Annotated in this window: 50 protein-coding genes, 3 tRNA genes and 1 riboswitch; of the genes, 26 read left to right on the top strand and 27 right to left on the bottom strand. The window is 62.2% G+C overall.

From position 1 onward, the window contains the following. The coding region (locus tag B5E56_RS11370) for a hypothetical protein (RefSeq protein WP_087390173.1) at positions 1 to 1635 on the top strand (1635 nt) is incomplete at its 5' end. A 58-nt stretch (positions 1636 to 1693) separates the two neighbouring features. Here B5E56_RS11370 and B5E56_RS11365 read toward each other — a convergent pair. Further along, entirely contained in the window at positions 1694 to 4219 is a 2526-nt protein-coding gene (locus tag B5E56_RS11365) for a M56 family metallopeptidase (RefSeq protein ID WP_087390171.1), read from the bottom strand. A 1-nt stretch (position 4220) separates the two neighbouring features. Further along, on the bottom strand, positions 4221 to 4601 hold the full coding sequence (locus B5E56_RS11360; RefSeq protein ID WP_087189520.1) for a BlaI/MecI/CopY family transcriptional regulator: 381 nt from the start codon (positions 4599 to 4601) through the stop codon (positions 4221 to 4223). A 264-nt stretch (positions 4602 to 4865) separates the two neighbouring features. Here B5E56_RS11360 and ppdK point away from each other — a divergent pair, with 264 nt between their 5' ends. Further along, positions 4866 to 7505, top strand: a complete 2640-nt coding sequence (gene ppdK / locus B5E56_RS11355) for a pyruvate, phosphate dikinase (RefSeq protein WP_087390168.1) — start codon at positions 4866 to 4868, stop codon at positions 7503 to 7505. A 66-nt stretch (positions 7506 to 7571) separates the two neighbouring features. Here the strand turns inward: ppdK and B5E56_RS11350 are convergent, their stop codons facing one another. Beyond that, positions 7572 to 10484, bottom strand: coding sequence for a leucine-rich repeat protein (locus B5E56_RS11350; RefSeq protein ID WP_158098714.1), 2913 nt, complete (start codon positions 10482 to 10484; stop codon positions 7572 to 7574). A gap of 225 nt (positions 10485 to 10709) precedes the next feature. Here B5E56_RS11350 and yfbR point away from each other — a divergent pair, with 225 nt between their 5' ends. The 6 genes from yfbR (at position 10710) to B5E56_RS11315 (ending at position 17279) form a co-directional block, all read left to right on the top strand. After that, positions 10710 to 11297 (top strand): 5'-deoxynucleotidase, encoded by a 588-nt coding sequence (gene yfbR / locus B5E56_RS11345; protein WP_087188456.1) that lies wholly within the window; start codon positions 10710 to 10712, stop codon positions 11295 to 11297. A gap of 47 nt (positions 11298 to 11344) precedes the next feature. Then, complete coding sequence (locus B5E56_RS11340; protein ID WP_087188457.1) at positions 11345 to 11614, top strand: ACT domain-containing protein; 270 nt, start codon at positions 11345 to 11347, stop codon at positions 11612 to 11614. A 12-nt stretch (positions 11615 to 11626) separates the two neighbouring features. Beyond that, positions 11627 to 12985 (top strand): PFL family protein, encoded by a 1359-nt coding sequence (locus B5E56_RS11335; protein WP_087188458.1) that lies wholly within the window; start codon positions 11627 to 11629, stop codon positions 12983 to 12985. Between the two features lie 136 nt (positions 12986 to 13121). After that, positions 13122 to 15083, top strand: a complete 1962-nt coding sequence (locus tag B5E56_RS11330; RefSeq protein WP_087390162.1) for a molybdopterin-dependent oxidoreductase — start codon at positions 13122 to 13124, stop codon at positions 15081 to 15083. 110 nt (positions 15084 to 15193) lie between these two features. Next, a complete protein-coding gene (locus B5E56_RS11325) occupies positions 15194 to 16525 on the top strand; it encodes a glucose-6-phosphate isomerase (RefSeq protein ID WP_087390159.1) in 1332 nt (443 codons plus the stop codon). A gap of 340 nt (positions 16526 to 16865) precedes the next feature. Then, positions 16866 to 17279: a hypothetical protein gene (locus B5E56_RS11315; RefSeq protein WP_087188461.1), complete on the top strand. Its 414-nt coding sequence runs from the start codon at positions 16866 to 16868 to the stop codon at positions 17277 to 17279. Positions 17280 to 17327: 48 nt separating this feature from the next. Here B5E56_RS11315 and pflB read toward each other — a convergent pair whose 3' ends face one another. The 6 genes from pflB to vanR form a co-directional block, all read right to left on the bottom strand. Continuing rightward, complete coding sequence (gene pflB, locus B5E56_RS11310) at positions 17328 to 19571, bottom strand: formate C-acetyltransferase (protein ID WP_087390156.1); 2244 nt, start codon at positions 19569 to 19571, stop codon at positions 17328 to 17330. Positions 19572 to 19587: 16 nt separating this feature from the next. After that, positions 19588 to 20310 (bottom strand): pyruvate formate-lyase-activating protein, encoded by a 723-nt coding sequence (gene pflA / locus B5E56_RS11305; RefSeq protein WP_087390153.1) that lies wholly within the window; start codon positions 20308 to 20310, stop codon positions 19588 to 19590. Between the two features lie 49 nt (positions 20311 to 20359). After that, positions 20360 to 20441, bottom strand: a riboswitch (ZMP/ZTP riboswitch). Positions 20442 to 20528: 87 nt separating this feature from the next. Then, a tRNA-Val gene (locus tag B5E56_RS11300) sits at positions 20529 to 20604 on the bottom strand. Between the two features lie 4 nt (positions 20605 to 20608). After that, positions 20609 to 20683: transfer RNA gene (locus tag B5E56_RS11295), tRNA-Glu, on the bottom strand. A gap of 69 nt (positions 20684 to 20752) precedes the next feature. Beyond that, positions 20753 to 20829 (bottom strand) — tRNA-Met (locus B5E56_RS11290). A 102-nt stretch (positions 20830 to 20931) separates the two neighbouring features. Continuing rightward, a complete protein-coding gene (vanR, locus tag B5E56_RS11285; RefSeq protein ID WP_087390149.1) occupies positions 20932 to 21624 on the bottom strand; it encodes a VanR-ABDEGLN family response regulator transcription factor in 693 nt (230 codons plus the stop codon). Between the two features lie 178 nt (positions 21625 to 21802). Between vanR and B5E56_RS11280 the strand changes: the two genes are divergently transcribed. The 4 genes from B5E56_RS11280 to B5E56_RS11265 are packed head-to-tail and all read left to right on the top strand — an operon-like array spanning position 21803 to position 25196. Continuing rightward, positions 21803 to 22288 carry a SprT-like domain-containing protein gene (locus tag B5E56_RS11280; protein WP_087390146.1) on the top strand — a complete coding sequence of 162 codons (486 nt, stop codon included), beginning with the start codon at positions 21803 to 21805 and terminating at the stop codon, positions 22286 to 22288. A 39-nt stretch (positions 22289 to 22327) separates the two neighbouring features. Beyond that, positions 22328 to 23359, top strand: coding sequence for a lysylphosphatidylglycerol synthase transmembrane domain-containing protein (locus tag B5E56_RS11275; RefSeq protein WP_087390143.1), 1032 nt, complete (start codon positions 22328 to 22330; stop codon positions 23357 to 23359). After that, entirely contained in the window at positions 23356 to 24495 is a 1140-nt protein-coding gene (locus B5E56_RS11270) for a sensor histidine kinase (RefSeq protein WP_242958925.1), read from the top strand. Before B5E56_RS11275 ends, B5E56_RS11270 begins: the two co-directional genes overlap by 4 nt. Beyond that, positions 24492 to 25196 carry a GNAT family N-acetyltransferase gene (locus B5E56_RS11265; protein ID WP_087390140.1) on the top strand — a complete coding sequence of 235 codons (705 nt, stop codon included), beginning with the start codon at positions 24492 to 24494 and terminating at the stop codon, positions 25194 to 25196. Before B5E56_RS11270 ends, B5E56_RS11265 begins: the two co-directional genes overlap by 4 nt. Positions 25197 to 25402: 206 nt before the next feature. Here the strand turns inward: B5E56_RS11265 and lepB are convergent, their stop codons facing one another. From lepB to B5E56_RS11240, 5 genes are all read right to left on the bottom strand, one after another. Continuing rightward, positions 25403 to 25996 (bottom strand): signal peptidase I, encoded by a 594-nt coding sequence (lepB, locus tag B5E56_RS11260; RefSeq protein WP_242958923.1) that lies wholly within the window; start codon positions 25994 to 25996, stop codon positions 25403 to 25405. Between the two features lie 73 nt (positions 25997 to 26069). After that, a complete protein-coding gene (locus tag B5E56_RS11255) occupies positions 26070 to 28274 on the bottom strand; it encodes an ATP-binding protein (protein WP_087390138.1) in 2205 nt (734 codons plus the stop codon). Then, on the bottom strand, positions 28271 to 29353 hold the full coding sequence (locus tag B5E56_RS11250) for a metallophosphoesterase family protein (protein ID WP_087390135.1): 1083 nt from the start codon (positions 29351 to 29353) through the stop codon (positions 28271 to 28273). Before B5E56_RS11250 ends, B5E56_RS11255 begins: the two co-directional genes overlap by 4 nt. Positions 29354 to 29591: 238 nt before the next feature. Then, positions 29592 to 30374 carry a TIGR00282 family metallophosphoesterase gene (locus tag B5E56_RS11245; RefSeq protein WP_087330223.1) on the bottom strand — a complete coding sequence of 261 codons (783 nt, stop codon included), beginning with the start codon at positions 30372 to 30374 and terminating at the stop codon, positions 29592 to 29594. 120 nt (positions 30375 to 30494) lie between these two features. After that, positions 30495 to 31655, bottom strand: a complete 1161-nt coding sequence (locus B5E56_RS11240; protein ID WP_087390132.1) for a stage II sporulation protein P — start codon at positions 31653 to 31655, stop codon at positions 30495 to 30497. A 195-nt stretch (positions 31656 to 31850) separates the two neighbouring features. Here B5E56_RS11240 and B5E56_RS11235 point away from each other — a divergent pair, with 195 nt between their 5' ends. The 3 genes from B5E56_RS11235 to B5E56_RS11225 all read left to right on the top strand — a co-directional run bounded on the left by B5E56_RS11235 (position 31851) and on the right by B5E56_RS11225 (position 34732). Further along, a complete protein-coding gene (locus B5E56_RS11235; protein WP_087390129.1) occupies positions 31851 to 32318 on the top strand; it encodes a MarR family winged helix-turn-helix transcriptional regulator in 468 nt (155 codons plus the stop codon). A 24-nt stretch (positions 32319 to 32342) separates the two neighbouring features. Then, positions 32343 to 33212: a DegV family protein gene (locus tag B5E56_RS11230; RefSeq protein WP_087390125.1), complete on the top strand. Its 870-nt coding sequence runs from the start codon at positions 32343 to 32345 to the stop codon at positions 33210 to 33212. A gap of 194 nt (positions 33213 to 33406) precedes the next feature. Next, a complete protein-coding gene (locus B5E56_RS11225; protein ID WP_087390122.1) occupies positions 33407 to 34732 on the top strand; it encodes a S1C family serine protease in 1326 nt (441 codons plus the stop codon). A gap of 352 nt (positions 34733 to 35084) precedes the next feature. On the opposite strand, the gene B5E56_RS11220 is transcribed toward B5E56_RS11225, so the two are convergent. From B5E56_RS11220 to B5E56_RS11185, 8 genes are all read right to left on the bottom strand, one after another. Further along, positions 35085 to 36818, bottom strand: coding sequence for a peptide ABC transporter substrate-binding protein (locus tag B5E56_RS11220; protein ID WP_087390119.1), 1734 nt, complete (start codon positions 36816 to 36818; stop codon positions 35085 to 35087). Between the two features lie 476 nt (positions 36819 to 37294). Beyond that, on the bottom strand, positions 37295 to 38329 hold the full coding sequence (locus B5E56_RS11215) for an ABC transporter ATP-binding protein (RefSeq protein WP_087270717.1): 1035 nt from the start codon (positions 38327 to 38329) through the stop codon (positions 37295 to 37297). Beyond that, a complete protein-coding gene (locus B5E56_RS11210; protein WP_087390116.1) occupies positions 38322 to 39395 on the bottom strand; it encodes an ABC transporter ATP-binding protein in 1074 nt (357 codons plus the stop codon). The genes B5E56_RS11215 and B5E56_RS11210 overlap by 8 nt, the downstream gene beginning before the upstream one ends. A gap of 16 nt (positions 39396 to 39411) precedes the next feature. Continuing rightward, positions 39412 to 40704: an ABC transporter permease gene (locus B5E56_RS11205; protein ID WP_087390113.1), complete on the bottom strand. Its 1293-nt coding sequence runs from the start codon at positions 40702 to 40704 to the stop codon at positions 39412 to 39414. Between the two features lies 1 nt (position 40705). Further along, positions 40706 to 41647 (bottom strand): ABC transporter permease, encoded by a 942-nt coding sequence (locus B5E56_RS11200; RefSeq protein ID WP_087390111.1) that lies wholly within the window; start codon positions 41645 to 41647, stop codon positions 40706 to 40708. Between the two features lie 450 nt (positions 41648 to 42097). Continuing rightward, positions 42098 to 42976, bottom strand: a complete 879-nt coding sequence (locus tag B5E56_RS11195; protein WP_087390109.1) for a GNAT family N-acetyltransferase — start codon at positions 42974 to 42976, stop codon at positions 42098 to 42100. A 182-nt stretch (positions 42977 to 43158) separates the two neighbouring features. Beyond that, entirely contained in the window at positions 43159 to 44340 is a 1182-nt protein-coding gene (locus B5E56_RS11190; RefSeq protein ID WP_087188483.1) for a DEAD/DEAH box helicase, read from the bottom strand. A gap of 219 nt (positions 44341 to 44559) precedes the next feature. Further along, positions 44560 to 44856: a hypothetical protein gene (locus B5E56_RS11185; protein ID WP_087390106.1), complete on the bottom strand. Its 297-nt coding sequence runs from the start codon at positions 44854 to 44856 to the stop codon at positions 44560 to 44562. Positions 44857 to 44952: 96 nt separating this feature from the next. Here B5E56_RS11185 and B5E56_RS11180 point away from each other — a divergent pair, with 96 nt between their 5' ends. Continuing rightward, complete coding sequence (locus B5E56_RS11180; RefSeq protein ID WP_087330197.1) at positions 44953 to 45144, top strand: YlcI/YnfO family protein; 192 nt, start codon at positions 44953 to 44955, stop codon at positions 45142 to 45144. Positions 45145 to 45184: 40 nt separating this feature from the next. On the opposite strand, the gene prmA is transcribed toward B5E56_RS11180, so the two are convergent. Genes prmA through B5E56_RS11165 form a run of 3 tightly spaced genes read right to left on the bottom strand, consistent with a single transcriptional unit; the run spans position 45185 to position 47579 of the window. Beyond that, positions 45185 to 46129: a 50S ribosomal protein L11 methyltransferase gene (prmA, locus tag B5E56_RS11175; RefSeq protein ID WP_087390103.1), complete on the bottom strand. Its 945-nt coding sequence runs from the start codon at positions 46127 to 46129 to the stop codon at positions 45185 to 45187. Continuing rightward, positions 46129 to 47001, bottom strand: a complete 873-nt coding sequence (locus B5E56_RS11170) for a DegV family protein (RefSeq protein WP_087330194.1) — start codon at positions 46999 to 47001, stop codon at positions 46129 to 46131. The genes prmA and B5E56_RS11170 overlap by 1 nt, the downstream gene beginning before the upstream one ends. Before the next feature lie 41 nt (positions 47002 to 47042). Then, positions 47043 to 47579 carry a DUF1836 domain-containing protein gene (locus B5E56_RS11165; RefSeq protein WP_087188486.1) on the bottom strand — a complete coding sequence of 179 codons (537 nt, stop codon included), beginning with the start codon at positions 47577 to 47579 and terminating at the stop codon, positions 47043 to 47045. Between the two features lie 312 nt (positions 47580 to 47891). Here B5E56_RS11165 and B5E56_RS11160 point away from each other — a divergent pair, with 312 nt between their 5' ends. The 4 genes from B5E56_RS11160 (at position 47892) to B5E56_RS11145 (ending at position 52295) form a co-directional block, all read left to right on the top strand. Next, the gene (locus tag B5E56_RS11160) at positions 47892 to 48770 is read left to right on the top strand and encodes an ABC transporter substrate-binding protein (protein WP_087390100.1); all 879 of its coding nucleotides are present in this window, start codon (positions 47892 to 47894) and stop codon (positions 48768 to 48770) included. 152 nt (positions 48771 to 48922) lie between these two features. Beyond that, on the top strand, positions 48923 to 49639 hold the full coding sequence (locus B5E56_RS11155) for an amino acid ABC transporter permease (protein ID WP_242958928.1): 717 nt from the start codon (positions 48923 to 48925) through the stop codon (positions 49637 to 49639). After that, positions 49626 to 50348 carry an amino acid ABC transporter ATP-binding protein gene (locus B5E56_RS11150; protein WP_087270697.1) on the top strand — a complete coding sequence of 241 codons (723 nt, stop codon included), beginning with the start codon at positions 49626 to 49628 and terminating at the stop codon, positions 50346 to 50348. Before B5E56_RS11155 ends, B5E56_RS11150 begins: the two co-directional genes overlap by 14 nt. A gap of 132 nt (positions 50349 to 50480) precedes the next feature. Beyond that, a complete protein-coding gene (locus B5E56_RS11145) occupies positions 50481 to 52295 on the top strand; it encodes an LTA synthase family protein (RefSeq protein WP_242958921.1) in 1815 nt (604 codons plus the stop codon). Between the two features lie 42 nt (positions 52296 to 52337). Here the strand turns inward: B5E56_RS11145 and B5E56_RS11140 are convergent, their stop codons facing one another. Beyond that, positions 52338 to 52982, bottom strand: a complete 645-nt coding sequence (locus B5E56_RS11140; protein ID WP_087390097.1) for a sugar O-acetyltransferase — start codon at positions 52980 to 52982, stop codon at positions 52338 to 52340. 3 nt (positions 52983 to 52985) lie between these two features. Further along, the gene (locus tag B5E56_RS11135; protein ID WP_087188492.1) at positions 52986 to 53666 is read right to left on the bottom strand and encodes a TetR/AcrR family transcriptional regulator; all 681 of its coding nucleotides are present in this window, start codon (positions 53664 to 53666) and stop codon (positions 52986 to 52988) included. Positions 53667 to 53860: 194 nt separating this feature from the next. Here B5E56_RS11135 and B5E56_RS11130 point away from each other — a divergent pair, with 194 nt between their 5' ends. The 6 genes from B5E56_RS11130 to B5E56_RS11105 form a co-directional block, all read left to right on the top strand. Next, complete coding sequence (locus B5E56_RS11130; protein ID WP_206404980.1) at positions 53861 to 54634, top strand: threonine/serine exporter family protein; 774 nt, start codon at positions 53861 to 53863, stop codon at positions 54632 to 54634. 1 nt (position 54635) lies between these two features. Further along, positions 54636 to 55112 carry a threonine/serine exporter family protein gene (locus B5E56_RS11125; RefSeq protein ID WP_087188493.1) on the top strand — a complete coding sequence of 159 codons (477 nt, stop codon included), beginning with the start codon at positions 54636 to 54638 and terminating at the stop codon, positions 55110 to 55112. Beyond that, complete coding sequence (locus B5E56_RS11120) at positions 55109 to 55810, top strand: YjjG family noncanonical pyrimidine nucleotidase (RefSeq protein WP_087390094.1); 702 nt, start codon at positions 55109 to 55111, stop codon at positions 55808 to 55810. Before B5E56_RS11125 ends, B5E56_RS11120 begins: the two co-directional genes overlap by 4 nt. 21 nt (positions 55811 to 55831) lie before the next feature. Then, positions 55832 to 56713 carry a GDSL-type esterase/lipase family protein gene (locus B5E56_RS11115; RefSeq protein WP_087390092.1) on the top strand — a complete coding sequence of 294 codons (882 nt, stop codon included), beginning with the start codon at positions 55832 to 55834 and terminating at the stop codon, positions 56711 to 56713. Continuing rightward, positions 56710 to 57180: a DUF4358 domain-containing protein gene (locus tag B5E56_RS11110; protein WP_087390089.1), complete on the top strand. Its 471-nt coding sequence runs from the start codon at positions 56710 to 56712 to the stop codon at positions 57178 to 57180. Before B5E56_RS11115 ends, B5E56_RS11110 begins: the two co-directional genes overlap by 4 nt. Before the next feature lie 150 nt (positions 57181 to 57330). Then, the coding region (locus B5E56_RS11105; RefSeq protein WP_206404979.1) for a hypothetical protein at positions 57331 to 57557 on the top strand (227 nt) is incomplete at its 3' end.

Genomic DNA, 57557 nt, shown 5'->3' with positions numbered 1-57557 from the left:
CCTCCCGCCCCCGATCTGCCCCCGGCGGATCTGGCCAAACGGTACGGCAAGGGTCTCAAGGGGATGCGGCTGAGGGCCACCCTGGTCCTCCTGCTGTTCCTGCCCGCCCTCTATCTGACCCTGGAGGTCTTTCCCCATCCCCAGGCCCTTACGCCTGAGCTGCGGGTGCTGGCCCTGGCCGGGGTCCAGGTGCTGGCCATGCTGTTGGGACTGGATGTCCTCTTCCGGGGTCTGTTCGGCCTGCTTCGGCTGGAGTTCGGCATGGACACCTTGCTGCTCTTTGCCTCCGCCGCCACCCTGGCCGACGCCCTTACCATGTTCAAGCTGGACCCCCGGGAGGGCCAGATGCCCTACTGCGCCGCCATTGTGCTGGGCATCTCCCTGCTGCTGCGGGGCACCTACCGAAAGCGGCGGGGTCTGCGGCTGGCCTGTAAGACGGCGGCGGCCGCCTCCCACCCCTATCTGGTCACCCTGGATGAGGGCAAGTGGAACGGCCGGGACACCTACGCCAAGTGGTCGGGCGATCCGGTAGGCTTTGGCCGGCAGATGCAGGCCAGCGACGGCGCCCAGCGTATTTTCCGGCGGATCTGCCCCCTGCTGTTTATCGCCAGTATGCTGCTGAGCATCGTGGCCTCCATTGGCCGGGGCGCGCCGGAGCGGCTGCTGTGGTGCCTGTCCGCCACCCTCACCGCCTCCGCCTCCCTGTCGGGGGCCCTGTGCTTCGGGCAGCCCTGGCTTACCCTGTGCCAGCGGCTGAGCAAATCGGGGGCCGCCATCGCCGGCTGGGACGGCGTCACCGCCACCGGCGGCAGCGGCATTCTGGTCACCGACTCCGACCTGTTCCCCCCGGGCTGTGTCTCCCTCAACGGCATCAAGATCTTCGGCGACTTCCCGGCAGAAAAGGTGGTAGCCGATACCGCCACCCTCATCCGGGAATCGGGCTGCGGCCTGGACAAGCCCTTCCACGACCTGCTCCGGGCCCAGGGGGCCATTTACCGCCGGGTATCCAACTTCTTCTGTTATGAGGGCGGCCTGTCCGGCGTCATCCGCAACGAACAGGTACTGGTGGGCTCCGCCGACTTCATGCGGCTGATGGAGATTGCCCTGCCCCCGGGACTTCATGTGAAGAACGCCGTATTCTGTGCCATCGACGGGGAGTTGGCGGGTATCTTCGCCCTGAACTACACCCTCCACGGCACGGTGGACCCGGCCCTCACCAGCCTGATCCGCAACCGGGTGTCCCCGGTGATGGCCACCCGGGACTTCAACCTGACCCCCGCCATGCTCCGCCAGCGATTCAAGCTGCCGGTGGACCGGATGGAATACCCCTCTGTGGAGCGGCGGATGGAGCTGTCCGACGAGGACCAGCTCCACAGCGACATTCTCACCGCCGTCCTCTGCCGGGAGGGCATCGGGCCCTACTCCGAGGCGGTGGTAGGCGCCGCCCGGCTCCGCCGGGCCGTCCGCACCTCGGCGGTGCTGGCCAGCCTGGGGGCGGTGGTAGGCCTGATTCTGGCCTTCTACCTCACCTTTGTGGGAGCCTACGCCTCCCTGTCGGCCTCCAACCTGCTGGTGTTCCTCATCATGTGGCTGGTGCCCACCCCCCTGATCTCGGGAATGGTCAACAAATATTGAGACGAAAAGATCCCCTGCCATCTGGCAGGGGATCTTTTTATCTTGGTGGCTCCTCTTCTCAATATCCTCCGTCGATGACCACCCAGGGAGAGTCCTTGTCCTCCCGCTGGAGGATGAACTGATAGTCGGTGTAGGTGGTGTTGGGGTCCAGCACCGGCTGATTGCCGTCGGTGGTAAAGCTCACAAAAAAGACGATCACATTGTTGATCCGCTCCGGGTCGTCGGTGTGGAGATAGTCCGCCGCCACCGCATAGGACTGCTGGGGATCATAGTACGAACTTTCCAGGGTACACCCTGCCATCCCGGTCTCAAAGCTCTGTACCACCGTCTCATAGGCCCGGTTATACTCCTCCGAGGAGTAATTGTGGGAGGGCGGCGGATTTTTCATGGCCAGCCAGTCCTGGCAGGCGCTGTACATGGTCTCATAGGGGCTGGGGGCGTCGTAGTCGTAGGCATAGGCATACCAGCTGGTCTCCCCGTCCCGGACGATGCCCACCAGTCCGCCCTCCTCCAGGAAGATGAGACTGTCTCCGTTTTGATCGGTGCAGGTCACCGCCTTGCCGTTGAGGGCGGCAGGGGCCTGGGCCTTCACCCACACCCGCACCCACAGCTGGATGCTGCTGTCGATGACGCCGCAGGTCTCCACATCCGTCTCCTGCCCGTTTTCATAGGTCAGGGTCCGGGCGGGGCTGCTGCCGGCCAGGATGGGCTCCATCTCCCGGCTGTAGATATTCCAGGCCGGGTCCCCCTCCACCAGCTCCACATAGCCGGCGCCCACGTTGTAGCCCTGCCCGCTCAGCCATTCCCTGGCGGCGGAGAGGGGGTCCAGCAGACCGTTTTCACGGCCTCCGTCCGCCTGCTGCTGGAGCTGGGTGTAGTAGTCCGCCGCCGTGGTGCCGGTGTCCCGGGGGAGCACCAGATAGCGGGTACCGTAGTTGTTGTCCACCCAGCCCTCCACGCACCAGATGCCGCCCGCTCCCTGCTTGATGGGCTGGGAGAGGAGCAGAGTAATGGACTCGCCCCAGTTTTCCGTGCGGAAGTAGACATAGCGGTGATCGCTCTCCCACACATAGCCGTCGTGGAAGTACATACTGTCCTCGTAGGCTTCCAGGCCGTTGCGGGCAAGGAAGTCGGGGCGCACCTCCTCGGGCAGGCGCTGATTCAGGTTCGTCCATTCCGCCTCCTCCGCCTGTATCACCGCTTCGTCCTGGGAATTGCTGTAGAACCGCACATCGCTGGCCGTCAGCCACACATAGTACCAGCCGTCCCGATAGCCAAAGGGCGTCACCCCGCTGCCGTCGGAGATGAGATACTGTTCGTAGGTGGCCTGGTCCCACCGGACCAGGGTGAAGAGCCACCCCATGTCGGTGTCGCCGCCGCCCGCCGCCTCATAGCTGCGCTTTTCCCACACGCAGACCAGGAAGTCCTCTCCCTCCTCGGGCAGCTCCACCAGCAGCTTGCCGTCCAGGTCGCTGGGAATGGCCAGCTGGAGGTCGTAGTCCAGGTCGTACAGCACCGGGTTCTCCAGCAAAGCGCTCAGGTCGGGGGTAGGCTCCGGGCTGGGGCTGGGGGCCGCCCCGCTGATGGCGGCGCAGCCGGTCAAAACAATGGCCAGAGCCAGGGTGGCCGCCAGGGCGGCGGGCCCCTGCCGCTTTCCTTTCATGATGGACACCAGCCTTTCTTTCAGTCGGGTCTTTTCCTCGCACAGGGTGGTGGCCAGCACCCCCATGCCTCTGGGGGGCCGGGCGGCCAGCACCAGCAGAGTCTCCCCGTAGTGCTTCCGGGCGGGGCCGTCCATGGTTCTGGTCACCGCCTCGTCACAGGAGAGCTCGCAGGAGCGGGAGATTTCCCGCCGCACCACCACCATCAGGGGATTGAACCAGTGGAGGCTGGTCACCGCCGCCGCCAGCCATTTATAGAGCAGATCGTGCCGCCGGGCATGGGTCAGCTCGTGGGACAGGATATCCGCCAGCCGGTCGTTTTCCACCCCCACAGGCAGCACAATGGCGGGATGGATCGCCCCCAGCAGCATGGGGGTATGGACATGGATACACTCCAGCACCACAGTGCGCCCGCCCGGGTCCAGGGCGGCCAGCACATTCCGGGCTCCTTGCCCGGCAGGCCGGGCAGAGATGCGCACCAGGGCGGCAAAGCGCCGGTAGCCCCACACATACCGCCCCAGCCACAGGCCTGCCCCTGCGGCCCACAGGCCGAACCACAGTTCAGGGGCGGTGAGCACTCCCTTCCAGTCTGCCACCGGAGCGGCAGGCTGCTCCGGCGCGCCAGGATTTTCAGGCATGGCCGGGCCTGTCGGTTCCCCTGTCTGGCCCTGGATCTGGACCGGGTCGGTCTGACCGCTGAGGGAAACCTCCGTCTGGGTGTGGGCCTGGTAGGTCCCCTGCTCCGGCAGAGCAGGCAGCGGAAGGGTCACCCCCACCGGCAAAACCAGGCGCACCAACACCAGCAGCCACAGATAGTAAACCGCTGCCTTGCTCTTGATGAGGGGCCGAACCAACAGCAGCAGGCCGGTGAGCAGCGACCCCAGCACGCTCAGCTTCAGCAGGGTATACAGAAAGGGTGTCACGTCAGCTCCCTCCTTCTCCGTCCAGGCTGTCCAGCAGGGCTTTTAACTCCGCGATGTCATCCCCGGACAGCTGGTCGTGCTCCACCAGGGCGGCCACCATCTGCCGGGCCGACCCGGCGTACAGCTTGTCAATAAGCTTGCGGGTGCGGTAGCAGCCCAGCTCCTCCCGGCTCACCAGAGGCCGGTAATAGTAGACCTGCCGCTTCTCCTGGGCCGCCGCACCCTTGGCGCACAGCCGCCGCAGCAGGGTCTTGACCGTCTCCCCGTTCCTGTCTGCCAGGGCCTCCCTGATCTGGCTCAGTGTCACCGGTTCCCCGGCGTCCCACAGCACCTCCATCACCTCCAGCTCCGCCTCGGTGATCTTCTCTTCTGCGGCACCCATGGCGTCTCCTCCTTCCGGTTACAGTTGTACCTTTCAGCTTTAGGGTACAACTGTAACCTCTTTTTGTCAAGCCCAATCGGGTTACAATTTCATGACAGATCATGCCGGAGCCCCCAAAATATGAAAATTATTTTCATACTGTACGGTTTGGTGAAAAATGGCACATAAACCCGTCCAGCCCTTGCATTTGTTTGTCAAAATGGTATAATATGACCCAGTGAACCGTCCCGCCCCAGGCGGGGCAAACTTAGGAGGAATGTGAAAATGGGCAATTCTCACAAGTACGTCTACTTGTTCTCCGAAGGCAACGGCTCTATGCGTGAGCTGCTGGGAGGCAAGGGCGCCAATCTGGCCGAAATGACCAATCTGGGTATGCCGGTGCCTCAGGGCTTTACCGTGACCACCGAGGCCTGCACCCAGTACTATAATGACGGTCGTCAGATCAACGAGGACATTCAGGCCCAGATCTACGAGTACCTGGGCAAGATGGAGGAGATCTGCGGCAAGAAGTTTGCCGACCCCGAGAACCCCCTGCTGGTTTCCGTCCGCTCCGGCGCCCGGGCCTCCATGCCCGGTATGATGGACACCATCCTCAACCTGGGCCTCAACGACGTGGTGGTGGAAGGCCTGGCCAAGTTTACCAACAACCCCCGCTTCGCCTACGACTCCTACCGCCGGTTCATTCAGATGTTCTCCGACGTGGTCATGGAGCTGTCCAAGAAGCGCTTTGAGGAGATCATCGACGAGGTCAAGGCCAAGAAGGGCGTCAAGCAGGACGTGGAGCTGGACACCGACGACATGAAGCACCTGGTGGTTCTCTTCAAGGAGTTCTATAAGAAGGAAAAGGGCGAGGACTTCCCCCAGGACCCCAAGGTCCAGCTGATGGAAGCCGTCAAGGCCGTGTTCCGCTCCTGGGACAACCCCCGTGCCAACGTGTACCGCCGCATGAACGAGATCCCCTACGACTGGGGCACTGCCGTCAACGTGCAGTCCATGGTGTTCGGCAACTCCGGCGACAACTCCGGTACCGGCGTGGCCTTCACCCGCAACCCCGCCACCGGTGAGAAGGCCCTCTTCGGCGAATACCTCATCAACGCCCAGGGCGAGGACGTGGTGGCCGGCGTACGTACCCCCTCTCCCATCTCCAAGCTTCACGAGGAGATGCCCGCGGTCTACGAGCAGTTCGCCGACATCGCCAACCGCCTGGAGCAGCACTACAAGGATATGCAGGACATGGAGTTTACCATTGAGAACGGCAAGCTCTATATGCTCCAGACCCGCAACGGCAAGCGCACCGCCGCCGCCGCCCTGAAGGTGGCTGTGGATCTGGTGGATGAGGGCATGATCGACGAGAAGGAGGCCGTGTGCCGCGTCGATCCCAAGCAGCTGGACGCCCTGCTCCACCCCACCTTTGACCCCGAGGCCCTGAAGAAGGCCCAGGCAGTGGGCAAGGGCCTGGCCGCCTCTCCCGGCGCCGCCTGCGGCCGTGTGGTCTTTACCGCCGAGGACTCCAAGGAGTGGCACGCCCGCGGCGAGAAGGTCATCCTGGTCCGTCTTGAGACCTCCCCCGAGGACATCGAGGGTATGCAGGTCTCCCAGGGTATCCTCACCGTCCGCGGCGGCATGACCTCCCACGCCGCCGTGGTGGCCCGCGGTATGGGCACCTGCTGCGTGTCCGGCTGCGGCGATATCGTGGTGGACTACGAGGGCAAGAAGTTTACTCTGGCCGGCAAGGACTACCATGAGGGCGACTGGATCTCCCTGGACGGCTCCACCGGCAACATCTACGGCGAGGCCATCGCCACTGTGCCCGCCGATCCCGGCTCCGGCTACTTTGGCCGCCTGATGGGCTGGGCCGACAAGTACCGTCAGCTCAAGGTGTACACCAACGCCGACAATCCCCGTGACGCCGCTCAGGGCTACGCCTTTGGCGCGCAGGGCATCGGCCTGTGCCGCACCGAGCATATGTTCTTCGAGGGCGAGCGCATCAAGGCCATCCGTGAGATGATCGTCTCCGACAACGTGGCCGACCGTGAGAAGGCTCTGGCCAAGATCATGCCCTATCAGCAGGGCGACTTTGAGGGCATCTATGAGGCCATGCAGGGTCATCCCGTGGTCATCCGCTTCCTGGATCCCCCGCTGCATGAGTTCCTCCCCACCAAGGAGGAGGACATCGTGGAGATTTCCAAGGAGATGAACATCCCTCTGGAGAAGCTCCACAACGTCATCGCCTCCCTGCATGAGTTCAACCCCATGATGGGTCACCGCGGCTGCCGTCTGGCCGTCTCCTATCCCGAGATCGCCGCCATGCAGACCACCGCCGTCATCAACGCCGCCATCAACGTCCAGAAGAAGCATCCCGACTGGACCATGGTGCCCGAGATCATGATCCCCCTGGTGGGCGAGGTCAAGGAGCTCAAGTACGTCAAGGACGTGGTGGTCAAGACCGCCGACGCCATCATCGCCGCCGCCGGTATCGACATGAAGTATGAGGTTGGCACCATGATCGAGATCCCCCGTGCCGCCCTCACCGCCGACGAGATCGCCAAGGAGGCTCAGTTCTTCTCCTTCGGTACCAACGACCTGACTCAGATGACCTTCGGCTTCTCCCGGGACGACGCCGGCAAGTTCCTGAGCTACTACTACGACAAGAAGATCTACGAGTCCGATCCCTTCGCCCACCTGGATCAGAACGGCGTGGGCAAGCTGGTGGCCATGGCCGTCCAGCTGGGCCATCAGACCCGTCCCGACATCCATATGGGCATCTGCGGCGAGCACGGCGGCGACCCCACCTCTGTGGAGTTCTGCCACAAGGTCGGCCTGGACTATGTGTCCTGCTCCCCCTTCCGTGTGCCCATCGCCCGTCTGGCCGCTGCTCAGGCCGCCATCAAGAACCCCCGGTAACACCCTTGCAAATTACACAACAGAGGCCGGCTGCTTTGCAGCCGGCCTCTGTTTGCCATTTAAACTTTATGACAGCCGCTGGTCCCGGTAGAGGAAGGTGACCACCTGGGCCCGGGTGCAGGGCAGGTCGGGGGAGAAGGTGGTGGAGGAGGTACCGGTGGTGACGTCGTTGGAAGCGGCCCACCGCACCGGATACCAGTAGTAGTCGCTGCTCTTCACATCCCGGAACACGGTACTGCCGGAGAGTTTGGGCTGGTCGGCGTGGGCCCGCCACAGGAAGGTAACCACCTGGGCCCGGGTGCACACGGCATTGGGGGAGAAGGTGGTGGCCGAAGAGCCGCTGGTAATGCCGCTCTCCACCGCCCAGCGCACCGCATCATAGTAGAAAGCGTCAGAGCTTACATCCCGGAAGGGCACGCCGTCATCCTCCACCATGGGAGAGCCGTAGGCCCGCCACAGGAAGGTGACCACCTCGCCCCGGGTACAGGCCCGGTCAGGGGAGAAGGTGGTGGCCGTGGTGCCGGTGGTGACCCCGTTGCTCACCGCCCAGGTGACGGCGCTGTTGTAGTAGCTGCCTCTGGCCACGTCGGGCATCAGCGAATCCAGCCAGTTGTTGGTCTCGGTGTTGGTGACCGGCCGCATGGAATAGTCGTTTTCATCCTGGTAGTCATAGTACTCCATCAATGCCAGATAGACCTCCGGATGATGGCCCATGGCCACTTCGGAAAAATTATCCGACAACAGGTTGTCCGGGAATACCCCCACAGCGTACTGGAACAGCACCCCCAGTACATCGGGGGCCAGCCCGTGAATCTGACCAATGATAATTAGCGGCACCGGAATCTCCACCCCTGCGGCGGAGCGCACCAGATCAGAAATCAACTGAGCCCCCTCCCATTTGGAGGACACCTCCTCCGCACTGATGGAGATGTGATCCAGGGAGGCAATCTGCTGGGCGATCTGGTCCAGATTATCCTTTGACTCGCTGACCACCGAGCGGTTGGGCACCATGTAGAGATACTGGAAGATGTCCATGACGGCATCCTGATAGTGCTTTTCGTAGTAAGCGGCGTCCTTGGCGATGGAGGCCAGGGCATTCTCCAGTTCCAGAATCTTGCCCGAACCGGCCAGCTCCTTAAAGTTGATATTCTGCCTGGTGATTTCCATATAGGCGGCGCCCAGACCCCCAACCTCCGACGAGACCCGGGTTACAGGCAGGAACAGATCATTGCCGTTTCGTTGGTAGCCCCAGTCGTTCAGGGGCACCCGGGGCACCACGTCGCCGCTGTAAATGATATTGTGGATGCAGCTCTCCTCATACTCCTGCTTTGGGATGAGCGCGGCGGTATAGTTGTTGTTATAGTCCCAGCTGACGCCGCCCTCCTCCATGCCGGTCACCGCGTGGGGGGTGGCGAAGGTGTAGGCGTACACATTGCTCTCATCCACCCGGGAGAAGTCATTGCACACCTTGGCCGCCAGCAGGTTGGCCACCGCCGCGCCCCGGCTGAAGCCGCCGATCCACAGCTTGATGGTACCCAGCTGGGCGCCGCCGGCCTCCGCTTCCTCCACGTACTCCTCCAGGGCATCGTATACCCCCTCGGCCGCGCGGCGGAAACCGGCATGGGCCGAGTCGTCGTTGACGTAGAAGTTGCTGGCCCACTCGGCGCCGTAGCCGCCGCCACGGACGATCACCGGGATGACGGTGTAGGTCCGCCCGTTTTCCTCCAGCGTCTTGCGGGCAAAGGAGAAAGCCACCTTGTTGTCGGTGCAGTCCAGGGCCACGTCGTAGTTGTAAAAGGCCGCCCCGTCAAAGCCCAGAGTCTCATAGGCCTGGCGGATATGGTCCTCCCGGCCCACATCCCCGTCGGTGTTGTAGTATCTGTCGCTGGAGGTGGTGGAGAAGCCCGCCATAACCAGCCCCAGGGTGGTCTTGGCCAGCTCATGGTCGTACTCGGTGGCCGGGTGAGTGAAAAAGTCCTCGCTATAGTAGAAGTCATAGGTCAAAGACCCATACACCGCGTCGGAGCGGAACCGGATGGGATACTCCCCGTCCTCCATGGCCTGGCCCGTCTGGGCCGGGGTCGGGGTGGGCGTCGGAGTAGGTGTGGGTGTGGGCGTGGGGGTAGGCGTCGGTGTCACCGTAGGCTTGGGCGTCACCGTGGGCGCCGGAGTGGGGGTCTCGGTGCCCGAGCCTCCGCTGCCGTAGTAGATGGTGGACCCCGCGGGCACCAGCTGTCCCTTCCATTGGGCGATGCCTTCCCACTGCTCACGGCTGCCCTCATAATAGACCGTCAGGGGGTTGCAGCCGTTAAAATAGTTGTAGCTGGCGCTCATATACTCCGGCCAGTACACGGTTTTCAGCTTGGGGCATTCCCCAAAAACATACTCTCCCATCACCGAGATGGCGGGCAGATCAACGGTGGTCAGGTTGGCGCAGCCGTAAAACACCTGGCCATTGATGGTATGGATGGTGTCTGGCAGCTCCACCTCCGTCAGTCCGTCGCAGTAGGCAAAGGCCTCGCTATAGAGGAAGTCCACCGAGCCGGGGAACTCCACCGAGGTCAGGCCGCTGCTGCGGAAGGCCCCATTGCCGATCAACTCCAGGGATTTGGGAAATTCGATGGAGGTCAGGGCTGTACAGTCGGCAAAGGCGTTGTCGCCGATGTTCTGGAGAGAGCCGGGCAGTTCCACATCCGTCAGTCTGGTACAGCCGGCAAAGGCATTGTTGCACAGAGTGGTGATGCCATAGCCCACCTCCACCCGGCGGATGTCCGACTTATACTTGTCCCACGGTGTGGTGGTACCGTACAGCATGGGCCCGGTACCGGTGAGCTTCAGCGTATCCCCGCTGAAACTCCACTGAATCGAAGAACTGTAGGAGCCGCCGTCCTCCGCTGAGGCAGAGGCAGCGGGCAGCAAGCCCAGCAACAGCGCCAGGGCTGCCAAAATGCTCACAAACCGTCGTTTCCTGCTAGCCATGTGTGTTCCTCCTTCTCCTGCATCCGCACCAAGTCGGCAGTGCGGCTCTATATGATACCAGTATAGCACAACTTGCCCTGTAACGGGAAATTTTGTATCATTTTTCCTGTTCATTTTTTCCGGCCTTTGTTCCTGCTTTGGGACAGGAAGTTTAACCGCCTGCCGTTTACACCGCCCCACTTTTATGGTAAAATAACTTGTTTCGACGGATGGGAGGCATTTTTTGTGGATCAACATCCTTTTTTTGCCTATTTGTCCCGAATGCGGTATATCAACCGCTGGGGGCTCATGCGCAATACCTTCCAGGAGAATATTCAGGAGCACTCCCACATGGTGGCGGTACTCGCCCACGCCCTGGCGGTGATCCGGCGGGATGTGTTCGGGAGAGAGGCCGATCCCGGGCTGGCCGCCATGGCCGCCCTGTACCATGACGCCCCTGAGATCCTCACCGGCGACCTGCCCACCCCCATCAAGTACTACGACCCGGAGATCCGGGACGCCTATAAAAAGGTGGAGGAATTTTCCGCCGGCAAGCTGCTGGCCATGCTGCCGGAGCAGCTGCGCCCCGCCTTCTCCCCCCTGCTGCGGGAGGACTATGACCCGGATACCAAGGCTCTGGTGAAGGCCGCGGACAAGCTGTCCGCCCACATCAAGTGTCTGGAGGAGCTGAAGGCGGGCAACAGCGAGTTCCAGCAGGCCGCCCGTCAGACGCTGGATGCGCTGAAAGGCTATAACCTGCCCGAGGTAGACTACTTTTTGGAGCATTTCCTCCCCGCCTTCGGCATGACTTTGGATGAGATGGGCCGGGAATGACCGGCGCCGTTTTCATAGAGACAGAAGAAATAAAGGAGTTATCAAGTATGAGAGCCATTGTCACCGTTCTGGGCAAGGACCGTGTGGGCATCATGTCCGCCGTTTGCGCCCTGCTGGCCCAGCACAACGTCAATATTCTGGATATCAGCCAGACCATCCTCCAGGATTACTTCACCATGGTTATGCTGGTGGACGCCGGCAACTGCGATATGCCCTTTGCCGATCTGGCCGCCCTGATGGAGCAGGAGGGCAAGGACCGTGACCTGTCCATCCGCGCCCAGCGGGAGGACATCTTCAACGCCATGCATCGCATTTGAGGGTGAGCCGACATGATCAATACCAACGAAATTTTTGACACCATCCACATGATCGACCAGCAGCATCTGGATGTGCGTACCATTACCATGGGCATCTCTCTGCTGGACTGCGCCGACTCCGATCCCAACGCCGCCTGCCGCAAGATCTACGACAAGATTACCCGCCAGGCCGAGCATCTGGTGGCCACCGGCGAGGCCATTGAGCGGGAGTTCGGCATTCCCATCGTCAACAAGCGCATTTCGGTGACTCCCATGGCCCTGGTGGCCGGCGCCTCCGAGACCAACAGCTACGTGCCCTTTGCCGTGGCCCTGGACAGCGCCGCCAAAGCGGTGGGCGTCAACTTCATCGGCGGCTTCTCCGCCCTGGTGCAGAAGGGTGCCACCAAGGCCGACCGGAAGCTCATCGCCGCCATCCCTGAGGCCCTGGCCCGCACCGACCTGGTGTGCGCCAGCGTCAATGTGGGCTCCACCAAGGCAGGCATTAACATGAACGCCGTGGGCGTCATGGGCCGCATCATCAAGGAGTGCGCCCAGCTCACCGCCGACAAGGGCGGCTTTGGCTGCGCCAAGCTGGTGGTGTTCTGCAACGCCGTGGAGGACAACCCCTTCATGGCCGGCGCCTTCCACGGTGTGGGCGAGCCCGACTGCATCATCAACGTGGGCGTGTCCGGCCCCGGCGTGGTGCACCACGCCCTGAAGGACGTGAAGGGCCAGCCCTTTGACGTGGTGGCCGAGACCATCAAAAAGACCGCCTTCCGGGTGACCCGTATGGGTCAGCTGGTGGCCCAGGAGGCCAGCCGCCGTCTGGGGGTGCCCTTCGGCATTGTGGACCTGTCCCTGGCCCCCACCCCCGCCATCGGCGACTCGGTGGCCCGCATCCTGGAGGAGATGGGTCTGGAGACCTGCGGTACCCACGGCACCACCGCCGCCCTGGCCCTTCTGAACGACGCGGTGAAGAAGGGCGGCGTCATGGCCTCCTCCCATGTGGGCGGCCTGTCCGGCGCCTTTATCCCCGTCAGTGAGGACGAGGGCATGATCGCCGCCGCCCGTGCCGGCACCCTCCACCTGGACAAGCTGGAGGCCATGACCTGCGTGTGCTCCGTGGGTCTGGACATGATCGCGGTCCCCGGCGACACCTCCGCCGCCACCATCTCCGCCATCATCGCCGACGAGGCCGCCATCGGCATGGTCAACTCCAAGACCACCGCCGTCCGCATCATCCCCGCCCCCGGCAAGGTGGTGGGCGACACCGTGGAATTCGGCGGCCTGCTGGGCTCCGCCCCCGTTATGCCCGTCCACTCCGAGAGCGCTGAGGCCTTCGTGGCCCGGGGCGGCCGTATCCCCGCCCCCATGCAGAGCCTGAAGAACTGAGTCCAGGGGGGACGTTGTCCCCCTCTAGATACAAAACCGCCGGGCCGATGTGGGCGTCGGCCCCTACGCAAATGATTCCTGTTTTGCTCGCAAAAGGCCGCCCACGGGCGGCCTTTTTCAAAAGGAGGTTATCATCATGTCCACTTGTCGTTCTGCCTGTCCCTATGATTGCCCTGAGGGCTGCTCTCTGCTGGTAGAGACCGAGGGCAATACCGTCACCTCCATCACCGGTGATCCGGCCAACCCCTTCACCGACGGCTGGGTGTGCGCCAAGATGCGCAATCTGCCGGAGGCCATCAACAGCCCTGAGCGTATCCTCACTCCCCTCCGCCGCACCGGCGCCAAGGGGACCGGGGAGTTTGAGCCCATCTCCTGGGATCAGGCCATCGGAGAGATCACATCCCGCTGGAAAGATCTGATCGCCCAGTACGGAGCGGAGACCATTCTGCCCTACTCCTACGCCGGCACCATGGGCGTGGTCCACCGCAACTGCGGAGAGGGCTTCTTCCACGCCCTGGGCGCCAGCCGCCTCAAGCGCACCCTGTGCAGCACCGCCAAGTCCACCGGCTGGCAGAAGGTCATGGGGGGCTCCTGCGACCTGGCCCCCTGGGATGTGGAGCACAGTGACCTGATCCTGCTGTGGTCCGCCAATATCCCCGCCACCCGGGCCCACCTGGCCCCCATCCTGCGGAAGGCCAAGGCCAACGGGGCCAAAATCATCCTTATTGATGTATACGAAAACGCTTCCGCCGAGCTGGCCGACCAGACCATCCTGATCCAGCCGGGCAGCGACGGCGCCCTGGCCCTGTCCATGCTCCAGGTGCTGGACCAGGAGGGACTCACCGACGAGGCATGGCTGGCTGAGCACGCCGCCGGGTGGGAGGAGTTTCGGGCTACTCTGGATGTGTGGGACCCGGAGGAGACCCAGTGTCTCATCGGTCAGGCCCCCGATGTGATCCGGGACCTGGCCCGGGCCTACGGCAGAGCCAAGGCCCCCTGCATCGTGCTGGGCAGCGGCTTCTCCCGCTCGGGCAACGGCGGCGAGGCCACCCGGGCCATCACCGCTCTGCCCGCCGCTGTGGGCGCCTGGGCCAAGAAGGGCGGCGGCACCTATGGCGTGTGCTCCTCCCCCGATCTGGTGGATAAGTCCGCCGTCAAGCGTCCCGACCTGGCCGGGCCGAACACCCAGATGATCAACATCAACCAGCTGGGCCGTGCCCTGGAGGGCAAGGGACTCTCCACCCCCATCCGCAGCCTGTATGTCTACCACGCCAACCCGGCCACAGTGACCTCCGACCAGAACGCCGTCCGCCGGGGCCTGGCCCGGGAGGACCTGTTTACCGTGGTCCATGAGCGGTACATGACCGACACCGCCAAATACGCCGACATCATCCTGCCCGCCCCCTACATGGTGGAACAGACCGACCTGTACACCCCCTACGGGTACCGGCAGATCCAGTACGCCCCGGCGGTGGTTCCCGCCCCCGGCGAGGTGAAGAGCAACCTTGAGGTATTTACCCTGCTCTCCGCCGCCATGGGTCTGGACGATCCCTTCCAGGGCCGCACCGCGGAGGAGCTGTGCCGCCAGATGGTGGAGGACAGCTGGGCCCTCTCCCGGGAGGAGAAGGACAAGGTGCTTGCCGGGGAGCCGGTGGTGCTGGAATCCCCCTTCCCCCTGCCCATTCAGACCGAGGATGGCAAGGTCCATCTGGACGATCCTATCATCGGCTGGTTCCCGCCCCACGGCGGCTCCGACCCCTTCCACCTGATCTGCGCCCCGGCTGTCCACACCCTCAATTCCTCCTTCAATGAGTCCTCCACCCTGCGGGACCTGCGGGGGGAAATGACGGTGCGTATGAACAGCGAGGACGCCGCCCGTCTGGGCCTGGTCCTGGGGGAGCAGGTGGTGTGCTATAACAAGCTGGGCGAGATGACCTGCACCCTGGCTCTGGACCGGGCAGTGGCTCCCATGACGGTGGTGGCCGAGGGCGTCTATCCCGGCGAGAACACCGTCAACTGCCTGACCCACGACCGCCTGTCCGACTGGGGCGAGGCCACCACCATGAACGACAACACCATCTGGGTCCGTAAGGCCTAAAGGTTTTTCCGGGAATTGGCTTTTTTCTCTGGTCAAAGCCGGTCCCCGGGTGTATGATAAAGGCATCAGCCGATTCTGGCTTTGTGAAACATAAAAGGAGTGACGTCACCATGATTCAAATCGACACCTCCAACGCCCGTTCTTTCCTGCCCGACACTTGGCTCACCAGCCGTCTGGACGCCCTGGAGAGCGCCCGTCAGAAGCTGGAGACCGGCAGCGGCGCCGGCGGCGACTTTACCGGCTGGGTCCACCTGCCCCGGGACTATGATAAAGAAGAGTTTGCCCGCATCCAGGCGGCGGCGGAGCGCATCCGCGCCACCTCCCAGGCCCTGGTGGTCATCGGCATCGGCGGCTCCTATCTGGGCGCCCGGGCCGTGGTGGAGCTGGTCAACTCTCCCAATTTCAACCTGACCCACAAGGACGGCCCCGCCATCTACTTCGCCGGCAACGGCCTGTCCACCGACGCCATGCTGGAGGTGATGGACCTCATCAAGGATAAGGACTGGTCCATCAACGTGATCTCCAAGTCCGGCACCACCACCGAGCCCGCCGTGGCCTTCCGTATCTTCAAGAATCTGCTGGAGGAGAAGTACGGCAAGGAGGAGGCCCGCAAGCGCATTTACGCCACCACCGACGCCCACAAGGGTGCCCTGAAGGGTCTGGCCGACGCCGAGGGCTACGAGGAGTTCGTGGTGCCCGACGCCATCGGCGGCCGCTACAGCGTGCTCACCGCCGTGGGCCTGCTGCCCATCGCCTGCGCCGGTGTGGACATTGCTGCCCTGATGGAGGGCGCCCGGGAGGAGATGGAGACCCTGGCTGTGCCCGGTGAGGCCAACCCCGCCTGGCAGCACGCTGCCGCCCGCCACGCCCTGTACACCGCCGGCAAGAAGGTGGATATCCTGGTGGGCTACGAGCCCTCCTTCCGGTTCTTCGGCGAGTGGTGGAAGCAGCTCTTCGGCGAGAGCGAGGGCAAGGACGGCAAGGGCCTGTTCCCCGCCAGCGTGGAGTTCACCGCCGACCTGCACTCCATGGGCCAGTACATCCAGCAGGGCGAGCGCCTCATGCTGGAGACCGTGGTGCGTTTTGCCAACAGCAACGGCCCCGCCATCACCATCCCCCACGACCCCGATAACGTGGACGGGCTCAACTTCCTGGCGGGCAAGGACCTGTCCTTCGTGGCCGAGCAGGCCATGCGGGGCACCCTGCTGGCCCATGTGGACGGCGGCGTGCCCAACCTGATGGTCACCGCCCCCGGCCGCTGCGCCAAGAGCGTGGGCGCGCTGATCTACTACTTTGAGTACGTCTGCGGCCTGTCCGGCTACCTGCTGGAGATCAACCCCTTCGACCAGCCCGGCGTGGAGGCCTACAAGAATAATATGTACGCCCTGCTGGGTAAACCCGGCTACGAAGATAAAAAAGCTGAGTTGGAAGCCAGACTGTAAGGCCTCCACAACAAGCGTTTTGCCGCAGGCAAAACCTTGATGCCGGGCGGATTTATTCCGCCCGAGCAGATCAAATCTTTGGGGTCCCCACGGAACTGTAGTTCCGTGGGGCGGCCTATAAGAACAATATGTACGCCCTGCTGGGTAAGCCTGGTTACGAAGATAAAAAGGCGGAGCTGGAGGCCCGGCTGGGCTAACAGTAAACCTGACGGTCACCCAGGGGTGGCCTGTGGGAATTTTTTGTGAACTTGAGCAAATCAGTTGCAATCCCACGGTAAAAATGGTAACATAAATGCACCAGGCCGGGGTGGTCCCGGCGGACTAAGAAGGAGTGATAACTATGGTGAGAGTGATCATGGGGGTCAAGGGCACCGGTAAGACCAAGCAGATGATCGAGCTCATTAACTCCGCTGTTCACAGCGAGAATGGCAACGTCGTTTGCATTGAGCGCGGCCCCAAGCTGACCTATGACATTCACTATAAGATTCGCCTGGTTGAGGCCAGCCACTTTGATGTCTGCAACTTCGACTTTATGAAGGGCTTCATCAGCGGCCTCTATGCCGGCAACTACGATATTACCCACGTGTTCATCGACAGCCTGACCAAGATCGTGACCGCCGACGTCACCGATCATGCCGTTGAGGAGTTCCTGGATTGGCTGAACAGCTTCTCCGAGAAGAACAACATCAAGTTCACCGTCACCATCAGCGCTGACGAGTCTCTGGCCACCGAAGGCATCAAGAAGTACTTCTAATGAACGAAAAACCGCCCTGCCGAAGCAGGGCGGTTTTTTTATGACCTTTTACATCTGCTCGTGGAAGGTGCGCTTGATGACCTCCAGCTGCTGCTCCCGGCTCAGGCGGGAGAAGTTCACCGCGTAGCCCGACACCCGGATGGTGAGGGTGGGGTACTGTTCGGGATGCTCCATGGCGTCCACCAGCAGCTGCCGGTTCATGACGTTGACGTTCAGGTGGTGGGCTCCCTGGAGGAAATAGCCGTCCAGAATATGCACCAGGTTGTCCACCCGCTCCCCCTGGCTCTTGCCCAGGGCGGAGGGCACGATGGAGAAGGTGTTGGACACGCCGTCCTGGCACACCGCCCGGTAGGGGATCTTGGCCACCGAGTTGAGGGAGGCCAGAGCGCCGCTCTTGTCCCGGCCGTGCATGGGGTTGGCGCCGGGGGCAAAGGGCTCCCCCGCCTTCCGGCCATCGGGGGTGGCCCCCGTCTTTTTGCCGTACATCACGTTGGAGGTGATGGTGAGGGCGGACAGGGTGTGGATGGCGTTCCGGTACAGGGGGTGTTTCTTCAGCTCGGCGGAGAAGTAGGACACCAGCTCCACGGCGATGTCGTCCACCCGGTCGTCGTCGTTGCCGTACTTGGGGAAGTCTCCCTCTACTTCGAAGTCCACGGCGATGCCCTTCTCATTGCGGATGGGGCGCACCTTGGCGAACTTGATGGCCGACAGGGAGTCGGCGGCGATGGACAAGCCCGCCACGCCGAAGGCGGCCAGCCGCTCCACCAGGGTGTCGTGGAGGGCCATCTGGCTGCTCTCGTAGGCGTACTTGTCGTGCATATAGTGGATGATGTTGATGGTATCCACATAGAGCTCCGCCACATAGGACAGCACCTTTTTATAGTTGCCCAGCACCTTGGGATAGTCCAGCACCTCGTCGGTGTCCAGCTGGATGCCGGGCACCACTTTGATGCCCTTCTTCTCGTCCACGCCGCCGTTGATGGCGTACAGCAGGCTCTTGGCCAGGTTGGCCCGGGCCCCGAAGAACTGCATCTGCTTGCCCACCGCCATGGCGGAGACGCAGCAGGCGATGCAGTAGTCGTCGCCGTACATGGGCCGCATGAGCTCGTCGCTCTCATACTGGATGGAGTCGGTGTCGATGCTCATTTTGGCGCAGTAGTCCTTGAAGCCCTGGGGCAGATGGGGGCTCCACAGCACCGTCAGGTTGGGCTCGGGGGCGGTGCCCAGGTTGGTGAGGGTATGGAGCATCCGGAAGGAGTTGCGGGTCACCAGGGTGCGGCCGTCCACTCCCATGCCGCCGATGGACTCGGTGACCCAGGTGGGGTCGCCGCCGAAGAGCTCGTTGTACTCCGGGGTACGCAGGTGGCGCACCAACCGCAGCTTGATGACGAACTGGTCGATAAGCTCCTGGGCCCCCTGCTCGTCCAGCACGCCGTTGTCCAGGTCCCGCTGGATGTAGATATCCAGGAAGGTGGACACCCGGCCCAGAGAGGTGGCGGCGCCGTTGTTCTCCTTGATGCCCGCCAGATAGGCCATATACAGGTTCTGTACCGCCTCATGGGCGTTCTCCGCCGGGCGGGTGATGTCGCAGCCGTACCTGGCGGCCATGGAGGCCATTTGCTCCAGGGCACGGATCTGCATCTGGACCTCCTCCCGCAGGCGGATGCGCTCGTCGGTCATGGGGCCGTCGATGCGGTCCAGGTCGGCCTGCTTCTCCTCGATGAGGAAGTCGGTGCCGTACAGGGGCACCCGGCGGTAGTCGCCCACGATGCGGCCCCGGCCATAGGCGTCGGGCAGGCCAGTGAGCAGGCCCGCGTGGCGGGCCAGGCGGGTGCGCTTGGGGTAGGCGTCAAACACGCCCTCGTTGTGGGTCTTGCGGTAGAGTCGGAAGTGGCGCTCGATCTCCGGGTTGAGCTGGTAGCCGTACTGCTCCAAAGCGGAGGTGGCGTTGCGGATGCCGCCGAAGGGGTTGACGATGCGCTTGAGGGGGGCGTCGGTCTGGAGGCCCACGATGACCTCGTTCTCCTGATCGATGTAGCCGGGGGCGAAGTTGTCGATGCCGGAGACAGCGTCGGTCTCCACATCGATGATCCCCTTCTTCACCTCCTCAATGATGAGGGCCTCGGCTTTTTTCCACACTGCCGCCGTTTTTGTGGAAACAGGGGCCAGAAAATCCCCATTTCCCGAATACGGAGTGTAATTCTTCTGAATGAAATTACGGACGTTCACCAAATGCCGCCACTCGCCGGTGCGAAACCCCTGCCAGGCGGCGCAATTTACATCAATGCTCATATGACGACTCCTTTTCTCAGGCCTGAACGCAGGTGCGGTTCAGGCGTTCATTCCAGTGCTCCAGGGCCGCCCCGTCCATGGGGGGCACCCCCTCCAGGGGGTAGGGCAGGCCCAGGGACGCATACTTGTGGACGCCCAGGGTGTGGTAGGGCAGCAGCTCCACCCGCTGGATGTGCTTCAGCCCCTTCAGATAAGCCTCCAGCCCGGCAAGGTGGGGCTCCCCGTCGGTGAGGCCGGGCACCACCACATGGCGGACCCAGAGGGGGACGGCGGCCTGCTGGGCCTGCTCCAGGAAGCGGTCAAAGGCCGCCATGGAACTGCCGGTGACCTGCCGCCAACCCTCGGGGGTGTAGTGCTTCACGTCCAGCAGGATCAGGTCGGTGTGCTCCAGGATGGCCTCATACTCCCCCAGACCGCACCCCGCCGTGTCCAGACAGGTGTGGATGCCAGCCTCATGGCACAATGCCAGGCACTGGGCCAGGAACTCCGGCTGGAGCAGGGGCTCCCCGCCGGAGAAGGTGACCCCGCCGGTGCTGCCGTAGTAGGGCTTGAAGCGGACCAGCCGCTCCACCAGCTGCCGGGGTGTGACGGTCTCTGCCGCTCCTTCCGCCGCCCAGGTGTCCGGGTTGTGGCAGTAGCGGCAGCGCAGGGCGCAGCCCTGCAGAAAGACCACCGTGCGGATGCCGGGGCCGTCCACCAGCCCCATGGATTCCAGGGAGTGGACCCTCCCCTGTGTCATAGGGAACCATACCTCCTTTTTTGCACAAAGAAAAGCCGACAATCCGGGCTTCTCTCGCCCAGACGGTCGGCTTTTTACTATCATACTCCATGTGGTAGGCTCCACATTATCCGTCAGTCATATGATATTCTTTTTATAGCATGGACCGCCCCACTTTGTCAAGGGACGGAGAAAGGCAGAGAAAACAAAAAAGACATCCAAACGGATGTCTTTTTTGGTGGTGGAGACGACAGAACTCGAATCTGTGACCCCTTGCGTGTGAAGCAAGTGCTCTACCGGCTGAGCTACGCCTCCATATTGGTGACCCGTACGAGACTCGAACTCGTGTTACCGCCGTGAAAGGGCGGTGTCTTAACCACTTGACCAACGGGCCATGTTGCCCAAGCGGGCCGAACGCTCGGAAAAGGGACCCCAAAAGACGGCACGTGCCGTCTTTTGGGTCTGGTAGCGGCACCTGGATTTGAACCGGGGACACTACGGGTATGAACCGTATGCTCTAGCCACCTGAGCTATGCCGCCATTTGCACCCGGACGAACAGGGCAAGAGATAGTATATCCGAAGTGTCCCATTTTGTCAACAGCTTTTTCGCAATTTTTTCAAAAAATTTCAGACGGGGGTTTTTAGTCGATCTTGTAGCCCACACCCCACACGGTTTTAATGAACCGGGGGTTGCGGGAGGGTTCCCCCATCTTCTCCCGCAGGCGGCGGATGTGGACCATGACGGTGTTGTTCCGGTCCAGGTACTTCTCCCCCCACACGCTCTCAAAGAGCCGCTCGGCGGAGATGACCTGACCCCGGTTTTCCGCCAGCATCCACAGGATGTCAAACTCGATGGGGGTGAGGTTGAGCTCCTTGTCGTACAGAGTACACTCATGGGTGGAGCGGTTGATAACCAGACCGTTGAAGTCCAGAATGTCCTTGCTGTCCCCCTTGTCGGCCTCGTTATAGCGGGTATAGCGGCGCAGCTGGGCCTTCACCCGGGCCATCAGCTCCAGGGGGTTGAAGGGCTTGGTGATATAGTCGTCCGCCCCGATGGTCAGCCCGGTGATCTTGTCCATGTCCTCCGCTTTGGCGGTGAGCATAAGCACCGGGAAATGGTGGTCCTTGCGGATCTCTCCGCACAGGGTAAAGCCGCTGATATCGGGGAGCATCACGTCCAGGATGGCCAGGTCCACCGACCGGCTGTTCACCACCGCCAGGGCCTGGGTGCCGGTGTTGCACTTGTAGACGGTGCAGCCCTCACTCTGCAAATAGACCTCTACCAGATCGGCGATCTCGGGCTCGTCGTCCACCACCAGAATGTTGGCCTCCATAGCCATCCCTCCTTTTGTCTCGATTATACCGGTCCGGCCGTATTTTCGTCAAGCCGGCGGAAAAAATGTAATAAAATCATAAGATGGGCCGGGCCGAGGCGCCGGTGGTGACTTTTCCCGCCAACAGTGGTACAATATAAGTCTACAATTCTGATTCTTCCAGAGAGAGGGCTGTTCCATGCACGACGCAGATACATTGCTGGCCCGGGTGGTGGCCCAGGCCAAGGCCCTGGGCATCCCGGTCTCTCCCCATATCCTCCCCCAGGTACGCCTCAACCGCCGGGCGGTGACCCGGTTCGGCTGCTGCATCCGGCAGGCCGACGGCACCTACCGCATTGAGCTGGCCCAGCGGCTGCTGGAAGCCCCGGAGGAGGCCTGCCTCCAGACCCTGGCCCACGAGGTGCTCCACACCTGCCCCGGCTGCCGGGACCACGGCGTCCGGTGGAAGGCCTACGCCGGGCAGATGAACGCCGCCTACGGCTATACCATCTCCCGCACCGGCACCTGTGACCAGCTGGGGGTGGAGGATATCCGTCCCATCCGCCATCTGGTGGTGTGTACCAAGTGCGGCCGGCAGTTCCCCCGCGCCCGCCGCTCCCCCCTGGTGGCCCACCCGGAGCGCTACCGCTGCGCCTGCGGCGGCGTGCTGCGCCTGGCGTATTAGAATGGAGGGAAGGCTACGAAAAAGCATAGCAAGGCCGCCCTGTTCAACCGCATTTTCTCCATCGCGGGTCTGAGCATCGGCGGCGTCATTCTCATTGCGCTCATCGTCCATGTGACACGCACCATGGATCTGCGGACCCTGGTGGCCCAGGTACAGCCCGGCTGGCTGCTGCTGGCCGCCCTGTGCATCCCCTTCAGCGAGAGCGTGGACGCCATCCTGTTCTACGGTATGGGCAGGGCCGCCGGCTGCCCCATGAAGCTGACCGGCTGCTTTGACGCGGCCTATATCGGGGAATTTTACTACAAGCTGGGCCCCGCCGGGGCCCCCATCCAGCTCAAGCTGATGTACGACGCCGGAATGTCCGCCACCTACACCGCCTCCATCTACACCTGGAAGGCAGTGGCCAACACCATGGTGTACACCGGCTATGCCGTGGCCGCCCTGGCCTATGAGCTGATCTGGCGAAAGGCCAGCCTGGGTGCCGCCGTGGCGGGGGCCGGGGTGCTCATCGCCCTCTACCTCTTCCTGTGCGGCCTGGCGGTCTTTACCGCCCTCCGTCCCGCCCCCATCCAGCGGCTCATCCGCCGCATCCTCACCTTCCTGTCCCGGCACTGGAAGGTGATGGCCAAGGAGGGTATGGTGGACAAGGGCATGAACAAGGTGGAGGAATTCTGCCAGCAGCTGGGGGCCTTCCAGGGCAACAAACGGCTGCTGGTCTGGCTGTACGCCGGGATGTTTGTGGAGCTCACCGCTCTGTTCTCCATCCCCTTCTTCCTGTACCGGGGGCTGGGCCTCACCGGCTTCTCCTTCTGGGAGCTGGTGATGGTACAGTGCCTGGTGATGGTGCTCTCCCGCATCATCATGCTGCCCGGCAACGCCGGAGGCGCGGAGGGCAGCTTCTATCTGTTCATGGGCCCCATCTTCGGGGAACATCTGGCAGTAGGTATGGTGCTGTGGCGCTTCGCCTCCTTCCTGGAGGTGCTGCTGCTGGGCGGCGCCTGGTCGGTGGGCCGGTTCGCCAAGCGCTCCGCCGCCCGCCGCCACGCCCAGGAAAAGGAGGGGCCCGCGTGAAGGGGAAATACACCCGTCTCAAACTGAAAATGCTGCTGGTGGTCATTGTGGGCACCCTCATTGCCGGAGCCGCCGGCATCTTCCTGCTGGAGGTAGTGGTGGACGGGGTGCTTCAGGACCCCTTCGCCCGGTTCTTCCTGTGGGCGGCCCAGACTCTCTTCGGCCAGAGCCCGGAGGATGCCGCCCACCTCTATCAGATCCTGATCCGGGACAATAAGCAGGAGATCCTCACCGTCTGCATCATGGTGCTCATGCTCATCGCCTTCTATCTGGCCATGGGCCGGTTCACCCACTGGCTGGAGGACATCCGGGCGGCCACCCGCCGCCTGGTGGAGGACCGGGAGGACCCGGTGGTTCTGCCTCGGGAGCTCTCCCCTATCCAGGACGATCTGAACGCCATCCGCCGCCAGCTGGCCGCCCGGGAGCGGGCCGCCCAGGAGGCGGAGCAGCGCCGGGGGGATCTGGTGGCCTTTCTGGCCCACGACCTCAAGACCCCCCTTACATCGGTGGTAGGCTATCTGACCCTGCTCCACGACGACCCCGGTCTGGCCCCGGAGCAGAGGGCCAAATTTACCGGCATCGCTCTGGACAAGGCCCTGCGGCTGGAGGAGCTGCTGGGGGAATTTTTCGACATCACCAAAATGGACCTGGACAGCGGAGCGGGGGAGAAGGTACCCATCCAGCTGTCCATGCTGCTGGAGCAGCTGGCCGACGAGTTCTACCCCCTCTTTGCCGAAAAGAACCTGACCTGCGTGGCCGACATCCAACCCCATCTGGTGGTGCGGGGGGACCCGGACAAGCTGGCCCGGGTATTCGACAACGTGCTGCGCAACGCGGTGAGCTACTCCATCCCCGGGGGCACCGTGGATGTGGTGGCCAGGGCCATGGGCTCCTACACCGAGATCACCATTCAGGACGAAGGGCTGGAGATCCCCGAGGGGGAGCTGGCCAACATCTTTGAAAAATTCTACCGGCTGGACGCCGCCCGCTCCACCCGCACCGGCGGGGCGGGGCTGGGTCTGGCCATCGCCAAGGAGATCGTGGAGCTCCACGGCGGCTCCATCCGCTGCGAAAGCAACGGCAAGCTGACCAGCTTCATCATCTCCCTGCCGCTGTACCGAGGAGGAAAGACATGACATTGGAAGAGATTGCTCTGGCCCGGCTGACGGGCAACCGGCTTTTATACCTGGATATGCTGGAGGTGCTCCGCCGGGGGACTGCCCAGGTCCGCCGGGCGGGGGAGGACGGGGTACTGCTCTACGATCCCCCCAGCGAGGTGTGGTTTGTGGACGCGGAAACCCCCGCCGTCCTGGAGGAGATGCTCCCCCTCATGGAGGGGTGTACCATCCTGACCGGCCACCAGATGTGGTACAAGGACATCCTGGCCGCCCACTTCGGCTTTCAGACCGAACAGATCTGCCGCCAGTCGGCCTGGCTGAACCCTCAGCCCCCCGCCGTCCCACCCTTCGGCGGGGAGATCCGGCGGCTGGACCGCAGCTGGGCGGTGTGGGCGGAGGAACACTACAGCCACTCCTTCGGCGGGGTGCCCTACATGGAGGACGCCATCCACCGGGGGATGCTGGGGGCCTTTGTGGACGGGCAGCCCGCCGGGTTTATCGCCACCCACATCGAGGGGTCCATGGGGATGCTGGAGGTGCTGCCCCAGTACCGCCGCCGGGGCATCGGAGAGGCCCTGCTGCTGGCCATGACCGTCTTTTGCATGGAGCAGGGACAGTACCCCTACGGCCAGGTATTCACCGACAACGGCCCCTCCCTGGCCCTCCAGCGCAAGGTGGGCATGACCCTGTCGGAGGAGCTGCTGTTCTGGCTGTTCTGACAGATGCAAAAAGGGTCTGTTGCAAAATGCGCAGCTCGTACAAAGACCCGTCATTCCGAGAAAAACGGCCGCCCGGTGGGCGGCCGTTTTTCGTGGGAATCCGCCCCTTTTGCCGAGGAAACGGATTGCCACGCCAGTGTGCGCACTGGCTCGCAATGACAGGCTTGTGCAAAACAGCTATTTTGCAACAGGCCCTTTTTCTGCATTTATGCCTCCGTGCCGTGGGCGATGGGCCCGAAATCCTGGAAGGGCAGAATCACCCACAGGGCCCGGCCCAGCACATACCGCTCGTCCACCGTGCCCAGGGTCACATCCCGGCTGTCGGAGGAGTGGTTGCGGTTGTCGCCCATGACGAAGATGGAGCCCTCGGGCACCACCACGTCGGTGAGGGTCTCCCCGCCGGGCTGGCGCATGACCTCCTCCGGATTGATATAGGGCTCGTCCAGCACTTCGCCGTCCACGGTGACGGTGCCCGCGTCGTAGTCGATGACCACGTGCTGACCGCCGGTGGCGATGACCCGCTTGACGATGGGGCCCTCGGAGGCGTCAAATTCCTTGGTGAGCACCACTACGTCTCCCTGCTTGGGGGTATAACCGATGCTCTGTAACAGCAGCAGGTCCCCGTCGTGGAGGGTGGGATACATGGAGGAGCCCACCACGCCGATGATGCGCCCCACGAAGGTGAAGATGAGGATCAGGGCCACCAGCACCATCACCAGGGCCTGTAACCAGAAGTAGAGGTCCACCTTCAGGGCGTCCTTCCCCTCCAGCTCCTGCTCCTGGGTCTTTTCTTTTGCCAATGCCATCAGCTCCATATGCTTGGAATATGCAAATTATAGCCCGATTTTCCCCCGATTGCAAGGGAAATTCGCGTCAGCGGCCCTCCTGCCAGGCTCTTTCCCGGCTGTGGCAGGTGAAGAGCAGGATCTGCCGCTCCTCCCCCAGCTCCTCCAGGCACTCCAGCGCCAGGGCCGCGCGGCTGTCGTCGAAGTTGGCCAGGGCGTCGTCCAGCACCAGGGGGCAGGGCTCCTCCTGAGGCAGCACCAGCTTGCAGGCCGCCAGCCGCACCGCCAGATAGAGCTGGTCCGCCGTTCCCTGGGACAGGGCCAGGGCCCGCCGGGGCTGGAGGCCGCCGGCCTCCTCGGCCAGAGCCTCAAACTGCCGGGTGAGGGACACCTTGTCGTACTTGCCGCCGGTGAGCTTGGCCAGATAGTCCCCCGCCAGATGGTTGAGGGCGGGAGAGAACCGGGCCTGAAGGCCGGCGTGGGCGGCGTCCAGGGCCTTGAGGGCGGTCTCCAGAGCGGCGTGCTCGGTCTGCCGCCGCTCCAGCTCCTCCCGGGCCTCCTCCTGCCGCAGCTCCAGCTCCGCCGGATCGCCCAGGGTGTTCAGCTCGCCCTGGGCCATGGCCAGGCCGCTGCGGAGCCGGGACAGCTCCCCCTCCGCCGCGTTGAGCCGGGCCGCCGTCCCGGCGGGGTCAAACCGGGGCTCCACTCCGGGGTCGGCCGCCACCGGCTCGGGCCGGGGCAGGCTGGCGGCCAGCTTTTCCGCCCCCTCCAGCTTCACCTGGGCGGTGGCCAGCCGCTCCTCCAGCTGGAGGGCACGGGAGATGGCCGCCGACACGCCGAAGGTGTCCTTTACCGTGGGGGCAAAGGGGTGGACCAGCTCCAGCAGGGCCTTGCGGGTGTTCTCGTCCTGGGCCAGCAGGGCGTCCAGAGCCTGCTGGGCCTCCTCCCGCTGTTTGGCGGCCTGTCCGGCCACCACACAGGCCTCCCGGTAGGCGCTGGCCCGGTTCAGGATACCCTGGGGGTCCTCCGCCTCATAGCGCTCCAGCAGCTCCGCCGCCAGAGTCCCGGCCTGCTTTTTCCGCAGGGCGGCCGACACAAACAGGCCCACACCCGCCACGGCCAGCACGCCGCAGGCAGCGCCGCCCATCCACAGGGCAGGCAGCACGCCGGTAAAGGCCAGCACCAGGGACCCGGCGGCCAGCGCCAGGGCAACGGCGCCCCCGGCATACAGTCCGCCGCAGCGGGGGACCTCCCCCGCTGTTTGAGCGTCGGCGCTGGCCTGCTCCCAGGCCTGGTCGGGGGTCATGTCGGGGAACAGGGGGTCCACCGCGGCGGCGGCAGCTTCCGCCTCCTGGGCCTTGGCCTGCTCCAACCGCTCCTCCGCCTGCTTGCGGCTGGTGTGGAGGGCGTTGAGCTGGTTCAGTTCCCCCTGGGCCTTCTGCAGGGTGGCCTTGTCGGGAGGCGTGCCATAGCGGTTAAGTTCCGCTTCGATGGTGTCCACCTGTCCCCTGGCCGTCTCCAGAGCGCTCTGGGCCTCCTCCCACCGCTGACGGCGGGCAGCCATAGCCCGGGCCAGGTGGGCGTCCCGCTCGGCCTGAAGGCGCTTGTGCTCGGTCTGGAGCTTGTCCATCTCCCGGCGGGCCTCCTGGGCCAGCCGGAAGGCCTTGGCCTGACGGCCCGCGATCTCGTCGTTGCCGGCCAGCTCCTCCTCCAGCTTGGGGATGAGTCCGGTCTTGTTGTGCTTGCGGCGGTTGAGCCAGTCCCGCAGGCGGCGTTCCACCTGGGAGTAGGACACGTCCTCCTCTCCGCTGGAGGCCAGGGCGGCGATACGGGCCTCCAGGGCGGGTGCGCCGTCAATAGCCGCCCCTCCCTGGCCCACAAAGGCGGAGCGCTCAAAGACCTCTCTGGGCGCGCCGATGAGGGTCTCCCCCACGTTATCGGCGGTGAGGTATCCCACCGGCTCCCCGGTGTCGGTATACACCGCCTCAAACTTGCCGAAGGGGGTGTTGCCCTTGGGGCCACGGCGAAGGGTGATCTGCTCCCCCTTCCACTCCAGCTCCACCACGCCCTCCATGGCCCCGCCGTTCCAGGGCTGGTAGCGGTTCTTTTCGGCGATGTAGCCCTGCTTGTCCCGTTCCTTGGTGTTGATGCCGTAGAGCATGGCCCGCAGGAAGGCCGACCAGGTGGACTTGCCCCCCTCGTTGGGGGCCTCGATGATATTCAGCCCCTCCTTCAGCTCCAGCTCCCGGTGGTCCAGGCCGCCGAAGGTGGCTTTCATACGAATGATTTTCATGGGCAGGGGTCCTCCCCGTTTTCCAGCGCCGCCAACGCAAACCGGGCGGCCAGCTCGGCTTCCGGTCCGCCCTGGGCCTTCAGCTGGCGGAGGACCAGGCCGGTGAGGGAGTCCTCCCCCGCCCGTTCCCACAGGTCCCGCAGCTGTCTGGTGTGGTCCCGGATGGTGACGCTGTAGTAGTATGGTTGGGCCTGGGCGGTGAGAGCCGCCAGATCAGGCGGTCCAAAGGACCGCTGGCCGGTGAGCAGGATGCGGCAACAGTCGCCGCAGGGCTCCGCCGGCAGCACCTCCTCCAGGGCCTGGGCGGCGGTGTCCGCCCCGGTGACGTCGGCCTCCACGATCTCATACCGCCGGGCGGCCAGGGGTACGAACCGGGCGGTGACATCGCTGGGGTCGTCCCCCACGGTGACCACCAGCACGCCCTTGTCCCCCGTCTCGTCAAAACCCCGGCCCTCGGGGCAGCCGGGGTAGGCCCACCAGGTATCCCCCGCCTTCTGCAAACCGGAGCAGGCATGGATATGGCCCAGGGCCAGATAGGTCAGGCCGCTGGCGGCGATGTCGGCGGGATCGATGGGGCCGTAGCGGCCCTTGCCGTCCACGTCGCCGTGGAGGGCCATCAGGTGGATGCCCCCGTCCCGGGGGACGGTAAAGCCCATGAGGGGGGAGCGGTCGGCCTGGGGGGTGGTGAAGGCCGCGCCGTGGACGGTGCAGCCCAGCTCCGGCAGGGCCACCGACTCCACCGACACGGTGGAGAAGATGTGTACGTTGTCAGGCCATACGGTGTTGGCGTATACCGACCGGGGGCCGTAACAGTCGTGGTTGCCCGGGGCGATGAACACCGGGGCCTGGATCTGGCCCAGGGTGCGGGAGAGGGCCTCCACCGTCTCCTGGTAGGTCTGGCTGGAGTCCAGCAGATCGCCGGAGAGGAGCACCAGGTCGGCCCTCACCTCCTGGGCCAGATCGGCCAGCCGGTCCAGCAGCTGCCGCTGCTCCTCCCGCCGCTGCCTGGCCTTGTCGGGGGGCAGGGCGGCAAAGGGGGCGTCCAGATGGAAGTCCGCCCCGTGAATGATGGTTAACATAAATGTATGTTCCTTTCCAAAAGGATATTACGAAAAAGCAGAGAACGCTGTAAGAAAGGCGCCTCGCAGAGTTCGCGCCCGCAGGCGCGAACAAAAATCATAATCTCGTTTTCTCCGGCGACATGTGCGTCGGAGAAAACACTTCTCAGCACGCAAGTGCAGACTTTGTCTGCGCGCAGCGGGCTGCCTCCCCCTCAAAAAAGTGGCTGCGCCACTTTTTTGAAAGCCGCAGGCTTGGTCAGTCCCGCAGGTCCAGCCGCTCCACACCCACGCACTTGCGGGCGTCGGTATCGATGGAGAAGAGGACGCTCTCCAGCTTACAGGGCCCGTCCGCCTGCTCAAACCGCCGGGGCAGGCCACCCAGAAAGCGGTTGATGGCCTGGTCGGGCCGGATGCCCAGCACGCTGCGGGCGGGGCCGGTCATGCCCAGGTCGGTGACGAAGCCCAGCCCCTTGGGGAGCACCTGGGTGTCGGCGGTGGGCACATGGGTGTGGGTGCCCCACAGGGCCTGGACCCGTCCGTCCAGGTAGTAGCCCATGGCGCCCTTCTCGCTGGTGGCCTCGGCGTGGAAATCCACCAGTACCACGTCCACCCCTTCCATCCGTTTCAGCACCTTGTCGGCAGTGGTGAAGGGGTTTTCAAAGTTGCTGTCCATCTCGCACCGGCCGATGAGGTTCATCACGCCGATCCGCAGGCCCTTGGGGCCGTCGTACACCCCCCAGCCCCGGCCGGGCACCCGGTTGGTGTAGTTGGCGGGCCGCAGGGTATAGCGGTCGTCCTCCAGAAAGTCGGCGATCTGGATGCGGTTCCAGGTGTGGTTGCCCAAAGTGATCACGTCGGCCCCGGCGTCGAAGATGTCCCGGGCCTGCCGGGGCAGGATGCCCACGCCGGAGGCGTTCTCCCCATTGACCACAGTGAAGTGGACCTCATGGAGCTTCTTCAGGCTGCGGAGGTGACGGTTCAGGTACTCCACGCCGCTCTCGCCCACCACATCACCTACCGCCAGCACGTTTAAGATCATAGTCTGCCTCCCTCTGTGTTTTTACGCAGTGGTTCTATTATATGTGATTTTTCGGAAAAGGGCAATTCTTCTTTGCCGGCTGGAGACGCAAAAAAGCACGCCCGAGGGCGTGCTTTTTTGTCATTGCTCCTTCAAGCCCAGCAGCACCTGACCGGCGGAGCGGGCGAAGAGCCGGGCGGCGGACAGGGCCTCCTGGAGGGTGTTGCCGTGGGTGCCCACCTCCACCAGCAGGGAGCCGGTGGACAGCTCCTGATTGTAGCTAGAGGAGCGGAAGGTCATGGGCCGGGCCAGGGTGGGATAGAGGGTATTCATGCTGCTCTGGATCTTGCAGGCCAGGGCCAGATTCTCCATCCAGTGGGGGTTGCTGCCGTCCTGACCATGGCCGATAACCAGCATCACCTGGGCGGTATCCACCCCGTCGATGACCGTCACCGCCTTGTACACCGTGCCGTCCTCCCCCGCCAGGGCATCCCGGTGGACGTCCAGCACAATCTTGATGGAGGGATATTGCTCCAGATAGTCCTGCACCGTCTGGGCGGAGCGGGTATAGGCCCCGTTGTACTGGGGGTAGTCGTGGACGGTGCGGTCGTGAATGACCGACAGGCCCATCTCGGTGAACACCCGCTCCATCTCGTCCCCCACCCGCAGCATATTGTCCTCCTCCTCCAGGGTGCGGGCCACCCCGCCGTCGGGGGTATACACGTCGGTGCCGTCTGGGGTGTATGCCTCGGTGGTGTGGGTATGGATGATAAGGATCTGAGGTCCCTCGGCGGGCAGGGTGATGTTCACCGACGCCTGGGCCGCCGCCGCCAGATCCACGGACTCCCCGGTGCGGTTATAGAGATACAGGCCACCCGCCACGTCGTAACCCTCCGGGCTGGTAGGGATCAGGGTGCGGGCGATGATATCCGAGGGGGCGGTGGTGGTCTGGGGCTCCTCCACCAGGTCGTCGTGATCCTGAGCAGGCTGTCCCGCCGGCAGTTGTATTTCCTCCGGCACCTCTTGTCCCAGATGCTGGGCCACCGCCTCCTGATTGCCTGCCAGCAGCAGGGACTGGCCCACCGCCAGCCGGTCCCAGCCGTCCAGTTTGTCCAGGGTGTCGCCCCCTGTCTTGCCCAGTTCCGCCGCCAGAGCGGTGGACACAAAGGCGCCGCTCTCCCCCAGGCTTTGCAGCGCCCCCGCGCCTCCGCCGCACAGAAGCAGCAGCCACACCGCCAGGGTGGCCAGGAACAAAGCGGCACTCCGGCGGAACAGTCGTTTCCATAAGATCGGCCCTTTCATATCGCACCATCCTCATCTGTAATGTGGGATCCTTTCGGTCCCTTCTACCCTATGCGCCCATTCCTCCGGGTATGCCTTGTCCCAAATCTCACCGGCGGTGGAAATTATTTTGACTGTCAAAGGATTCCCTTGACATTTTTCTACAATCCGGTATAATTCAGTTGCGAAACAAGCCACGCAGAAGGGAGGCCCTCAGTGGAGTATTCCAGCGAAATCATCAACCATTTTCTTTCCGACGTCTTTGGCGACATCCTGAAGCGGGAGGAGGCCACCCTGGCGGCAGGGGACCTGTCCCTGCGGGAGGTACAGCTCATTGACGCCATCTGCCGCACCGTGGACGAGGGGGGCGACAACCGCTCCACCGCCATTGCCTCCGCCCGGCAGATGCCGGCGGGTACCCTGACCTGCGCCGTGGGACTGCTGGAGAAGAAGGGCTATCTGGTCCGCCGCCGGGACGAGAAGGACCGGCGGGCGGTGCGCCTGCTGCCCACCCAGCTGGGCCGGGCCGCCAGCGAGCGGCACCGGGCCTTTCACCGCCGTCTGACCGACCGGATGCTGTCCGCCCTGACCGATCAGGAGGCCTCCGCCCTGGCGCGGGGTATGGAAAAACTGACCGCTTTCTTCCGCGGCGGAGCCCAGGCTCCGGCGGAGTCACAACCATAAAGATCTGATGAAATGAGGTACGTTATGAGTAAGATCGCCATTGCCACTGACAGCAACAGCGGCATCACCCAGGCTCAGGGCAAGGAACTGGGTATTTTTGTTCTGCCCATGCCTTTCTATATCAACGACGAGCTCTTCCTGGAGGACATCACCCTCTCTCAGGAGCAGTTCTATGAGCGTCTGGCTCAGGACGCCGACGTCAAGACCACCCAGCCCTCCCCCGGCGACGTCACCGACCTGTGGGATAAGATCCTCCAGGACTATGACCAGATCGTGTACATCCCCATGTCCAGCGGCCTGAGCAGCTCCTGCGAGACCGCCATGATGCTGGCCCAGGACTACGAGGGCAAGGTGTTTGTGGTCAACAACCAGCGCATCTCGGTGACCCAGCGCCAGTCGGTGCTGGACGCTCTGGAAATGGCCCAGGCCGGCAAGTCCGCCCAGGAGATCCACGACCATCTGGAGCGCACCAAGTTTGACTCCGATATCTACATCACCGTGGACACCCTGAAGTACCTGAAAAAGGGCGGCCGCTGCACCCCCGCCGCCGCCGCTCTGGGCGCCGTGCTGGGCATCAAGCCGGTGCTGCGGATCAAGGGCGAGAAGCTGGACTCCTTCGCCAAGGTCCGTGGCTGGAAGGCCGCCAAAAAGACCATGATCGACGCCATCCACCACACCATGGAGACTGAGTTTGCCGGGCTCTCCGGTCCGGAGCAGCTCCACATCGCCGCCGCCTACACCGGCGACCGGGCCGACGCCCAGGAGTGGCTGGAAGAGCTGGAGGCTATTTTCCCCGGTTATCCCATCCATATGGACCCGCTGTCTCTGTCGGTGGCCTGCCATATCGGCCCCGGCGCCCGGGCTGTTACCGTAACAAAAGCGCTGGAAAAATAATAATATTACTGAAAAAGGGACGCAAATGCGTCCCTTTTTCCTGTTATTTGCCCTTTTCTGACACAAACCTGCCATCGATGGGAACAATTTAAAAATCATGCACATTTTCTTCACAGTTCCGCCACAATTACAGGGTATTCTAAGACTCGTTCAAAGGAAACCGCAAAATCCGCTGGTAAAGGAGAGATCCGTTTATGTATTACAGTGATTATAACCGGCCCCCCGAGGACCGCGACTCCGTCATAGAAACCAATCAGTTCCATGTGTATGACGCCGTACCCCCCAAGGAAAAGAAGAAGGGCGGCTTTGGTAAGTTCATTGCCGTTGGCCTGTGCTGCGCCATCATCGGCGGCGCGGTGGGCGGCGGCGGCGTGTGGGCTGTCAACCGCTTCGGCGGCAACTCCACCACCATTTACGAGGGCACCCGTCCCACCGCCGTGTCCCTGGCCAACGTGGACGGCAAGACCGTCCTCTCCGCCGAAGAGGTGTACGCCTCCAACCTGGAGTCGGTGGTGGGCGTCAACGGCAACGTGACCACCAACGTGTGGGGCCAGACCGTTAAAAACGCCGTGTCCGGCTCCGGTTTCGTCATCAGTTCCAATGACACCGCCAGCTACATCCTTACCAACTACCATGTCATCAACGGCGTCAGCGACATCACCGTATTCTTCTCCGACGGAAAGAGCTATGACGCCACCCTGGTGGGCGGCGAGGAGGAGAACGACATCGCCGTGCTGAAGATCGACCAGGGCAACCTGCGGCCCGTGGTGCTGGGCGACTCGGACGCCATCAATGTGGGCGAGGATGTGTACGCCATCGGCAACCCTCTGGGTGAATTGACCTTCACCTTCACCGGCGGCTACGTCTCCGCCAAGGACCGCTCGGTCACCATGAGCGACGGCACCGTCATGAACATGATCCAGACCGACACCGCCATTAACTCCGGCAACTCCGGCGGCCCCCTCTTTGACAAGTACGGCCAGGTGGTGGGCATCGTGTCCGCCAAGCTGTCCTCCAGCTCCAGCTCGGAGGCCTCTGTGGAGGGTCTGGGCTTCGCCATCCCCATCAACGACGTGAAGGACATGGTCACCTCCATTATGGAGAACGGCTATGTCACCGGCAAGCCCAACGTGGGCGTGCTCATCAACGCCGTGGATGAAAGCGTTCAGCGCTACGGCGTGCCTGCCGGTGTGGAGATCATGGCCATCCTGGACGGCTCCTGCGCCCAGAAAGCCGGCCTCCAGGTAGGCGACATCATCACCGCTGTGGGTGACACCCAGGTATCTACCGAGACCCAGCTCCAGAGCGCTGTGAAGGATCACAAGGCGGGAGAGTCCGTCACCTTCACCATCTACCGGGACGGCAACACCTCCACCGTCAATGTAACCCTGGATGAGGACAACCAGGAGCGGCAGGAGGCCATGAATCAGCTGAGCGAGGAGTACAACAGCCAGCAGCAGCAATCCCAACCCCAGCAGGGCGGCAATTACTACTACAACTTCCCCTTCGGCAACTGGTAAGCATCTGAGCAAAGACCCCCGGCGCACTGGGCATCCCAGTGCGCCGGGGGTTTTCGTTCCATCGGTAAGGCCGCACCGGAGTGAGGGCGTGTGTTTTGCAGCGCAGCGGTAATGATATCCCCTGGCAAACGGGCGGGTTCGGTCTTCGCCCCCTACAGAGCGGCGCTTTTCATCCGCAGGGACCATGTCCCCACCGGCCCGCCGTTCCTTGCCGTGGATCGCCGGCGGGGGTAAACCGCCGTCCTACTCAGCGCTGAAACATTGGACGTCCACAAGCCCTACGCTAGAGCTGTAAAGTCCAGCAAAAACCGGGCGGAGCCAAATGGCTCCGCCCGGTTTGTTTGGCTGAAAATCAGCCCTGGGTGCAGTGGTCGAAGAAGAAGTAGCCCAGAGGAGTATAGTACATACCCTGGATGCCGTCGGCCAGCATATACTTCTGAGTGTAGAAGTACAGGGGGCACAGAGCGTAATCCTGGCCCATGATGATGTCCTCGGCCTCGTGCATCAGCTGCATACGCTCGGCAGGATCGGTAGAAGCCTTGGCAGCCTGGATCTTGGCGTCGTACTCGGCGTTGGAGTACTGAGCGTCGTTGTTGCCGCCGCCGGTGAGCCACATATCCAGGAAGGACATGGGATCGTTGTAGTCGGCGATCCAGCCGTTACGGGCGATGGAGTAATCGCCGTCCTTACGGGTCTGCAGGAAGGTGGCCCACTCCTGGTTGTTCAGGGTGACGGTCACGCCCAGCTGGGTCTGCCACATATTCTGCAGGGCCTCGGCAACAGCCTTGTGGGAGTCGTCGGTGTTGTACAGGTACTCAACAACGGGGAAGCCCTCGCCGTTGGGGTAGCCGGCCTCGGCCAGCAGCTGACGGGCCTCCTCGCAGTTGGCCTCGTAGTCAGCGTCGGTGGGCTTGTAGTAGTCGCCGCCCACGGTGCGGAAGTCGTCGCCGGTAGCGCCGGCAGCGTCGTAAACACCAGCGGGCACGAAGCCGCCAGCCTCGACCTGACCGGTCTGGGTGATCTCGTTGACGATGTAGGTACGGTCAATGGCCAGAGTGAAGGCCTTACGGACGCGAGGATCGTCGAAGGGGGCCTTCTGGGTCTGGTAGCAGACATAGTAGGTGCCGATGTAGTCCACGATCTTCAGGTCGCCGGAAGCCATCAGGCCGGCGATCTCGTCGGTGGGCATGGACTCGATGAAGTCCAGCTCGCCGGTCTTGAAGCCGTTCAGCATGGCGTTGTTGTCTTCCATCAGCTTAAAGGTGATCTTCTGGGGACCCAGGGTATCCACATTGTAGTAGTACTCGTTGGGCTCCATGACGATCTCGGAGTTGGTGACACGGTTGGTCATCTTGTAAGCGCCGTTGGACACGTAGGTAGCGGGATCGTAGGTCCACTGAGCGTTGCTCACGATGTCCTCACGCACGGGGAAGGTGGCGGGGAAGGCGCAGATCTCGGTGAAGTAGGGCAGGTCGGAGGTGATGGTGACCTCGAAGGTCTTGTCGTCGGGAGCGGAGACAGCCAGCTCGCTGGGCTCCATCTCGCCGTTCATGATGGCGTTGGCGTTGACCACGCAGTCGATCATGTAGCTGTAGTCAGCGGCGGTCTCGGGGTTGACCAGGCGCTGCCAGGAGAACACGAAGTCCTGAGCGGTAACGTCCTTGCCGTCGGACCACTTAATGCCGTCGCGCAGGTGGAAGGTGTAGGTAACGGTGCCGTCCTCGTTGGCAACCTTGTCGTAGCTCTCGGCCTGGCCGTAGCCCAGCTGAGCGTTGGTGCAGGTACCGTCGGAACCGGCGGTCTCGCTGCCGGAATCCTCCCAGCGCATCAGGCCCTCAAACATATGGCTGATCATAATGGCGCCGTCGACCGCGCTGTTCAGAGCGGGATCGATGGTCTGGGGCTCAGAAGCAATGTTGACAGTCATCTCAAAAGCGTCGCCGGAAGGAGCTTCGCTGCTGGGAGTGCCGCTGTTCTGAGCGTCAGGAGTCTCGTTGCTGTTGCTGGTGCCGCCGCCGCAGCCGGCCAGCAGGCCGAACACGAGGGCCCCGGACAGAAGCAGAGAGACAAGCTTTCTCTTTTTCATGGTTGGACCTCCATCTTTCTCATTTTTGTATCTATAACGCCTTGGGGCGCGATACACAGGGGAATGGTCATCGGCGCCCGCAGTGCGGGCGCCGAAAGGCCATGGCCTTTCGCACGTTAAAGTAAAGCAAAGATATTATACCACAGGTCAGGTACAGGTGTAAAGAAAATGTTTCGAAATTGTTACGAACTCTTCAGTTTATTTCTATCTGGTTCCGAAAAAAGGCGGCAATCTGCCGCCTTTTTCCAATTTTCGCTTGAGCGCCCTTACTGCGCGGACCCGGCTTTCCCTTAGCCCAGCAGGTGACAGGCGGCGTAGTGGCCGGGAGAATGCCTCCCACCCGGCTCAGGCCGCCGGGCGGGTACCCCATTCTCTTTCATCTGCTCGGGCGAAGTGAATTCGCCCGGCATCAAGGTTTTGGGCACAGCCCAAAACGCTTGGACGCCGCAATGCGGCGGCAGGCCCATTCGCCCCTCTTAGCCCAGCAGGTGACAGGCGGCGTAGTGGCCGGGCGAATGCTCCTTGAACTGAGGCACGCACTCCTTGCACTTCTCGGTGGCGTAGGGGCAGCGGGTATGGAACCGGCAGCCCGTGGGCGGATTCATGGGAGAGGGGATATCGCCCTGGAGCACGATACGCTGACGGGTCCGGCTCACCTCGGGATCGGGCACCGGCACGGCGGACAGCAGGGTCTTGGTGTAGGGGTGGATGGGATGCTTGTTCAGCTCGTAGCTCTCAGCCAGCTCCACCATGGTACCCAGATACATCACGCCGATACGGTTGGAGATGTGACGCACCACGGACAGGTCATGGGCGATGAACAGATAGGTCAGGCCCAGATCCTGCTGCATATCCTCCAGCATATTCACCACCTGGGACTGGATGGACACGTCCAGGGCGGAGATAGGCTCGTCACACACGATGAATTCGGGGCGCACCGCCAGGGCGCGGGCGATGCCCACGCGCTGCTGCTGGCCGCCGGAGAACTCATGGGGATAGCGGTTGGCGTGCTCGGTGTTCAGACCCACCCGGGCAAGCAGCTCCTTGATGCGGTCGGTGCGGTCCTTCTTGTTGGGGCACAGCTTGTGGATATCCAGGGCCTCACCAATGATCTCGCCCACCGTCATACGGGGGTCCAGAGAGGCGGAGGGGTCCTGGAAGATGATCTGCATCTTCCGCCGGTAGGGCAGCATATTGACTGCCTTGGGCTTGGGGGTCTTGACGTGGATCAGCTGACCGTTCTCGTCCTTCTGCCAGGGGTCCTCGCCCTCAAAGATGGTCTCGCCGTCATAGACGATCTTGCCGGACGTGGGGGGATGGAGCTGGAGGATGGTACGGCCCAGGGTGGTCTTGCCGCAGCCGGACTCGCCCACCAGGCCCAGGGTCTCGCCCCGCTTGATGAACAGGGACACGTCCTCCACGGCCTGGACGCCGGGGCCCTTCAGGCCCTTGACGCCAAAGTATTTCTTCAGGTGGTCTACCTGAACGAGGATATCATTCTTCTCACTCATGGTCGCCCGCCTCCTTGTTCTCGGTCTCCTGCGCGGGCTTGGCGTCCGCCTGGCCGGCCTTCTCCCTGGCCATCTGCTCCTGCACCCGCAGCCAGCAGGCGGAGCGGTGGTTGTCGCCCAGCTCCACATAGGGAGGCATCTTCTGCAGGCAGATCTTCATGGCGTATTCACACCGGGGAGCGAAGGGGCAGCCCTCGGGAGGATTGAGCATATCCACGGGGGTACCCTCGATGGGGATCAGGCGCTCGTAGCTCTCGGCGTCCACACGGGGCATGGACCGCAGCAGGCCCATGGTGTAGGGGTGGCCGGGCTTGTAGAAGATGTCGTCCACAGGGCCCTGCTCCACCATCTTGCCGGCATACATGACGGAGACCTTGTCGCAGATCTCGGCCACCACGCCCAGGTTATGGGTGATGAAGATGATGCCCATGTGGGTCTTCTTCTGCAGCTCCTTCATGAGCTCCAGGATCTGAGCCTGGATGGTCACGTCCAGAGCGGTGGTGGGCTCATCGGCGATGAGCAGCTGAGGATGGCAGATCAGGCCCATGGCGATCATGACGCGCTGACGCATACCGCCGGACAGCTCATGGGGATACTGCTTCATCCGCTTTTCCACGTTGTTGATGCCCACCATCTCCAGCATCTCCATGGCCCGCTTGGCGGCCTCCTCCTTGGAGACCTTCTTGTCGTGGGCCTTCAGGGCCTCGATGAGCTGGTTGCCGATGGTGTACACGGGGTTCAGGCAGGTCATGGGGTTCTGGAAAATCATGGCCACCTTGTTGCCCCGCAGGTCGATCATCTCTTCCTTGCTCTTGGCCAGCACGTCCTCGCCCTCCAGGGTGATGGAGCCGCCCACCACCTTGCCGGGGGACTGGAGCAGGCCGATGATGGAGTAGGCCTCCACGCTCTTGCCGGAGCCGGACTCGCCCACGATGCCCATGACTTCGTCATAGTTCAGGTCATAGCTGATGCCGCCCACAGCCTTGACTTCGCCGGCGGGGGTAAAGAAGGAGACGTGGAGATCCTTCACTTCCAGCAGCTTGCCGGTTTTCTGTTTTTCTTCCATGGTGTCTCCTCCTTTCTTACTTCTTCAGACGGGGATCCAGAGCGTCGCGCAGGCCGTCGCCGAACAGGTTCAGGCAGAGGATCAGGATGCTCAGGATGATGGCGGGGATAAACAAACGATAGGGATAGCTCTGCAGGCCGCTCAGACCATCGGAGCACATGGAGCCCAGGCTGGTCATGGGGGCGGAAACGCCCATGCCCAGGAAGGACAGGAAGGACTCGGTAAAGATGGCGGAGGGGATCTGCAGGAAGGTGGTGGTCACGATCTGGCCCACGCAGTTGGGCAGCAGATGGCGCTTGATGATGCGCCCGCCCTTGGCGCCCAGGGCGCGGGCGGCGGTGACGTACTCCTGCTGCTTGAGCTGGAGGATCTGGCCGCGGATGATGCGGCTCATGGTCACCCAGTACAGCAGGCCGAAGGCGATGAAGATGGCGATCAGGTTGGGGCCCAGAATGGTGACCATGTTCTGGAAGAACCCGTCGCCCGAGTTTTGGAAGTCCTCCAAAATGGGTTTGAGCGTGGCGCCCAGCAGCAGGATGATGAGCACCTCGGGGATGGTGTAGATGATCTCCACGATACGCTGCATGACGGCGTCCACCTTGCCGCCGCAGTAGCCGGAGATGGAGCCGTAGATGGCACCGATGACCAGCACGATGAGGGCACAGCAGATACCGACAATCATGGACACACGGGTACCGATCATGGTACGGACCATAATATCACGGCCCTGCATATCGCAGCCGAACACATGGGGGAAAACCGACTCGCCGTTGGCGATGCGCTGCAGCTCGTCGTTGGTGTAGCCGAACAGCTTGGGCTTGATGCCCAGCTCGGCCCGCAGCTCGTCCACGTCGCCGCCGCTCTTCACCTGAGCGCGGATCTGAGCTTCCTCGATGCGGCTGAGCTCGCGGCCCTCGGCCTCGGCCTCGGCCCGGGCCAGCTCAATGGCTTTCTCCGGGTCCTGCGCCGCCGCCAGCTCCTCCTGGTCCTCCAGGGAGTAGTGCCAGGGGTGCAGGTTGTTGGCGCCGGGGATCACTTCATCATAGCTGTAGGGCACGATCAGGGGACCCACAAAGGCAAACAGGCCCAGCAGGATCACGATGACCATGGCCACCATGGCTACCTTGTTGCGGCGCAGGCGGCGCCATGCGTCCTTCCAATAGGACACGCTCTTGCGGTCCTGAATAAAACTCTCTTTCTCTTCTGCGCTGGCCGGCTGAAAGGCGTCTTCCGGCAGCTTGTTCCAATCCAGGATATCTTCAATATCCGGCTGAAGAGAGCCGAGCACTTTTTTCCGTTTCTCTGCCAACTCAGTTCCCTCCCTTGCTCAGATTGATCCGCGGGTCCACCAGCTTGTACAGCAGGTCCACAACCAGGTTCATCACGATGATGAAGGCCGCCAGGAAGATGGTGGTGCCCATGATGATAGGATAGTCACGGGACTGGATGGACTGGACGAAGTAGCGGCCCAGACCGGGGATGGAGAACACCTGCTCCACCACGAAGCCGCCGCACAGGGTAAAGGCGATCTGGGGGCCCAGATAGGTGATGACGGGGATCAGGGCGTTGCGCAGGGCGTGCTTGAAGATGATCTTCTTGTTGCGCAGGCCCTTGGCCCGGGCAGTCTTGATGTACTCCTGGTTGATGGAGTCCAGCATGGCGGTACGGGTCTGCCGGGACAGATAACACATGGGGTAGAAGCCCAGGGCAGCACAGGGCAGCACATAGCTCTGCCAGCTGCCGTCAAATACCGTTGGTAATATCTTAAAGCCCTCAATACCACCGGTAAAGATCTGCAGCAGGATGGTAGCCACCACGAAGCCTGGCATGGAGATACCTATTGTACATATTACGCGCAATAGGCTGTCCACCCAGGTACCTCGTTTGTATGCGGCCAGACAGCCCAATGGGACGCCCACCAAAATAGCCCACACAATGGCGATGATACCGATCTTGGCCGAGATGGGGAACATGGTGGTGATGATGTCCAGCACCGGCCGGTCCTTCTGCATCTTAATGGAGGTACCGAAATCGCCGTGCAGAATGTTGCCCAGGTACTTACCCAGCTGCACGATGACCGGCTGGTCCAAGCCGTACTTCTCATTCAGGGCATCGATGGTGGCCTGAGATGGGGTCTTCTCAGACAGCCAGGGGTTGCCCGGAATGGCGTTCATGAGGAAAAAAGTGAGGCAGATGACGATGAACAGGGTAATCACTGCCATCAGCACTCTTTTCAAAACATATTTTGCCATTTCTTCACTTCCTATACCAGTCTCTGTTCGTTTTCCGTGAATGCCCCACAATAAACGTCTGTTTATTTTATCGTAATTAACACCTTCCGTCAAGAGTTCTGCCGCCTGAATTTGATGGAATCGCCGTCAAATCTTGCAGCTGTCCTTGTCAGAAAGACACTTTTCTGCATAATTGTCCATTTCATTCTTCGACATCGGATGCTTTCTTCCCTTGTATCACCTGCTTTTCGACACTTTTTCTCGCTAATGCGATGAAATTTGCTTATATATATTCACGATTTTGCCCCGCATATTCATTTTAACGGAATTCTTGCAAAACCCCGGCTTTGAATCTTGCCCCACCGTCTGGTTGCAAAACCCATGCCAAGATAAAGAAACGCGGACAGATGAGGGACCATCCCCCGTCTGTCCGCGCCCATCTTTGAACGCTGTATTCTGTTTTGGAGCCGGTCAATCAAAGCCCAGGCCCATATAGCCATGGGTCTCCTCCCCCCACAGGGCGCCCTTCTCCCGGTCATACCACTTGACCATGCCGAAGGGCTGGAGATAGCTGCCCTGCATCCCGTCCCACTGGGCCGGGGTGCGGACGAAGCACCGCTGACCGGGCATCTGGGCGGCCAGGGCGGCCAGGCCACGGGGCATATGCTCCGGCGGCAGCAGCAATTCCTTAAAAAGAACGCTCTCCTGGTTCAGGTATTCGGCGGCGGCACAGCCCTGGAACTCTCCCACGGTGACGCGGTACAGACCGCCGCCGGTGATCTTACCCATTCCCTCCTGATAGCGAATCAGCTCCTGGCTGTAGGAGACAAAGGGCAGGCCTGCCAGCGCCGCCTCCCGGATGGCGTTGTACTCCGCCGGGCTGATGGGTTCCACCTTGTCCTCCGGGAAGGCGGGCGTGGTCATGCTCCGCAGCAGCTCCACCTTGCGGGTAAAAAAGCCGGGCAGATAGCCCACCATGCCGAAAAATTTAAAGAGCCCAGCCTCAGCGGGCACCACAGTCACACAGTCGGCCCCCCGAGCCTTCAAAAACTCGTCCACATAGAGCAGAAGCTGCCGGCCATAGCCCTTGCCGCGCACATTGGGGTCGGTGGCCAGGGCGTAGACATACCAGGCGGAGGCGGTGCCGCCGCCTGGCAGGTGGATGGTCTGAGGCAGCAGGGCCAGCATGGAGGCCAGCTTCCCGTCCTCCAGCAGCAGGAGGGTGTCCTCCGGCCGCCAGCAGCATTCATAGAACCAGTCAATATAGCGGGGGTCCTCCCCAAAGGCGGCCCGCCACAGGTCCTTCTGGGCCTGGGCCTCGCCGGGCCGGGAGGGACGGATCTCTACCATAGGAACACTCCTCTCTCTTTCAGGCGGCAGACAGGACCCGCACGGAATTCGTGCCGCAAATCATCTTATCCCAGTACAGTTCGCCGACATGATATCATGGCCTCCGGAAATTGGCAAGGGAAATCCGGCGAACCGGCCCGGAAGCAGGAAAATGGGCGGCCAAAGGCCGCCCATTCAACGATTTATTGCTGCTCCACCAGCATGAGGCAGCCGTCCTGATCGTATTTCAGCCGCTGAACCTCCGCCTTGGTGTTGCGGATGATGTCGTCCATGCGGACGCTCTCGGTGACGGTGGCCACAAAGGTATAGGCCACGCCGTGGCGCTTGGCACGGCCGGTACGGCCGATGCGGTGGGTGTAGTTCTCCATCTCGTCAGGCACGTCGTAGTTGAACACCGCGTCCACGTCGTCGATGTCCAGGCCACGGGCGGCCACGTCGGTGGCCACCAGCACCTTGATCTCGCCCTTTTTAAACTTGTCCAGGGTCTTTTCCCGCACCCGCTGCTGGATATCGCCGTGGATGGCCTGGCAGGAAATGCCCCGCATCTGGAGCAGCCCGGCCAGCCGGTCGGTCATGTTCTTGGTGTTGCAGAAGGCAATGGCCCGCTCGTACTCCCCGTGGGTGATGAGGGCCACGATGGTGTCCAGCTTCTTCTCCCGGCCGTCCAGATCAATGCGGTACTGGGTGATGTCGGGCTTGGACTCCTCCACCGGGCGGACGGTGATCTCAATGGGGTCACGCTGGTACACCCAGGAGATGTCCATCACCTCCCGGCTGATGGTGGCGGAGAACATCCCCAGGTTCTTCCGGTGCTTCAGCTGGTCCAGAATACGGGTCACGTCCCGGACAAAGCCCATATCCAGCATCCGGTCGGCCTCGTCCAGCACCACCGTCTCCACCTTGTCCAGCTTGACGGTGCGCCGCTTCATGTGGTCCATGAGGCGGCCGGGGGTGGCCACCACGATCTGGGGGCGCTTCTTCAGGGTGTTGATCTGCTTGTCGATGGGGGCGCCGCCGTAGAGGCACACGGTGCGTACCCCTTCCTTAAATTCGCACAGGTCCCGCAGCTCCTCCTGGATCTGCACTGCCAGCTCCCGGGTGGGGGCCAGCACCAGGGCCTGCACATCCTGGTTGTCCGGATCGATGTGCTCCACCATAGGAATGCCGAAGGCAAAGGTCTTGCCGGTACCGGTAGGGGCCTTGGCGATCACGTCCTTCCACTCCATAAAATAGGGAATGGCGCCCGCCTGGACCGGCGTGGCCTGGACGTAGCCCTTCTTGTCGATGGCCTTCATGACCTCAGGGGACAGGCCCAGGTCGGCGTAGTTGACGATCTCGTTGACCTGCTCGCCGTTGATTTCCATGGGTACAAAACTTCCTTTCCGTTTCAGTCTGCCTGATTCAAGGTCCCCACAGGCATCGAAACTCCCTTTCGTACCCAACGCCCTCTTTCCCCGGGGCGCGACCTCAAATCGTACCGAAAAAGTGTATCATATCCGGGGAAAAAATGCAATCCTTTCACCCTGGAGGGGGCTCATGCCGGCAAAAAACCGGCGGGCGGCCATAAAGGCCGCCCTTACAAGTCAGTTATCTTCGCTACTCTCTTCTGCTGAACCGTACTCCGCACTCCAGATTTCTAACGCCTCTTTGATACCATGAAGCATACCACGATAATAGTAGTACCGACAACAACTGTGCAAATAGTGTGCCCCGCTCTTCAAATACTGCTCTAGCAGTTCGCCTGTTTCATCGGTCAATCTCTGCCGAAGTGCTGTCAGGTCCCGCTCAAGCGCCTCCAGAACCTGTGTTGTCTCCCAGTTATAGGGGCCTTTCCCAACACCAAACGAAGGGCATTGTTCATAGGCAGCCTCCCAATCCATTGCATCACCCCCCGCACGTCTTACTATTTGTCTTACATACTTATATCACAAATTGTATTACGTTGTAAATGACAAAATGTAAGACATGGTGATACTATGGCTAAATTTAAACTGCCCGCCGTTCCCGGCACCACCTCTAAAACCATCCGCTTTCCCAATCAGATCCTGGAGGAGGTTGAGAAAGCCATTCAGGGAACTGACTGCAACTTCTCCCAGTTTGTCATTGAGGCCACCCGGGTGGCGCTGGAAAACCTGAAGGAGGAGGACCATCCGCAGTCCTCCACATAAAAAAGGACGCACCGCGCTGCGGTGCGTCCTTTTCCTTTTATTACGCCCGTTTGGCGGCCAGGGATACCCAGCCGTTCTGCTCCCGGCGGCGGATGATGTGCAGGCCGTTGCGCTCCAGGGCAGCCTCCACCTCGGCGGAGCGGGTGTCGATGATGCCGGAGCACAGGAACACCCCGTCCTCGGTCATCCACTCCCCCGCCTTGGCGGACAGGGGCATGATCACGTCGGCCACGATGTTGGCCAGTACCAGGGGGTAGCGCTGCTGGCCCAGCTCCTTGACCAGAGCCTGGTCAGTGAGCACATCCCCCGCCCGGACGGTGTACCGCTCCCTGCCGATGCCGTTGAGGCCGGCGTTCTCATAGGCCACGTCCACCGCCTTGGGGTCAATGTCCACCGCCACGGCGGTGGAGGCCCCCAGGGCCATGGCGGCGATGGACAGGATACCGCTGCCGCAGCCCAGATCCAGCACCGGCTGGCCGGGTACCACATACTCCTCCAGCCCCATGAGGCACAGCTGGGTAGAGGCGTGGTTGCCGGTACCAAAGGTAAGGCCGGGGTTGAGGTACACCGGGGTGCGTCCCTCCGGCGGGGTCTGATCCCGCTCCCACTCAGGGACGATCCACAGCTTCTCGCCCACGGTCATGGGCTTATAATACTTCTGCCAGGAGTGAGCCCAGTCGTTGTCCCCCAGGGATGCGGTGGTGTAGGGCTTGTCGATGCCCTCCAGCCAGCGCGCCAGCTGGGCCTTGCCGTCTGCGTCGTCGGTGACGTAGAACTTGACTCGGCACACGCCCTTCATCCGCTCCATCAGGTCCTCGTCCACATAGTCCCAGTACTGACGGTTCTGCTCCAGGAAGGTCTTGAAGTCCTCTTCATCCTCAATGGCGAAGCCGGTGACGCCGTTGGCGGTGAGCCGGGCACACAGGCCGTCCAGTTCCTCCTCGGTGGTGTCCAGCACCACTTCCAGCCACTTGATATCCTCCATCAGCGCTCGCTCCCCATAAAGAAGAGGGCCACGGTGCCCGGGCCGGAGTGGGCGCCGATGACGGGACCCACATAGTTGATGACGATATCCTCCACCCCAAAGCGGGCCCGGATATCATCAGCCACCTTCTGGGCGTCTGCCAGGCAATCGCCGTGGCTGATGAAGATGGACTGACCCTTCAGATCCAGCACGGTCTGCTCCATGTGGTCCACCAGGGCCTTGAGGGAGGCGTTGCGGCCCCGGGCGGTGCCTACCTTAATGAGGTGGCCCTCATTGTCCACGTGCATCACCGGCTTGATGGACAGCATGGTGCCCAGCACAGCGGTGGCGGCGGAGATGCGGCCGCCCCGCTTGAGGAAGTGGAGGTCGTCCACGGTGAACCAGTGGCACAGGTTGAGCTTGTGCTCCTCGGTCCAGTCCCGTACCTCCTCCATGGTCTTACCCTGCTTTTTCAGGTTGGCGGCATACCACACCAGCAGGCCCTGACCCAGGGAGGCGCACAGGGTATCCACCACATACACCTTCCGGTCGGGATACTGCTCCATCAGCTCCCCGGCGGCGATCTGGGCGGAGTGGCAGGTGGCGGACAGGCCGGAGGAGAAGGCCAGCACCAGCACGTCCTTGCCCTCCTTCAGAATGGGCTCCATAGCCTCGGTATAGTCGGCCACATTGACGGCGGCGGTGGTAGCCATGGCGCCCCCCCGCAGGCGGGCATAAAAATCCGCCGGGTCGATGTCCCGGTTGTCGGGATAGTTGAAGTAGGTCTTATCCTCCATAGTGAAGGACAGGGGAATCACTTCCACCCCCAGCTCGGCCACCAGCTCGGCGGTCAGGTCGGCGGAGGAGTCGGTCAAGATCACATATTCTCCCATTGTTCAGAGAACCTCCATCGTTGTTAAAATCTGAGCGGTATTCAGTCTTTTTTCTTCTTTTCCTTTTCATTGGGGGGCTGTTTGGCCCGCAGCAGTTCCAGGATACGCTGGCAGGCCAGCTTGTCGGCATAGCTGCGCAGGGCCAGCGCCAGGGCCAGGCCGGGCAGGTCCTCCTCCCCGGCGGTGGGGTCCAGGGACCCGGCGGTCACGTCCAGGGCCCGGTCCAGCTCCATGCGGAACTGCTCGTACAGCTCCTTGGGCTCACGCCCCTGAGCTGCCGCGGCCAGCAGCAGACCGGCATCCTTCACCGACAGCACCTGCTTGAGGGCGCACAGGGCTGTGAGGTAGGCCAGGTGGGTGCGGGAGTACCGCTTGCCCTCCGCCCGGGGCATGGCCCCATCTTTAATATAATTATTCACCATGGCGGAGGTCAGGGCCTCCCCCTCTCCATAGTGGATCAGTTGGCGGGGCATATAGTTGATGAGCTGGTCCATATACAGCCCGATATCGGGGAAACCCTCCCAATCTACCGGTCGTTCCCCCTCCAGCCGCTCCTTTAATGCGCGGATCTCTTCCAAGGTGGGCCTCCTTTCTGGTTTTCAAAACCATATCTAAACATATCGCTGTCATTATACCACATCACTTTCCCGGAAGTAAACCCTTTCAGGTGCTGAAAACAGGCCTGTTTTCTCACATAACAGCATTATGTGACCCTTTTCACCCACCTGCGGGCACGGAGAGAGACCGGCTGAAAACTTCCAGGTTTTTTGTGGGGTTTGACGAATGAATAAATATTGCATTTATTTGCATACGGTGTATAATAAGAGACACCTAATACAAGGAACGCAATGAGGATCGCGTGATACGCAATGAATAGGAGAGAATACAGTATGAAGAACTTCAAGAAGCTGGCCCTGATGGGCCTGACCGCAGTCATGTCTCTGTCTCTGCTGGCCGCCTGCGGCGGCGGCAACAGCGGCAGCGCCGAGACCCCCGCCAACAACACCGAGACCCCTTCCGTTGAGAACACCGAGACTCCCGCCGCCTCCGGCGAGTTCACCACCGTGGAGGCCGGTAAGCTGATCATGAGCACCAACGCTCAGTTCCCCCCCTATGAGATGGTGGGCGACGGCGAAGGCTACGAGGGCACCGGCTATGAGGGCATCGACGTGGAGATCGCCTATGCCATCGCCCAGAAGCTGGGCCTGGAGCTGGTCGTGGACAACATGGGCTTTGACGCCGCCCTGCAGGCTGTGCAGACCGGCAAGAGCGACATCGTCATGGCCGGCGTCACTGTGACCGACGACCGTCTGGAGGTCATGGACTTCTCCGACACCTACGCCAACGGCATTCAGGTCGTCATTGTCCCCGAGAACTCCGACATCGCCACCATCGATGATCTGGAGGGCAAGCTGATCGGCTGCCAGATGGGCACCACCGGCTACATCTACTGCTCCGACACCCCCGAGAACGGCGGCTACGGCGAGGACGCCGTGATCCCCTATGACGACGGCGCCGCTGCCATCCAGGCTCTGATGAACGGCCAGGTTGACTGTGTGGTTATCGACAACGCTCCCGCCCAGGAGTATGTGAAGGCCAACCCCGGTCTGAAGATTCTGGACACTGAGTTCGCCAACGAGAACTACGCCATCGGCTTTGCCAAGGGCAACACCGCTCTGAAGGACGCCGTCAACACCGCTCTGAACGAGCTGATCGAGGACGGCACCGTGCAGTCCATCATCGACAAGTATATCCCCGCTGAGGGCTAAGACAAACGACAAATCCGTGTTCAACTGAAAAGGGCGGCCTTCGGGCCGTCCTTTTTCGGGTCGTATTTGGCAGAAGGTAAGAAAGGAGAATCTCTGTGAACTGGGCGCAACTCTATGAGTCCCTGGGACAGCAGCTGAAAGACGGTGTGGACTTGCCCTGGTGGCAAGACGCCTTTGTGGGCATTTATAAGGCCTTCTTTGAGGAGGGCCGTTGGCAGTTCTACCTGGACGGCGTGCTGACCACCCTCTGGATCACCGCCATGGCCCTGATCCTGGGTATTGTGCTGGGCGTGGTAGTGGCTGTGATCCGCACCACCCACGATCAGCAGCGTCTGGGACGGCACAACCCCGTCCTGGGCGTACTGAACGTGATCTGCAAAATCTATGTTACCATTATCCGCGGCACCCCCATGATGGTCCAGCTGCTGATTATGGGCTTTATCATCTTTAAAAGCAGCCGTGAGTACACCCTGGTGGGCACCCTCACCCTGGGCATCAACTCGGGCGCCTATGTGGCCGAGATCGTCCGCGGTGGCCTGATGAGCGTGGATATCGGCCAAAGCGAAGCCGGACGGTCCCTGGGCCTGAACTATCTGGACACCATGCGCTTTATTGTCATTCCCCAGGCCTTTAAGAACATCCTGCCTGCTCTGGGCAACGAGTTTATCACCCTGTTTAAGGATACTGCTCTGATCTCCGCCATCGGCGGCAAGGAGCTGGTCTATGCCGCCAAGTCCATCGGCAGCAAGACCTACGATGTGATGTATCCCTATCTGGGCATCGCCATCATCTATCTTCTGATGGTCATGCTCTTCACCTGGCTGCTGGGTATTCTGGAAAGGAGGCTGCGTCAAAGTGATAGACGTTAAACATCTGTCCAAGTCCTTCGGGGACCATCTGGTGCTGGACGACATCTCCGAGCACATCTATCCCGGGGAGAAAGTGGTCATCATCGGGCCCTCCGGCTCGGGCAAGTCCACCTTCCTGCGCTGCCTCAACCTGCTGGAGGCCCCCACCAAGGGCACCATCACCTTTGAGGGCACCGCCATCACCGACCCCAAGACCAACATCGACCTGATCCGTCGGCAGATGGGTATGGTGTTCCAGCACTTCAACCTCTTCCCCAACATGACCATTCGGAAGAACATTACCCTGGCTCCCGTCCGCACCAAGCTGATGAGCCAGGCCGAGGCCGATGACACCGCCACCGCCCTGCTGAAGCGGGTGGGTCTGGAGGAGAAGGCGGACGCCTATCCCGCCCAGCTCTCCGGCGGCCAGAAGCAGCGTATCGCCATTGTCCGGGCTCTGGCCATGAAGCCCAAGGTGATGCTGTTCGACGAGCCCACCTCCGCCCTGGACCCCGAAATGGTGGGCGAGGTGCTGGAAGTCATGAAGCAGCTGGCCGACGAGGGCATGACCATGGTGGTGGTCACCCACGAGATGGGCTTTGCCCGGGAAGTGGGCAGCCGGGTCCTCTTTATGGACGGCGGCCATGTGCTGGAGCAGAACGAGCCCCACGCCTTCTTCGCCAACCCCAAGGAACAGCGTACCATCGAATTTTTGTCCAAGGTGCTGTAATCTGCCACGTCCCCCGGTACAAACTGTACCGGGGGACGTTTTCCGTTTCTTTTTCACCGGTCGGCTTTGACAAGCTGGGCTTTTTGCGCTATAATGGCACACTATCTTCCCAAATGACCGGAGTACCATACTATGATGAACCGTGAACAAATCCTTTCCCTGCTGCGCAAGGACCGGCTGTGGCAGGCGGTCTTTCTGCTTTTGACCCCCTTTACCGCCGTGTGGCTCATGCAGTTTACATACGGAGCCAATCCTTTTGCTCTGACCTTCCCCGTACTGGTGGCCAACGCCCTGTGCGTGGCTCTGCTGTTCTGGCTGCTGTGCGCCCTGGTGGGGCGCATCGCCCCCTGCACCATCGGCATCCACATCGCCGCCGGGTCCTGGGGCGCCGCCAACTGCTTCGTCAACACCTTCCGGGGCACCCCCATCCTGCCCTGGGATTTCTCCGCCCTGGGCACCGCCGCCAGCGTGGCGGGCAACTACCACCTGTTCCTCACCTGGCAGATGGGAGTCGCCATCTTTCTGGCGGCCGCCCTGGTGGTATTCCTCCACCCGGAGCGGCGCAAGGCCCGGCTGCGGCTCACCACCCGGAAGCGCCTGCCCCTGCGGCTGGCCTGTCTGGCGGCGGGGCTGGCCTGCCTCATGTTCCTGCTACCCTCGGAAAAGCTGGAGAAGCTGGGGGTCAAGACCGACGTGTGGGATCAGGCGGGGGCCTACCGCACTGGCGGCTGCCTGGCCGTGTTTTACCGCAACACCGAGTTTCTGGAGGTTGAGGAGCCGGAGGGCTACTCCCCGGAGAACGTGGATACCCTGCTGGAGGGGGTGGAGGCCCTGGAGCCGGCGGCGGTGTCGGTCCAAAAGCCCAACATCATCGCCATCATGAACGAGTCCTGGGCCGATTTTGAGTCCTACGGCAACCTGCAGCTCAGCGAGAGCGTCACCGACTACATCCGCTCCCTGGACAATTCCATCTTCGGCCACACCTATACCTCGGTATTCGGGGCGGGTACCAGCGCCAGCGAGTTTGAGTTCCTCACCGGCAACACCATGGCCTTCCTGCCCTCGGGCAGCATTCCCTACCAGCAGTATGTGCTGGGGCCCACCGCCTCTCTGGCCTCCCTGCTGAAGGCCCAGGGGTATGACACCCTGGCCTTCCACCCCGGCGAGCGCACCTCCTGGCAGCGCAACCTGGCCTATCCCCAGCTGGGCTTTGACCAGTTCAAGTGTGTGGAGGACATGGACGTGGCCCAGACCATGGAACACGGCTATGTCAGCGATCAGTCCGATTTCCAGCAGATCATCTGGGAGTTTGAGCACAAGGAGGAGGGGCAGCCCCTCTTCCTGTTCAACGTCACCATCCAGAACCACGGCAGCTACACCGCCGAGGACTATCTCGCCCAGGTCACCCTCACCGACCAGCCGGGCAAGTACCCCCAGGCCGAGCAGTACCTCACCCTGGCCAACAAGACCGACCAGGCCTTCCGCACTCTGGTGGAGTATTTCCAGAACCAGGAGGAGCCCACCATTATCCTCATGTTCGGTGACCACCAGCCCTCGGTGGAGCAGGGCTTCCTGGACAAGGCCTACGGCGTCACCCAGGACCAGATGAACATGAATCAGTACATGGGCAAGTATGAGACACCCTTTGTGATCTGGGCCAACTATCCCCTGCCGGAGGAGGGCCCGGAGATCACCAGTCTGAACTTTTTGAGCCTCTATCTGCTGCGGTACGCCGGTATCGGGGGCACGGTGTACGACGGCTATCTGTGGCAGCTCCAGCAGCAGCTGCCCGCCCTCACCTTTGTGGGCTATATGGACACAGCCGGGCAGGCCCACAGCCATCTGGAGACCAACGACTACGCCGCCCTCATTGAGGACTACCAGCAGATACAGTACAACAACCTGTTTGGAGGGGGCGGACGGCGAAGCGCCGTTTTCGATCCCTGAGCTGCCCACAAAAAAGCGCGCCGCATCTGCGGCGCGCTTTTTTCATTCCCTGAGATTCCAGGCAAAGTGGTCCAGATCCTCCTCCAGGATCAGCTCCCGTTTGCTGTCAGCAATCGTAATGGGGCGGATGGGGCGGCAGGGATTGCCGTAAGCCAGCCAGCCGGCGGGGATGTCCTTGGTGACCACACTGCCCGCGCCGATCACCGCTCCGTCTCCGATGGTGACGCCGTCCAGCACCACCACGTTGCAGGCCAGCCACACCCCGCTGCCGATGTGGATCTCCCGGGCAAACTCCGCCATGGTGGTGCGGCCCTCCCCGTCCAGGCCGGTGCGCTCCTGGGCGGGCAGGGGGTGGTTGGTGGCCATCAGGGACACGTTGGGCCCAAAGCACACGTTGTCCCCGATGAATACCCTGGCATCATCCATCACCATCAAATTGAAGTTGGCGAAAAAGTTCTCTCCAATAAAGGTATGGCAGCCGTAGTTAAACTGGACAGGGCCCTGGAAGTAGCAGGCCTTGCCCGCCCGGCCCAGAATGGCCCGGATCACTTCCCCCCGGTCAGGGTCGTACTCGTCCATGGAATTGTACTTCCGGCAGGCCTCATGGGCCTTGTGCTTCAGGTCCTTCAGCTCCTGCCGCCGGGGATCAAACATCTTCCCGGCAAAGATCTTTTCTTCCTCCGTCATGCTTCATTCACCTGATTTGCCTTGGAATTGGTCCCCTTCCGACAGCGCGCTGTTGCGGAAGGAATTTTTCAGCAGCCGGATGCAGTCGCCCAGCAGCTGATCCAGGTCGGAGAATACGGTGTGAGCCAGCCTGTTGTAGTAGGTATTGAGCAGCCCGTTGAGAAATACGATGATGGAGAAGGCCGCCGCGTCCCGGGACACCTGGAGGGTATATCCCTTGTCGCTCAGATAGTGCTCCATCACCTGCCGGGTGAGGGTAAAGACCTCCATCCCAGCCTCATACTTCCGCCGGGCCACCTCCTCCATCTCGGTGCCGGCGTAATCGGCCTGCATGGGGACCTTTTTCAGCGCCATCACCTCGTAAAAGGTGGGGTGGCTCCACGCAAACTCCAGATAGGTGTGCAGGAAGGCGTCAAACTGAGCCTCCCCGCCGGAGACGGTTTCCATGGCCTGCCGCAGACTGTCGCACAGCTGGCGGTAGCCCTCAATCACCACCGACAGATATACCTCATCCTTGTTGACAAAATAGAGATAGATCTTGGTGGCTGAGGCGCCGATTTTCTGCCCCAGGCGGCGCATGGTCAGGCCCTCATAGCCGTCGGCCGCAAGGATGTCCAGGGCGGCGTCCAGAATACGGGCTTTTTCTGCTGCTTTTTCCGCAGGCGTCTTTTCCCTGGGCGGCATAAGACCACCTCTCTTTCCTCTCTTTCTTGATACCGTTATTGTACCAAATCCTATTTTTACATTCAATACTTCCCTTTTTTCAGGGGGGCGTAATATTTCTGAGAAAGGTATGGATATCCCGGGGGAAATGTGATAAGCTGTAAACCGGTGTCCACCGGAACACCGCGCTTTTTTGCAGAAAGGAGGTCTCCCCGTTGAAGCCGGACTACAACGAGCTGCTGGAAATCGTAAGCGAAATGGGCTTCCGGCTCATGCTCAGCGGAGCGGAGATCTACCGGGTGGAGGAGTCCATCAGCCGCCTGCTCCAGGCCTATGGGGCCGAGCGGGGGGAGGTCTTTGCCATCCCCAACTGCATCATCGTCAGTCTCACCTCTCCCCAGGGGGAACCTATGACCCAGATCCGCCGGATGCCCAACCACGGCACCGACATCTACCTGCTGGAGCGGTACAACGATCTGTGCCGCCGCCTGTGCCGGGAGACGCCCCCCTTTGAGGAGGCCCTGGACAGTATGCGTCAGATCGAGCGCACCCACAAGGTCTACTCTCTGCCCGTCCAGCTGCTGGCCCACTTCCTGGGCTGCGGGATGTTCTCCCTGTTCTACGGCGGCTCGGTATGGGACGGTCTGTGCGGCGGACTCTGCGGCATGGTGATCTGCCTGTGTATGGCCTTCACCTCCAAGCTGGGGGCCAACCTCTTTTTCAAAACCATCGCCGGCGCGGCGGTGTCCGCCTTTGTGGCCCTGGCCCTTACTGCCGCCGGCATTGGCCAGAATTCCGACAGCATCATCATCGGCGCCCTGATGGCCCTGGTGCCCGGCATTGCCTTTACCAACGCCATGCGGGATATTATGGCCGGCGACATGGTGGCCGGCATCAGCAAGGCCGCAGAGGCCCTGCTCATCGGAGCGGCCATCGCCCTGGGCACCGCTCTGGCCCTGGGCCTGATCCGAATGCTGATGGGAGGCTGACATGGAAGAGTTTACCTACTATCTGCCCTGTATCTACGCCTTCCTGGCCTGCATCGGCTTTTCCCTGCTGTTCAACATCCACGGAGCCGCGGGTATGCTCATCTGCGCCGGCGGCGGGGCCCTGGGCTGGCTGGTCTATCTGCTGGCCGCCCCCCTGGTTCACAGCGACATCATCCAGTCCTTTTTCGCCGCCCTGGCCATCTCCGCCTGGTCGGAGATCATGGCCCGTCTGCGCCGGTGCCCGGTGACCAGCTATCTGCTGGTGGCCCTCTTTCCCCTGGTGCCCGGCGGCGGCATCTACTACACCATGGAGCACGCCATGAGCGGGGAGACCTCCCTGTTCCTGGAGTCTCTGCTCCACACCCTGGGCCTGGCCGGGGCCCTGGCGGTGGGCGTGCTGATGGTGGCCTCTCTGGCCCGCCTGGTCACCAACTACCAGAATCACCGGCGGGGCCTGTCAGGAGGCAAACACCCATGAGACGCTACGATTTCGTCCTGCTGGACGCGGATAATACCCTGTTCGACTTTGATCGCTCGGAGCACGAGGCCCTGCGCCTGGCTCTGGAGGCCTTCTCCATCCCCTGTCCCCCGGAGACCGAGGCCCTCTATGTGTCCATCAACAGTTTCCTGTGGGCCATGCTGGACCGGGGAGTGGCCACCCGGGAGTGGCTGGTGGTGGAGCGCTTTGCCCGGCTCACCGCCGCCCTGGGGGTGGACGCCGACCCCGCCGCCCTCAACCGGACCTATCTGGACCGGCTGGGCGAGCAGTCCTTTCTCCTCCCCGGCGCCCTGGAGGTCTGCCGGGCCCTGGGGGAGCACTGCACTCTTGCCATCCTCACCAACGGCGTGGCCCGGGCCCAGCGGGGCCGGTTTGACCGCTCCCCCCTGAAAGAACTCATTCCCCATCTCTTTATCTCCGAGGAGATCGGCGCTTCCAAGCCCAGCCCCGCCTTCTTCCGACCGGTGCTGGACGCCCTGGGCATCACCCACCTGAGCCGGGCCCTGATGGTGGGGGATAACCTGACCTCCGACATCGGCGGCGGCGCCGCCATGGGGCTGGATACCGCCTGGTACAACCCCCGCCATCTGCCCAATCCCGGCCCCGTTACCCCTACCTGGGAGATCGCCAGGCTGGAGGAACTGCTGCCGCTGGTGCTGGACGGCCCTGATTTTTAAACTTCAAACGAGGTGTTTTGTTTGTCCCGCTCGCTCTATTCCCAGCTTACCGGCAACTCCTCTCCGCCGCCCCGCCGCCGTCTGCCCCTGGTGCTGGCGGCCATTGCGTTGGGTGTGGTTCTGGTGACCGTTCCGGTGCTCAGCCGCTCCCCGGCGGAGGGGGCTGATCCCCTCCCCACGGCCACCGTCACTCCCACGCCTACACCTACCCCTACACCTGCCTTTGATTTTACCCAGCCCGCCCCCAAGACCGATCCGGTGGACATGGACTACTTCTCCGACGCCCTGTTCATCGGCGACTCCCGCACCCATGGGCTGGAGCTGTACAGCGGCGTCAGGGGCGCCACCTTCTACGTCTACACCGGACTGAGTATTTTCGGGGTGAACAATCCCGGCCTGGTGACGGTGGACGGACAGGACTATTCCATTGTGGAAGCCCTGGAGAAGGGTCCCCAGTTCGGCAAGGTCTACATAGCCTTCGGTATGAATGAGCTGGGTTATTACAATGAGGAAAACTATTTGCGCACCTTCGGCGTCTTTATAGAGGAGGTAAAGGCCCTTCAGCCCAATGCCGTGGTCTATCTGCAAAATCTGGCCCCGGTGGACGAGGCCAAATGCAAGGCCTACGGTCAGGCCTCCTGCATTACCAACGCCCGGGTAGAGGCCTTTAACCAGCTGTTTGCCCAGCTGGCCCGGGAGCATCAGGTGGTGCTGGTGGACGTGTACAGCGCCCTCACCGCCGACGGCCCCCTGCCGGACGACGCCACGTCGGACGGCATCCACTTCAAGCGTCCCTGGTATGAAACATGGCTGACCTGTCTGATGGAACACACCGTGGACCCGGCGATCTACCAGGCCGGACAGACCCATGCGGATGATATGGAAGGAGATAAAGAACCATGAAGAACCTGTTGACCCGACTGCTGCCCGGCGTGCTTGCCCTGTGCCTGACCCTTTCCGCCTGCGGAGGCGGTGGAAGCGCCAAGAGCTATGACCCTGCCACCACCGCCAAGGCTCTGCTGGAATCCGACGCCTTCAGCGACACCTTGGACACCCTGGACAAGGACACCGCCGCCACCATGTACGGCATTGACGCCTCCACCATCACCGACTGCGTGGTTTACACCTCCCTGTCCATGGGCGCGGAGGAGATCGCCGTGCTCACCCTCACTGACGAGGCCGCCGCCAAAACCGCCAAGGAGGCCCTGGATAAGCGGGTCAGCGATCAGATCACCGCCCTGGAGAGCTATATGCCCGGAGAGGTGGACAAGCTCAACCACGCCATCGTGGAGCAGACCGGCAACACCGCCCTGCTGGTGGTGGCCGCCGACGCTGACGCCGCTCGCAGTGTGCTGGACAGCCTGAACTGAGTCCCACCCAAAAACGCCGGGGATACCCCGGCGTTTTTTCTGAAAAAATAAACTGGCTTTCCCTCAACTTTTCACTGGCCCCTGCCGTCTAACAGATGCAAACACAAGACCCCCGGCCGGGTCCAGTTTATACAGATCGAGGTGTCTTCATTGTCCCAGTCCTATCATCCCAAACGCATGAAAAACAAGAGAAATGGCCCCGGTGCCACCCTGCCCCTGCTCATTGCCGCCGCAGCGGTATGCGTCTGTCTGCTGCTCATCCCCTCCGCGGGCAAGAGCGCTCCCCCCGCCGCCGAGGTTACCCCCTCCGTGCAGCCCGAGGTCACCCCCTCCGCACCGGTGACCGAGCCCTCCGCCGCCCCGTCGGAGTCTCCGGC

This window comes from Flavonifractor sp. An112 (assembly GCF_002161085.1).
GTDB classification, from domain to species: Bacteria; Bacillota; Clostridia; order Oscillospirales; family Oscillospiraceae; genus Flavonifractor; species Flavonifractor avicola.
Note: the sequence above shows the minus strand (reverse complement) of the source record. Positions and strands in the feature narration are given on the sequence as shown.

Coding starts and splice junctions, on each gene's coding strand:
- B5E56_RS11360 (WP_087189520.1), bottom strand. CDS start 4,601: ATGGGTGCCGCAGAAGAGAAGATCACCGAGGCGGAGCTGGAGGTGATG.
- ppdK (WP_087390168.1), top strand. CDS start 4,866: ATGGGCAATTCTCACAAGTACGTCTACTTGTTCTCCGAAGGCAACGGC.
- B5E56_RS11350 (WP_158098714.1), bottom strand. CDS start 10,484: ATGGCTAGCAGGAAACGACGGTTTGTGAGCATTTTGGCAGCCCTGGCG.
- B5E56_RS11340 (WP_087188457.1), top strand. CDS start 11,345: ATGAGAGCCATTGTCACCGTTCTGGGCAAGGACCGTGTGGGCATCATG.
- B5E56_RS11335 (WP_087188458.1), top strand. CDS start 11,627: ATGATCAATACCAACGAAATTTTTGACACCATCCACATGATCGACCAG.
- B5E56_RS11330 (WP_087390162.1), top strand. CDS start 13,122: ATGTCCACTTGTCGTTCTGCCTGTCCCTATGATTGCCCTGAGGGCTGC.
- B5E56_RS11325 (WP_087390159.1), top strand. CDS start 15,194: ATGATTCAAATCGACACCTCCAACGCCCGTTCTTTCCTGCCCGACACT.
- B5E56_RS11315 (WP_087188461.1), top strand. CDS start 16,866: ATGGTGAGAGTGATCATGGGGGTCAAGGGCACCGGTAAGACCAAGCAG.
- pflB (WP_087390156.1), bottom strand. CDS start 19,571: ATGAGCATTGATGTAAATTGCGCCGCCTGGCAGGGGTTTCGCACCGGC.
- pflA (WP_087390153.1), bottom strand. CDS start 20,310: ATGACACAGGGGAGGGTCCACTCCCTGGAATCCATGGGGCTGGTGGAC.
- vanR (WP_087390149.1), bottom strand. CDS start 21,624: ATGGAGGCCAACATTCTGGTGGTGGACGACGAGCCCGAGATCGCCGAT.
- B5E56_RS11280 (WP_087390146.1), top strand. CDS start 21,803: ATGCACGACGCAGATACATTGCTGGCCCGGGTGGTGGCCCAGGCCAAG.
- B5E56_RS11265 (WP_087390140.1), top strand. CDS start 24,492: ATGACATTGGAAGAGATTGCTCTGGCCCGGCTGACGGGCAACCGGCTT.
- B5E56_RS11255 (WP_087390138.1), bottom strand. CDS start 28,274: ATGAAAATCATTCGTATGAAAGCCACCTTCGGCGGCCTGGACCACCGG.
- B5E56_RS11250 (WP_087390135.1), bottom strand. CDS start 29,353: ATGTTAACCATCATTCACGGGGCGGACTTCCATCTGGACGCCCCCTTT.
- B5E56_RS11245 (WP_087330223.1), bottom strand. CDS start 30,374: ATGATCTTAAACGTGCTGGCGGTAGGTGATGTGGTGGGCGAGAGCGGC.
- B5E56_RS11240 (WP_087390132.1), bottom strand. CDS start 31,655: ATGAAAGGGCCGATCTTATGGAAACGACTGTTCCGCCGGAGTGCCGCT.
- B5E56_RS11230 (WP_087390125.1), top strand. CDS start 32,343: ATGAGTAAGATCGCCATTGCCACTGACAGCAACAGCGGCATCACCCAG.
- B5E56_RS11225 (WP_087390122.1), top strand. CDS start 33,407: ATGTATTACAGTGATTATAACCGGCCCCCCGAGGACCGCGACTCCGTC.
- B5E56_RS11220 (WP_087390119.1), bottom strand. CDS start 36,818: ATGAAAAAGAGAAAGCTTGTCTCTCTGCTTCTGTCCGGGGCCCTCGTG.
- B5E56_RS11215 (WP_087270717.1), bottom strand. CDS start 38,329: ATGAGTGAGAAGAATGATATCCTCGTTCAGGTAGACCACCTGAAGAAA.
- B5E56_RS11210 (WP_087390116.1), bottom strand. CDS start 39,395: ATGGAAGAAAAACAGAAAACCGGCAAGCTGCTGGAAGTGAAGGATCTC.
- B5E56_RS11200 (WP_087390111.1), bottom strand. CDS start 41,647: ATGGCAAAATATGTTTTGAAAAGAGTGCTGATGGCAGTGATTACCCTG.
- B5E56_RS11195 (WP_087390109.1), bottom strand. CDS start 42,976: ATGGTAGAGATCCGTCCCTCCCGGCCCGGCGAGGCCCAGGCCCAGAAG.
- B5E56_RS11190 (WP_087188483.1), bottom strand. CDS start 44,340: ATGGAAATCAACGGCGAGCAGGTCAACGAGATCGTCAACTACGCCGAC.
- B5E56_RS11185 (WP_087390106.1), bottom strand. CDS start 44,856: ATGGATTGGGAGGCTGCCTATGAACAATGCCCTTCGTTTGGTGTTGGG.
- B5E56_RS11180 (WP_087330197.1), top strand. CDS start 44,953: ATGGCTAAATTTAAACTGCCCGCCGTTCCCGGCACCACCTCTAAAACC.
- prmA (WP_087390103.1), bottom strand. CDS start 46,129: ATGGAGGATATCAAGTGGCTGGAAGTGGTGCTGGACACCACCGAGGAG.
- B5E56_RS11170 (WP_087330194.1), bottom strand. CDS start 47,001: ATGGGAGAATATGTGATCTTGACCGACTCCTCCGCCGACCTGACCGCC.
- B5E56_RS11160 (WP_087390100.1), top strand. CDS start 47,892: ATGAAGAACTTCAAGAAGCTGGCCCTGATGGGCCTGACCGCAGTCATG.
- B5E56_RS11145 (WP_242958921.1), top strand. CDS start 50,481: ATGATGAACCGTGAACAAATCCTTTCCCTGCTGCGCAAGGACCGGCTG.
- B5E56_RS11140 (WP_087390097.1), bottom strand. CDS start 52,982: ATGACGGAGGAAGAAAAGATCTTTGCCGGGAAGATGTTTGATCCCCGG.
- B5E56_RS11135 (WP_087188492.1), bottom strand. CDS start 53,666: ATGCCGCCCAGGGAAAAGACGCCTGCGGAAAAAGCAGCAGAAAAAGCC.
- B5E56_RS11125 (WP_087188493.1), top strand. CDS start 54,636: ATGGAAGAGTTTACCTACTATCTGCCCTGTATCTACGCCTTCCTGGCC.
- B5E56_RS11120 (WP_087390094.1), top strand. CDS start 55,109: ATGAGACGCTACGATTTCGTCCTGCTGGACGCGGATAATACCCTGTTC.
- B5E56_RS11110 (WP_087390089.1), top strand. CDS start 56,710: ATGAAGAACCTGTTGACCCGACTGCTGCCCGGCGTGCTTGCCCTGTGC.